The organism is Corynebacterium durum (genome assembly GCF_030408675.1).
Taxonomy (GTDB): domain Bacteria; phylum Actinomycetota; class Actinomycetes; order Mycobacteriales; family Mycobacteriaceae; genus Corynebacterium; species Corynebacterium durum.
The window spans coordinates 2,707,113-2,764,783 of the sequence record NZ_CP047200.1; the positions used below are offsets into that span (position 1 = coordinate 2,707,113).

The 57,671-nt window shown below is 55.6% G+C and carries 53 protein-coding genes (2 of these 53 cut by a window edge); 25 read left to right on the forward strand and 28 right to left on the reverse strand.

Annotated elements, in window-relative coordinates; genetic code table 11:
• From dnaB to CDUR_RS12580, 9 genes are all read right to left on the reverse strand, one after another.
• Positions 1-557, reverse strand: the start of a protein-coding gene (gene dnaB, locus CDUR_RS12540; protein WP_179418455.1) for a replicative DNA helicase. Its footprint begins 958 nt before the window's first position; only the first 557 of its 1,515 coding nucleotides appear in the window; its start codon is at positions 555-557; the stop codon falls past the left edge of the window.
• Positions 558-904: 347 nt separating this feature from the next.
• Positions 905-1,357 carry a 50S ribosomal protein L9 gene (rplI, locus tag CDUR_RS12545; protein ID WP_040358325.1) on the reverse strand — a complete coding sequence of 151 codons (453 nt, stop codon included), beginning with the start codon at positions 1,355-1,357 and terminating at the stop codon, positions 905-907.
• Between the two features lie 93 nt (positions 1,358-1,450).
• Positions 1,451-2,071, reverse strand: a complete 621-nt coding sequence (locus CDUR_RS12550; protein WP_006061720.1) for a single-stranded DNA-binding protein — start codon at positions 2,069-2,071, stop codon at positions 1,451-1,453.
• A 93-nt stretch (positions 2,072-2,164) separates the two neighbouring features.
• Positions 2,165-2,452, reverse strand: a complete 288-nt coding sequence (gene rpsF, locus CDUR_RS12555; RefSeq protein ID WP_040358492.1) for a 30S ribosomal protein S6 — start codon at positions 2,450-2,452, stop codon at positions 2,165-2,167.
• 108 nt (positions 2,453-2,560) lie between these two features.
• Complete coding sequence (locus tag CDUR_RS12560) at positions 2,561-2,755, reverse strand: hypothetical protein (RefSeq protein ID WP_006061718.1); 195 nt, start codon at positions 2,753-2,755, stop codon at positions 2,561-2,563.
• Positions 2,748-4,136 carry a glycosyltransferase 87 family protein gene (locus CDUR_RS12565; protein ID WP_179418456.1) on the reverse strand — a complete coding sequence of 463 codons (1,389 nt, stop codon included), beginning with the start codon at positions 4,134-4,136 and terminating at the stop codon, positions 2,748-2,750. The genes CDUR_RS12560 and CDUR_RS12565 overlap by 8 nt, the downstream gene beginning before the upstream one ends.
• A complete protein-coding gene (locus CDUR_RS12570) occupies positions 4,137-6,221 on the reverse strand; it encodes a transglycosylase domain-containing protein (protein WP_081598591.1) in 2,085 nt (694 codons plus the stop codon). It lies immediately after the preceding gene.
• A gap of 247 nt (positions 6,222-6,468) precedes the next feature.
• Entirely contained in the window at positions 6,469-6,615 is a 147-nt protein-coding gene (locus CDUR_RS12575; protein ID WP_155862081.1) for a hypothetical protein, read from the reverse strand.
• Positions 6,616-6,853: 238 nt separating this feature from the next.
• The gene (locus CDUR_RS12580; protein ID WP_006061714.1) at positions 6,854-7,222 is read right to left on the reverse strand and encodes a DUF5318 family protein; all 369 of its coding nucleotides are present in this window, start codon (positions 7,220-7,222) and stop codon (positions 6,854-6,856) included.
• A gap of 604 nt (positions 7,223-7,826) precedes the next feature.
• Between CDUR_RS12580 and CDUR_RS12585 the strand changes: the two genes are divergently transcribed.
• Positions 7,827-8,285 carry a MarR family winged helix-turn-helix transcriptional regulator gene (locus tag CDUR_RS12585; RefSeq protein ID WP_040358484.1) on the forward strand — a complete coding sequence of 153 codons (459 nt, stop codon included), beginning with the start codon at positions 7,827-7,829 and terminating at the stop codon, positions 8,283-8,285.
• A gap of 448 nt (positions 8,286-8,733) precedes the next feature.
• Entirely contained in the window at positions 8,734-9,165 is a 432-nt protein-coding gene (locus tag CDUR_RS12590; RefSeq protein ID WP_006061711.1) for a hypothetical protein, read from the forward strand.
• A gap of 60 nt (positions 9,166-9,225) precedes the next feature.
• Here CDUR_RS12590 and CDUR_RS12595 read toward each other — a convergent pair whose 3' ends face one another.
• Both CDUR_RS12595 and trhO read right to left on the reverse strand, forming a co-directional pair.
• The gene (locus tag CDUR_RS12595) at positions 9,226-9,537 is read right to left on the reverse strand and encodes an antibiotic biosynthesis monooxygenase family protein (RefSeq protein ID WP_179418457.1); all 312 of its coding nucleotides are present in this window, start codon (positions 9,535-9,537) and stop codon (positions 9,226-9,228) included.
• Positions 9,538-9,547: 10 nt separating this feature from the next.
• Entirely contained in the window at positions 9,548-10,462 is a 915-nt protein-coding gene (gene trhO, locus CDUR_RS12600) for an oxygen-dependent tRNA uridine(34) hydroxylase TrhO (protein ID WP_179418458.1), read from the reverse strand.
• Positions 10,463-10,557: 95 nt separating this feature from the next.
• Here trhO and CDUR_RS12605 point away from each other — a divergent pair, with 95 nt between their 5' ends.
• Positions 10,558-11,409 (forward strand): siderophore-interacting protein, encoded by an 852-nt coding sequence (locus tag CDUR_RS12605; RefSeq protein ID WP_179418459.1) that lies wholly within the window; start codon positions 10,558-10,560, stop codon positions 11,407-11,409.
• Between the two features lie 40 nt (positions 11,410-11,449).
• Here CDUR_RS12605 and CDUR_RS12610 read toward each other — a convergent pair whose 3' ends face one another.
• The 4 genes from CDUR_RS12610 to CDUR_RS12625 form a co-directional block, all read right to left on the reverse strand.
• Positions 11,450-14,785, reverse strand: coding sequence for an ATP-binding protein (locus CDUR_RS12610; protein ID WP_179418460.1), 3,336 nt, complete (start codon positions 14,783-14,785; stop codon positions 11,450-11,452).
• Positions 14,778-15,434 carry a DUF4194 domain-containing protein gene (locus tag CDUR_RS12615; protein WP_179418461.1) on the reverse strand — a complete coding sequence of 219 codons (657 nt, stop codon included), beginning with the start codon at positions 15,432-15,434 and terminating at the stop codon, positions 14,778-14,780. Before CDUR_RS12615 ends, CDUR_RS12610 begins: the two co-directional genes overlap by 8 nt.
• Complete coding sequence (locus CDUR_RS12620; protein ID WP_179418462.1) at positions 15,427-17,022, reverse strand: DUF3375 domain-containing protein; 1,596 nt, start codon at positions 17,020-17,022, stop codon at positions 15,427-15,429. Before CDUR_RS12620 ends, CDUR_RS12615 begins: the two co-directional genes overlap by 8 nt.
• 121 nt (positions 17,023-17,143) lie before the next feature.
• Positions 17,144-18,652, reverse strand: a complete 1,509-nt coding sequence (locus CDUR_RS12625; RefSeq protein ID WP_179418463.1) for a DUF1846 domain-containing protein — start codon at positions 18,650-18,652, stop codon at positions 17,144-17,146.
• Between the two features lie 432 nt (positions 18,653-19,084).
• Between CDUR_RS12625 and CDUR_RS12630 the strand changes: the two genes are divergently transcribed.
• Complete coding sequence (locus tag CDUR_RS12630) at positions 19,085-20,347, forward strand: alpha-hydroxy acid oxidase (RefSeq protein WP_179418464.1); 1,263 nt, start codon at positions 19,085-19,087, stop codon at positions 20,345-20,347.
• Between the two features lie 175 nt (positions 20,348-20,522).
• Here CDUR_RS12630 and CDUR_RS12635 read toward each other — a convergent pair whose 3' ends face one another.
• Together CDUR_RS12635 and CDUR_RS12640 are read right to left on the reverse strand one after the other, a co-directional pair.
• Complete coding sequence (locus tag CDUR_RS12635) at positions 20,523-21,872, reverse strand: RNA/DNA-binding domain-containing protein (protein ID WP_179418465.1); 1,350 nt, start codon at positions 21,870-21,872, stop codon at positions 20,523-20,525.
• 57 nt (positions 21,873-21,929) lie between these two features.
• Positions 21,930-22,889, reverse strand: coding sequence for a hypothetical protein (locus tag CDUR_RS12640; protein WP_290207925.1), 960 nt, complete (start codon positions 22,887-22,889; stop codon positions 21,930-21,932).
• Between the two features lie 47 nt (positions 22,890-22,936).
• Between CDUR_RS12640 and CDUR_RS12645 the strand changes: the two genes are divergently transcribed.
• From CDUR_RS12645 to CDUR_RS12660, 4 genes are all read left to right on the forward strand, one after another.
• On the forward strand, positions 22,937-23,752 hold the full coding sequence (locus CDUR_RS12645; RefSeq protein ID WP_179418467.1) for an Fpg/Nei family DNA glycosylase: 816 nt from the start codon (positions 22,937-22,939) through the stop codon (positions 23,750-23,752).
• A gap of 197 nt (positions 23,753-23,949) precedes the next feature.
• Positions 23,950-24,228 (forward strand): CD225/dispanin family protein, encoded by a 279-nt coding sequence (locus CDUR_RS12650; RefSeq protein WP_179418468.1) that lies wholly within the window; start codon positions 23,950-23,952, stop codon positions 24,226-24,228.
• Between the two features lie 26 nt (positions 24,229-24,254).
• Positions 24,255-24,683 (forward strand): DUF2752 domain-containing protein, encoded by a 429-nt coding sequence (locus CDUR_RS12655; RefSeq protein ID WP_290207930.1) that lies wholly within the window; start codon positions 24,255-24,257, stop codon positions 24,681-24,683.
• A gap of 39 nt (positions 24,684-24,722) precedes the next feature.
• On the forward strand, positions 24,723-25,082 hold the full coding sequence (locus CDUR_RS12660) for a helix-turn-helix domain-containing protein (protein WP_179418470.1): 360 nt from the start codon (positions 24,723-24,725) through the stop codon (positions 25,080-25,082).
• A gap of 65 nt (positions 25,083-25,147) precedes the next feature.
• Here CDUR_RS12660 and CDUR_RS12665 read toward each other — a convergent pair whose 3' ends face one another.
• On the reverse strand, positions 25,148-25,816 hold the full coding sequence (locus CDUR_RS12665) for a VanZ family protein (protein ID WP_179418471.1): 669 nt from the start codon (positions 25,814-25,816) through the stop codon (positions 25,148-25,150).
• A gap of 561 nt (positions 25,817-26,377) precedes the next feature.
• Here CDUR_RS12665 and CDUR_RS12670 point away from each other — a divergent pair.
• Together CDUR_RS12670 and CDUR_RS12675 are read left to right on the forward strand one after the other, a co-directional pair.
• Positions 26,378-27,256, forward strand: a complete 879-nt coding sequence (locus tag CDUR_RS12670; protein ID WP_179418472.1) for an ABC transporter ATP-binding protein — start codon at positions 26,378-26,380, stop codon at positions 27,254-27,256.
• Positions 27,257-27,429: 173 nt separating this feature from the next.
• A complete protein-coding gene (locus CDUR_RS12675; protein ID WP_179418473.1) occupies positions 27,430-28,851 on the forward strand; it encodes an efflux permease Rv1217c-related protein in 1,422 nt (473 codons plus the stop codon).
• An 88-nt stretch (positions 28,852-28,939) separates the two neighbouring features.
• Here CDUR_RS12675 and CDUR_RS12680 read toward each other — a convergent pair whose 3' ends face one another.
• Entirely contained in the window at positions 28,940-29,524 is a 585-nt protein-coding gene (locus CDUR_RS12680; protein ID WP_179418474.1) for a TetR/AcrR family transcriptional regulator, read from the reverse strand.
• Positions 29,525-29,613: 89 nt separating this feature from the next.
• Between CDUR_RS12680 and CDUR_RS12685 the strand changes: the two genes are divergently transcribed.
• Positions 29,614-30,768, forward strand: a complete 1,155-nt coding sequence (locus tag CDUR_RS12685; RefSeq protein ID WP_179418475.1) for an MFS transporter — start codon at positions 29,614-29,616, stop codon at positions 30,766-30,768.
• Here the strand turns inward: CDUR_RS12685 and CDUR_RS12690 are convergent.
• The gene (locus tag CDUR_RS12690) at positions 30,765-31,790 is read right to left on the reverse strand and encodes an HtaA protein (RefSeq protein ID WP_179418476.1); all 1,026 of its coding nucleotides are present in this window, start codon (positions 31,788-31,790) and stop codon (positions 30,765-30,767) included. The genes CDUR_RS12685 and CDUR_RS12690 overlap by 4 nt on opposite strands.
• Before the next feature lie 150 nt (positions 31,791-31,940).
• Here CDUR_RS12690 and CDUR_RS12695 point away from each other — a divergent pair, with 150 nt between their 5' ends.
• Both CDUR_RS12695 and CDUR_RS12700 read left to right on the forward strand, forming a co-directional pair.
• The gene (locus tag CDUR_RS12695; RefSeq protein ID WP_179418477.1) at positions 31,941-32,540 is read left to right on the forward strand and encodes a Panacea domain-containing protein; all 600 of its coding nucleotides are present in this window, start codon (positions 31,941-31,943) and stop codon (positions 32,538-32,540) included.
• A complete protein-coding gene (locus CDUR_RS12700; RefSeq protein WP_179418478.1) occupies positions 32,522-33,070 on the forward strand; it encodes a GNAT family N-acetyltransferase in 549 nt (182 codons plus the stop codon). Before CDUR_RS12695 ends, CDUR_RS12700 begins: the two co-directional genes overlap by 19 nt.
• A gap of 27 nt (positions 33,071-33,097) precedes the next feature.
• Here the strand turns inward: CDUR_RS12700 and leuS are convergent, their stop codons facing one another.
• From leuS to CDUR_RS12740, 8 genes are all read right to left on the reverse strand, one after another.
• Complete coding sequence (leuS, locus tag CDUR_RS12705) at positions 33,098-36,007, reverse strand: leucine--tRNA ligase (RefSeq protein WP_179418479.1); 2,910 nt, start codon at positions 36,005-36,007, stop codon at positions 33,098-33,100.
• A gap of 78 nt (positions 36,008-36,085) precedes the next feature.
• Positions 36,086-36,283, reverse strand: coding sequence for a DUF4177 domain-containing protein (locus CDUR_RS12710; protein ID WP_006061685.1), 198 nt, complete (start codon positions 36,281-36,283; stop codon positions 36,086-36,088).
• Between the two features lie 49 nt (positions 36,284-36,332).
• Complete coding sequence (locus CDUR_RS12715) at positions 36,333-37,640, reverse strand: SpaH/EbpB family LPXTG-anchored major pilin (RefSeq protein ID WP_179418480.1); 1,308 nt, start codon at positions 37,638-37,640, stop codon at positions 36,333-36,335.
• A 4-nt stretch (positions 37,641-37,644) separates the two neighbouring features.
• Positions 37,645-38,496 (reverse strand): class C sortase, encoded by an 852-nt coding sequence (locus CDUR_RS12720; RefSeq protein WP_179418481.1) that lies wholly within the window; start codon positions 38,494-38,496, stop codon positions 37,645-37,647.
• Positions 38,497-38,614: 118 nt separating this feature from the next.
• On the reverse strand, positions 38,615-40,132 hold the full coding sequence (locus CDUR_RS12725; protein ID WP_006061682.1) for a SpaH/EbpB family LPXTG-anchored major pilin: 1,518 nt from the start codon (positions 40,130-40,132) through the stop codon (positions 38,615-38,617).
• Between the two features lie 140 nt (positions 40,133-40,272).
• On the reverse strand, positions 40,273-43,428 hold the full coding sequence (locus CDUR_RS12730; RefSeq protein ID WP_179418482.1) for a vWA domain-containing protein: 3,156 nt from the start codon (positions 43,426-43,428) through the stop codon (positions 40,273-40,275).
• A gap of 209 nt (positions 43,429-43,637) precedes the next feature.
• Positions 43,638-43,838 carry a hypothetical protein gene (locus CDUR_RS12735; protein ID WP_179418483.1) on the reverse strand — a complete coding sequence of 67 codons (201 nt, stop codon included), beginning with the start codon at positions 43,836-43,838 and terminating at the stop codon, positions 43,638-43,640.
• 95 nt (positions 43,839-43,933) lie between these two features.
• Positions 43,934-45,160, reverse strand: a complete 1,227-nt coding sequence (locus tag CDUR_RS12740; protein ID WP_179418484.1) for a dicarboxylate/amino acid:cation symporter — start codon at positions 45,158-45,160, stop codon at positions 43,934-43,936.
• 336 nt (positions 45,161-45,496) lie between these two features.
• Between CDUR_RS12740 and CDUR_RS12745 the strand changes: the two genes are divergently transcribed.
• From CDUR_RS12745 to CDUR_RS12800, 12 genes are all read left to right on the forward strand, one after another.
• Positions 45,497-46,111, forward strand: coding sequence for an SdpI family protein (locus CDUR_RS12745; RefSeq protein WP_179418485.1), 615 nt, complete (start codon positions 45,497-45,499; stop codon positions 46,109-46,111).
• Positions 46,086-46,607, forward strand: coding sequence for an NUDIX hydrolase (locus CDUR_RS12750; protein WP_179418486.1), 522 nt, complete (start codon positions 46,086-46,088; stop codon positions 46,605-46,607). The genes CDUR_RS12745 and CDUR_RS12750 overlap by 26 nt, the downstream gene beginning before the upstream one ends.
• 60 nt (positions 46,608-46,667) lie before the next feature.
• Positions 46,668-48,584 carry a heavy metal translocating P-type ATPase gene (locus CDUR_RS12755; RefSeq protein ID WP_179418487.1) on the forward strand — a complete coding sequence of 639 codons (1,917 nt, stop codon included), beginning with the start codon at positions 46,668-46,670 and terminating at the stop codon, positions 48,582-48,584.
• A gap of 323 nt (positions 48,585-48,907) precedes the next feature.
• Positions 48,908-50,239 (forward strand): tryptophan synthase subunit beta, encoded by a 1,332-nt coding sequence (trpB, locus tag CDUR_RS12760; protein WP_179418488.1) that lies wholly within the window; start codon positions 48,908-48,910, stop codon positions 50,237-50,239.
• A 6-nt stretch (positions 50,240-50,245) separates the two neighbouring features.
• Complete coding sequence (locus tag CDUR_RS12765) at positions 50,246-51,817, forward strand: anthranilate synthase component 1 (RefSeq protein WP_179418489.1); 1,572 nt, start codon at positions 50,246-50,248, stop codon at positions 51,815-51,817.
• Positions 51,814-52,458: an anthranilate synthase component II gene (locus tag CDUR_RS12770; protein WP_060996264.1), complete on the forward strand. Its 645-nt coding sequence runs from the start codon at positions 51,814-51,816 to the stop codon at positions 52,456-52,458. The genes CDUR_RS12765 and CDUR_RS12770 overlap by 4 nt, the downstream gene beginning before the upstream one ends.
• A gap of 2 nt (positions 52,459-52,460) precedes the next feature.
• Entirely contained in the window at positions 52,461-53,483 is a 1,023-nt protein-coding gene (gene trpD / locus CDUR_RS12775; protein WP_179418490.1) for an anthranilate phosphoribosyltransferase, read from the forward strand.
• Positions 53,476-54,894 carry a bifunctional indole-3-glycerol-phosphate synthase TrpC/phosphoribosylanthranilate isomerase TrpF gene (trpCF, locus tag CDUR_RS12780; RefSeq protein ID WP_179418491.1) on the forward strand — a complete coding sequence of 473 codons (1,419 nt, stop codon included), beginning with the start codon at positions 53,476-53,478 and terminating at the stop codon, positions 54,892-54,894. The genes trpD and trpCF overlap by 8 nt, the downstream gene beginning before the upstream one ends.
• The gene (trpB, locus tag CDUR_RS12785) at positions 54,887-56,155 is read left to right on the forward strand and encodes a tryptophan synthase subunit beta (RefSeq protein WP_179418492.1); all 1,269 of its coding nucleotides are present in this window, start codon (positions 54,887-54,889) and stop codon (positions 56,153-56,155) included. The genes trpCF and trpB (CDUR_RS12785) overlap by 8 nt, the downstream gene beginning before the upstream one ends.
• Complete coding sequence (gene trpA, locus CDUR_RS12790; protein ID WP_179418493.1) at positions 56,152-56,994, forward strand: tryptophan synthase subunit alpha; 843 nt, start codon at positions 56,152-56,154, stop codon at positions 56,992-56,994. The genes trpB (CDUR_RS12785) and trpA overlap by 4 nt, the downstream gene beginning before the upstream one ends.
• 144 nt (positions 56,995-57,138) lie before the next feature.
• Positions 57,139-57,513 carry a Rieske (2Fe-2S) protein gene (locus CDUR_RS12795; RefSeq protein WP_179418494.1) on the forward strand — a complete coding sequence of 125 codons (375 nt, stop codon included), beginning with the start codon at positions 57,139-57,141 and terminating at the stop codon, positions 57,511-57,513.
• 66 nt (positions 57,514-57,579) lie between these two features.
• Positions 57,580-57,671 carry the 5' end (the start) of a bile acid:sodium symporter family protein gene (locus tag CDUR_RS12800; protein ID WP_179418495.1) on the forward strand. Its footprint extends 898 nt past the window's final position, so the window shows 92 of its 990 coding nt (coding positions 1-92); its start codon is at positions 57,580-57,582; the stop codon falls past the right edge of the window.

Genomic DNA, 57,671 nt, shown 5'->3' on the forward strand with positions numbered 1-57,671 from the left:
TGGACAACGCGCGTCCCGGCGTCGACAAGCCTCCTGAGCACTGCTTTCTCCGCAACAATTTCGGCGTAGTAGCGGGCGTTCGCGGCCGTCGGTACGGAGGAGATAAGGGTGTGCAGGTACGGTGCCCCACCGACGCGTTCCAAGTCGTGGTTACGGTCCAACCGGCCCGCCACAATCACCGGATCAACGTCCTTATTGTCGCTGAATAGATCTAGGATCGCCCGGTAAATCAGCTGGTGGGCGGGGCGATAAAAGTCATCAGGAATGAGCTCCTCAATAATGTCCGTGATGGTGTTCGGGCTGAGCAGCATCGCCCCCAGCACGCCCTGCTCCGCCTCATTATCATGCGGGGGCTGCCTGCCGAAGTCACGTCCAGGAGGATCCGCAGGTCCCCCCTGCTGGCCATACCTTCCCCGATCTCCGCGTGTCGACGGCCGCTCAAACGACGCCTGTTGCGAGGGTGCGCTGGGCACCACATCATCAAAACTAGTGGCAGCAACGTCGCTGGAATCGTCGAAATGTGACTCTGAAAAAGACTCCGAAAAACCTGAGTCCATGATGCCTTTCCTTCACAGTTTGCTATGCGTATGACCAGTGCTTTTACGCTCAAAACCTGGGGTTATCCCCATATTCCACAGGTGCTTGTGGATAACGTGTGGAAAAGGTGTGGACTGTCCCGCCGATACTGTGCAAGAGTTTCCTTATACGCAGGCCAGGAGCATTTTTCCCACAACTATCCCAACTGATGAGACTGTGGATAAACCTGTTAGGTTTCATGAACAGCTATCGCACACCTGTGGCGATGCAAAAGCCGCTCCCAGGTGTCTAGATACTAGGCAAGGGAGCGGCTTCTGGCTGCTGTTGTCGTTGGGCTTATCAAAGCCGCCGTTACATGCTTAAAACCTTAAGCAGCAACGACCTCAAAGTTCACTGTAGCTGCAATGTCGCCATGCAGTTTCACGTTAACCGCGTAAGAACCAGTGTTCTTGACGTGGCGCTTAGGAAGCTCAATAGCGGTCTTGTCCAAGCTGGGGCCGCCAGCCTTCTTAACAGCTGCTGCAATATCTTCTACGGTGACAGAACCGAACAGTTTGCCCTTGTCAGAAGTGCGGACAGCGATGGACACGCCAGTGAGGTTCTCCAGCTGCTCTTTAACTTCGCGTGCGTGATCAAGGTCGCGAATGGCGCGAGCCTCACGAGCACGCCTAATGCTCTCTGCTTCCTTTTCAGCGCCACGGTTGGCGATGATGGCATAACCCTGAGGAAGCAGGTAGTTACGTCCGTAGCCGTTCTTAACCTCCACAATGTCGCCGGGGACACCGAGGTTATCAACGGCAGCGGTGAGGATCAGCTTCATGATCCCTGCCTTTCGTTGTTCATCCCACTGCAACGCCCGACGCTGCTACATCCAGCGTGGCAGTAGGCATAAAGTATGTGAAAAATCTGAATATCAGAACGGGGGTTCGTCGTCTGCTGGTCCACCAAACCCACCAGAAGCTGGTGCACTGTTCCACGGATCATTATCCGGTGCTTGCTGCTGCGGATTCCCGCCGCCAAAACCACCGGTATTTCCTCCACCACCAAAGCCGCCGTGGTTGGGTTGCTGTTGTTGGCCTTGGTTCATGGTGCCCTGGTTCATCTGGCCTTGGCCACCCATGGACTGTCCTCCGCCCTGGTTTCCGTACCCACCTTGGCCGCCACCGCGGGATGCCCGGGTGACTTGTGCGGTGGCAAAACTCAGGGAAGGGCCAACCTCATCAACCTCAACTTCAAAGATGCTGCGGCGCTCACCCTCACGGGATTCGTAGGAGCGCTGCCGCAGTCGACCCTGCACAATGACGCGCATGCCCTTTGATAGGGACTCGGCAACGTTTTCCGCTGCTTGACGCCACACATTGCAGGTGAGGTACATCGCCTCGCCGTCTTCCCATTGGCTTGTCTGCCGGTTGAAACGACGTGGGGTTGAGGCAATACGGAAGTTCGCCACCGCCGCACCTGCGGGGGTGAAGCGAAGCTCTGGGTCAGCAACCAAGTTGCCAACAACCGTGATTGATGTTTCTCCCTGTGCCATAACCTGTGTACCTCTTTCTACGACGTGGTGTGAACAGTGTATGTTGTGGTGTCCACTTTCCGGGGCAGGTGTTCTACCTACCAGTGTCCCGTATTAGCGGTCGCCTCGCAGAACTTTGGTGCGCAGAACATCATCGCTCAGGTTCAGCAGACGATCAAGCTCCTGCACAGTCGCAGACTCACATGTCAGATCGATGACAGCGTAGATGCCCTCATCTTTCTTATTGATCGGGTAGGCCAACCGGCGCTTACCCCAGATATCAACTTTTTCCACCTTGCCGTTTTCGTTACGGACAACTTCAAGGAACTTGTCCAGGGACGGGGCAACAGTGCGTTCGTCCTGGCTAGGATCAAGAATGATCATGATTTCGTATTGACGCACGGACCTCATCACCTCCTATGGTCTAGTACATGTTTCGGCCGTGCCCCTCGTGGGCACGGCAGGAGGGTCGTTGCGTCAGCAACCTCACAAAGATACACCACATCCACGTCAGGAAACAAAGAGGGTTGCCCAGAATACGGCAATGATCACGGGGATGACTGTGATGAAAAAGACTGCCGTACAGAAGAGCGTCCACACTAGCCGGGGTGATTTTTTGTACACGAAACCGGCAAAAGAGCCACCAAAGCACAGGAATCCAATGAAAACGCTGCTCATCGTCACAATCATCGCACCATTAGACATGAGAAACAGTCGCCCTTTCTTCACCACGTACCCCACGTGTCTGTCCGTTCGGGTACGTAACCATCATCACACCGACAAGAAACCATCGGATCACGACCACCACATCAAGCATCTCATGTGGCACTCCCAGATTATCCTCACCCAGCATGTGCCACATGGCAATCAGCCACAACACCACCTCCACAATGCCGTAGACCCACACCAACCGCCATGGCGGACGCGGAATGGCAGCATAGGCCAGCACAAGGCAGGGGAGTAGCCATAGAGAATACTGCGGACTCCACACCTTATTCACCAGCAAAAAAGACCCCATGACCAGGAAATTCAGGGATTCAATCGACGGCATACTTTCTGCAGACACCACATGCTTGCCCAGCAGTAGACAACCACCGAGGAAAAGCGCAATGCTGACGATGTTGAGCACCAGCGGCGATGAGTAGCCGTCCCACCCCGACAGCCATTGCATGCGGCCAATGACTGCATAAATGCTGGTCCACTCCGCCGTTCGCGTGCTGATGAGCTCGTAGAATCGCAGCCAGTCCTGCGGCATCATCACAATGAATGGCAGATTCACCACCGTCCACGTCACGATCATGCTGGACGCGACCACCACAAAATCATGAAGGCGCTCGCGGCACCGCAACCCCAAAATCAGCAGCGGAAACAGCAAAATGATAGGCCACAGTTTCAGCGCGACCCCCACGCCGAGCAGCACTCCAGCGAGACGCAATCTTCGGTGCTGTAGCGCCCACATCATGCCTATCGACGCCGCAATGGCCGGGGTATCAACGTTGGTGAAGGCATGTACCGCGACGAGGGGAGAAGCGGCCATCATCACGCCTGCCACCCAGACCTGTTCACGGCGGCCGTCACCAACCATGCCTGCGACAATATCCATGACCAGTCGCACGCACGCCACCCACATGGTTGCAAGAAGCGCAGCCGTCAGGATGAAAAACAACCCCGACTCTGGCAACAGCGGTCCCGGCAGATGCGAGACGGCAGGGTAGAAGGAGTGCGTCAACGCGCTCAGCCCCCACAGAAGCAACGCGGATAATGCGGGCATGTTCAGGTAGTGAGAGAGTCCACCGTCGCCAGCATAGAGCGGCACAATGTCGGTGTAGCAGGCCGACACAAACTGTCGATGCCCAGACCAGTTGAGCTGAACAACGCCACCATTACCGGCAACCCCCTGAATGCACTGCGCCTTAGTGAGAAAGCCACAGGCCAAAAACACAAGGGTCGTTGTAAAAATCATCTGCGGCGGCGACCACCAGCTGCGCGCACGGATCACAGCAAACCGCCCACGCGGCCCACCAATACAAGCGGTGAGCTCGCGGACGGCGGCGGGGTAGCGCACGGCGTCGATACGCGGCGGCATTTACGGCTGCAGCTGCTGTTGGAGTTGCTGCTGTTGCTGCTGTAGCTGTTGTTGTTGCTGCTGCTGCGGCTGGAACTGCTGATTGTTGGGAACAACTGGTGCCGGCATGTCCGGCGGATTCAGCAGATCACCTGGGATAACAATGCCTGGGGCAAGCACGATATCCCCATTCTGATTTCCCTGGTTATTAGAGTCCGGGTAGGGGGACTGCTGAGTCGAGGGGGTTGGTGCCTGACTCGTCTGGGGAGTCTGCGGGTAGTTGGTGGACGGGGAGGTGTTGTACCCCAAACCACTCGCCTGTGGGAAGGTCTCATTGGGGGCATTCACCAACGCCTTATCCATGGTGGACTTCCAAATATCTGCAGGCAGACCAGAACCGTACATGCTGCCGCCGGAGGCGTTGTAAAGCGCAGAGTTGTCGTCATTACCAACCCACACGGCCGTGGCCAATTGCGGGGTAGCGCCGATCATCCAGGCGTCCTTGTTTGTTCCAGTATCCCCAAGCTGGGTCGTACCCGTCTTCGCCGCAGACACACGGCCACCCGCAAGGCCGTGGCCATTGGAATACGCAGCAATGGGCTGCATGGCTGCAATAACGTTGTTGGCAACAGCGGAATCGACGCGGCGTTCGCCTTCACCAGCATCATGTTCGTATAGCACCTGACCAGTGGAGGTTTCCACCTTGTTCACAAAGTGGGGCTTGTGCCACACGCCTTCGTTGGCGAGGGTGGCCAAGCCAACAGCCATGTCAAGGGGGCGGGATTGGTATTGACCAAGGATGATGCCGTCGAAAGGCGGCTGGCCATTTTCCGTCAGTGTCTGGGGAATACCTGGCAGGGATTCCGCAACACCCAGCGCATGCGCCATATCAGCAACATCCTGTGGTCCATGCTCCAAATCCCGTGACAAACGGATAAAGCTGGTGTTGAGCGACAATTTCAGCGCTTCTTGAATAGAACACACGCCACAGCCCTGACCGCCGACGTTACTCACAGTGACGTTGCCAGTGGTGACGGGGGAGGAGTCATACATGGCAGAAAGTGGAATGCCCTGCTGCAGCGCGGCTGCAAGGCCGAAGACCTTGAACGTCGAACCGGTTTGCAGTGCAGAGTTAGCGTAATCCCAGCCATTGGCGTCAGTGCCGCCATAGTAGGCTTTCACCTCGCCGTTGTTCGGATCAACACTCACCACTGCTGTTCGCAACTTCTCGCCCTCACCCTGCATAAGGTTCTCCACCGACTTAACCGCAGCATCCTGAGCGGTCGGGTCGATAGAGGTGGTGACCCGGAGACCGCGAGTCTGCACATCATCCTCAGAAATACCCAGAGTTTCCAGTTCTGCAATCACTTGGTTTTTGATCAACCCGTTCGGGCCGTTCGCCTCGGTGTATGCGGTGTTCAGGGCCGGATCCTGAACCTCTGGGTAGGTCATTGTTGCGCGTTCTTGTTGCGAAATGGAGCCGGTAGACACCATGCCGTCAAGAACGTAGTTCCAGCGTTGTTCCGCTTCCTCACGGTTGTTCCACGGGTCAAGCTGGCTGGGCCTCTGAATCGATGCGGCCAGCACGGCGGACTCGGCAGGGGTGAGTTCCTCAAGCGGCTTGTTGAAGTATGCCTTTGCAGCCGCAGCAACGCCATAAGAGTTACGGCCAAAGTAAATGGTGTTCAAGTAGGCACTCAACACCTCTTCCTTTGACCATTCATTAGCCATCTTTGCGGAGAACACCAGCTCCTTCAACTTACGTGTGTACGAACGCTCATCGCCGACCACGGCGTTCTTCACGTACTGCTGCGTAATGGTGGAGCCACCACCAGCCGTGGAATCGCCGGTCAGCTGGCCCAGCGCTGCACGCGCAAAACCAGACAGGGAGAAACCACGGTTGGTGTAAAACTCACGGTCCTCCGCCGCAACCACCGCAGACTGCAGCGACGGCGGGATTTGGTCAATATTGACCTGAACGCGGTTCCCCTCAGGGGGCACGATGCGTGCAATCTCTGTGCTGCCATCAGCAGCGTAGATATTAGAGACCTGTTTGCTCACCAGCTGATCCGGTTCTGGAACATCGACCAACACGTAGGCGGTCATGAAACCAAGAATTGGGGCAATCACAAAGAGGATGATCACCCCAATGACGGAGCGCTTAATCCACTTACGCGCTGATGACTTCGGGGGCTTCTTAGACTTAGCCTTGGGCTTAGTCCCCGGACGTGGCCGCGACTGCGACACTTTGCGCGCGCCACTGGCGGTGCGCGCTGGGCGTGCTCCGCGTGCGCCACCCGCACCAGTGCGTTTTCCTGGGCCTTTTCCTGATGTCACCTAATTTTCCACTCCATTAGCTAACGAGCTGCTCTACAGCAGCTACAGTCCTGCGCTTCTCGCAGTGGGAAATCTGCGGAAGGCCGCCGATGCTACCACTGGCGTCACGATTCAGCGACAGCCAGTTGGAGAACCAGTCAGACAGCCAATCACAGCCCACCATGACCCGCGCATTACTACTTAGGTCATTACTCAACAGTTTAGAGCCTTTACCCGACCAAAGCCCCTTCGACAGCGCTGCAGCCCCTGCAGCAGCACCCCGCATCTAGTCAATGATCATACCGTTAGCAGGGAAAATAAAGCGACCCTCATCGCCTCAACTGTGTCTCAAATTTATAAAAATGAACATCGAATGTTCCCCCGTATGAACATCGTGAAAGCGTTGCACACTATGCAGAACTCTAGGCAGACTCACCCACCGCCTCTCGCGCCATCAGAATATGGTTCCAGCGACATTTGGGGCACACCTCAACCGTATGCACAGTAAACGTGAGACCGCGTTGGACAAATGCCACAATTTCGTCTTCGTTCCGAGCAGTCCCTGACATGCGACCGAGTTCATCGCCAAACACCCACAGCACTTCTCGCAGCTTCGGGCTTTCGCAGATAGGGCAAAGGCGCCCCACCTGCTGTCCATGAAAATTAGCTGCGGTGACCAGCAGAAAATCAGCGTCGCAGACCGTGTCACGCGTAATGGCACCCTGTCGCCACTGCACAAGAAGCTGCCTGCGGGCTAGCCTATGGCTCACTTCGCCGCGATAAACAACCATTCCGCAAGTGTAGCCGTGTCCGGTGTCGCGTCACTGCCGTTGGACACGCACCGCTTATCGACGCCCAGCACGCCCTTCATCACAATCAGCCCAAGAAAGCATCAACTACAGCTTTTGACATAGATGGGCTGCATGTATGCACACACGCAGCTACACAACCATTAACGCGGATGTGCCGATACCTGCATATACGTGGAAGAGTTTATTGTCCACAACTAAATATCACGACAAACAGTTTTGTTAGCAATAAGAAAAAAGCTTAGAATAACTAAGGTTTTTATAAGAATGCTTTAGGCGTGCACACGGTTACAGTGACCGGATTTTCTACCCCCATTAGCTACCCCCGTTTTTCGATGCCGCAGCCATCGTTGCAAGGCAAATTGTGAGCTAACTCACACGTTCGCAATCGGTTCAGAAAACTAACACTCGCTGCGGAAATCGCGCCTGCCTGCGCCTTTCATGAAAGAATCTTCATCGAAGGGGGACTTTTTCCCAGAATTATTGAATTGTCTACAATTTTACATTGACATAAAGCTGTCAAGGCACCTAAATCATTTATGATCCTAGTTTCTACCATCAACCAAATATGACTACGATAATGGCCATGACCGCCGCTACACCTGAATCAGTTGCCGCGCAGATCCGTCCTGCTCTGACTCAACTTTATGTGATGTATTTCCGAATGGCAGAGCAGTCCGATCTGACCGGCCCGCAACTAACTATTATGACCCGGCTGAATAACCTGGGCGCTGCACGCATCAGTGAAATTGCACGACTGGAGGGCATCCGCATGCCCACCGCCTCTAACGCACTCCACCAACTGGAGCAGCGTGGCATGGTCGAACGCATTCGGGACACTGAAGACCGCCGAGGCGTTCGTGTGACTCTCACCCCACTGGGAAAGAAGGAACTAGAACGCGTCGGTGACGAGCGCACGAAGCACCTGGCAGATATGTTGAGCAGCTTGCCGCCAGAGCACCTGGAAATAGCAGCCGATATCGCCCCGATAATCGAGCAATTGGCCGAATCCTACACCGAACGGATGCTGGCTAAGCGCAGCTAACATTCCTTTGTCCAACACCCCAGGACTACAGCCTTTAAGGCCAAACCAATCTCGCCTTAAAGGAAATGTATGCCACTGGGGCTTTATTCTTTTTGCCACAATACTTGCTCGGCGACAGTCACACGCTTTCTGCTGGCAAAAATGCTATCAGGCAGAGTCGGACATGAGATTTCCTTTGCTGTGGCTTAACGTTTCCACATTAAAACCTAGGCACTACCAGTACTTTTGTTCCCCTTCAAAATGGCTTTGAACACATATTTTTGTTCCCTCAGACTGGATTGACCACCAGATTCGGACGATTCAGTTAGTACCAGTGGAGAAACTGGTACTAGTTAGGAAACATCAGATGTGCTTAGGAACGAGGTTCTTTTTCAGCATCAGCCACAGCACCCCTGGGGTCAGGCATCGCGTGTAGCACTGTAAGGCGACGGTGGGGGAAGATATACCCATGGCCGATAGTCACCCCGAGAACACTGACTCGCTATCACGCATGGATCCACATGCGGAGTTTGATCCGTTGTTTCGCCTTGAGCGCAACCGCACTTCCACCCACAATGCGATTTCCTATGCTGTGGCGGTCCCAGCCATAACTTTCTTGGTTGCCTTTGTCATTGCCATGATTTCCAGGACTATGGGAGGGCCGCTATGCAACGCGGGTGTGTCCACATGGATTTGTTCGCGGACGTTTGAGGTACTGTTTCCGGCCATCCCTGGAGCGGTGGCCCTGGGTGGCACACTTCTGGGTGCATGGATCACGTACCGTGTGTGGGCGCATTACGGACGATGGCGTCCCTGGCTAGCAATATTATGGGTGCTCGTACCCTTCACGCTGCTGTGGATGACGAGCTTTGGCACGATGCTCATTATTGGTCACCGCTAGGCACCGGCATAGTACTGACATAGTGCTGCTCGGTGCCTGACGCCGTGTGGTGAAAGTGGCCTAGCTCGTCGAGTCCAGTACGACTTCAAATTCCAGCAGCTCAGCCTTGATGGCCACTGGTGCCGGCTTCTCCGCTGGGTCACCTTGGTGGGCTTTACGGGCATCACCATCACGCCACGCCACGTAGGATTCTTCGTCCTCCCATTCTGTGAGAACGAAGTATCGTTGTTCGCCAGCAGTGGGGCGGAGAAGTTTGAAACCTTTGAAGCCGGGGGCGTCGTCAACCACATGCTTGCGGGCAGCAAAGCGTTTTTCCAGCTCAGGCCCCTGCCCTTCAGGAACGGTGAGGGCGTTTATTTTGATAATGCTCATGCGGCACAGCTTACTCTGCATGCAGGTTAGCGTGAATGATATTTAAACACTCGGGGTTGCCACAGTAGCGAGTTTCGGGGTTGTCATAGCAGTCGGGACACATGAGTCGGAGTTCCCGGCAGTCCTCATTGCCACAGTGCTCGAATTTGTTACTGGGGGCTCCACAGTGAATACAGTGCCCAAGTTCTTTCGCGTCGGTGCCAAATTCCATGTGCATGCGACGGTCGAAAACGTAGAGTGACCCTTCCCATAGGCCCTTGTTGCCGTATTTTTCGCCGTAACGGACGATACCGCCATCGATCTGATAGATCTCGTTGAAGCCTCGGTTTTTCATCAGGGCAGAGAGGATTTCGCAGCGGATACCTCCAGTGCAATAGGTGATTACCGGCTTATCTTTCAGGTCGTCGTATTTGCCTGATTCGATTTCCTGAATGAAGTCGTGCGTGGTGTTTACATCAGGGACAATGGCGCCTCGGAAGCGCCCAATCTCGGCTTCCATGGCATTGCGTCCGTCGAAAAACACAACATCATCGCCGCGTTCTTCGACGAGCTTGTTTACTTCCTCCGGTGTGAGGTGCACGCCACCGCCAACAACGCCGTGAGCATCAACTTCCAGTTCATCGGCGGCACCGAATGCGACGATCTCATCCCGAACCTTCACGCTCAGTCGTGGGAAGTCGTCCGCGCCCCCTTCGGACCATTTAAATTCCATACCTTTAAAGCCCGGATATTCTTTGGTCACACGAGCATAGCGTTTACAGGCTGCAATGTCACCGCCAACTGTGCCATTGATCCCATGCTTAGAGATGAGGATTCGGCCGGTGAGGCCCAGTGATTCACACAGCGCGCGTTGCCACAGCATCACGGCCGTTGGATCAGCGATGGGCGTGAACTTGTAGTAAAGAAGAATCTTGCTGATAGCCACAGATATCAAGCCTAGTACGCAGTGACCAACCGCGGGCAGCCGCGTTTGGTGAATTACCACTCCCCACATACATAAAATAGGATAGGCTTGCCTTTATGTCTGTACGAAACACGCTGTACCATGCCACAGTCAAGGGTATGCGTAAGCTTTCCAGCGCACGCATGGACTTGCCCGACGTCGATATGAAAACCGACCTGGTACGTGCGCGCGTCGTCAGCAATCAGGAGCTGGCCCCACAGCTGCGACGCCTCACCCTGACAGCACCGGAGTTTGCCTCTGTGACATTAACCGGAGCCGATGAGTATGTCGGATTGCTGATGCCGCGCCAAGGAAAGCTCACCATGCCCGATCCGACCATTGCCAACATTCGTGCGGCCGTGAAAGAGATACCCGAAGACAACCGACCGTATTTACGCTGGTACACGATCCGGGAGTTACATCGCGACACCGCCGAAGTTGACATAGACATTGTCACTCACGGTGACAGCGGACCTGGTTCCATCTGGGCAGCAGCGGCCGAACCCGGTAGCGACGTCGGCGTGCGGTTCATCGGTGCCTCCCACTATCCACACCAGGGACCCCAACTGTATGTGGCTGACCCCACAGCCATGCCAGCCCTGCGTGCAATCCTCGCCGACATGGATGCCGATACTCGTTCCAAAACCCACGTAATCTGCGTCAGCCATTCCGACGATCTGCTCGAACCAGGTGAACTTCCTGATGTCGCCTCATTCACGCGTATCGATGCCGCCCCAGCCACCGCGCCCAGCGCGCTCACTGACGTTTTCGCGTCACCACCGTGTGACGTTGATTCCCTGACCTATGCGTGGCTTTGTGGGGAATCCTCTATTGCCACGACGGCGCGTCGCCTGTTGGTCAAGCAGGGCATGGATAAGAAAAAGATCTTCTTCTCCGGATATTGGAAGTTAGGGGTTGAACGATCCTAATAGCCGTTCCACTACATAGCCCAAGAAAATGCGCTCCTAGTTAGGCGTCCTCAATCTCCAGAAGGGCTAGGGTCGAGTGCTTGCGATCAAAGCACTGTACCACCGCAGCCCCTCCAATGTAGTCTTGAATGGTTTGCAGCATTTTTTCCGGCGTGGCCAGCACCATATGGAAGCCAAATTCGTTGAACACATCCATACCGCGGCGTGTGAACTGTGAATCGGCGCGGTCGAATGCCTCATCAAGGATGACCGTGCCAAAGCGGGAGAACTGCTTGCCGTCGTGCTCAATCGTGCAGTTCTTCGCACGACTGGTACTCAGCCCAGCACCAGTGAGTTGATACCGCAGGGCAGCGGCAAGGCAGAAGAAGACCAGCTTCTGTGCCTGTCCGCCGGAGAGCCCTTGGGCGGAGTCATACACAGCACCACGCGTCCCGTCGGCATTGTGCTCCACTCCCAGGAACGTCACATGCTTGCGGGTGTCCAAGCGCAGACGGTAAATGCGTTCGGGGGTTTCGTCGGTGATCTTCAACATCTCGATCACCGCCCGCAGCTTGAGAAAACGCTCTTCACTGGCCAGAGTGGATTCGTCATTTAGCACACCATCCACCACTTCTTTGAGCTTGGCCATAAACTCACGCGCCTCGGCGGGCTGAGATTCCCGAACTTCAATCTGCAGGTGAGTATCCGGCTCGAACTCGGCGGCCATCAGCGAGGCATTGATGGGTTCGATACCGTCGCGAATGGCCTGGGTGGCGCGTTGAATCTGTAGCAGCAGACGGTTCAGGTTGTTTTGCGTTTGGGAACGCAACAGCTCCAAGAAGCGCGCCTCGAATGCCGGGAGGTCATCATTTTCCAAGCGATGCAGCAATGCGATGAAGTCCCCGCGATACTCCTGTTCAGGGAACAGGTCTCCTCGCCGTTCCGGCCATTGTTGCAGGAATTCAAGCATCACCTGTGCGGTTTTCCGCTCCTGTTCGTGGAGTTTCCTGGCCAATGCCTGCTGTGCGGAATTCAACGCATCCAGCATCTTCTTCTGCACGTCCACAACGTTATCGGCACGAATTTTACGAGTGAAGGTTCCAACAAGCTCATTGAGGCGCTGTACGACCTCCTCAGGAACACTTCTGTTGATTTTTTGGCGTTCCTCCAGTTGGGCAATCAACTCCTCGGCTTGACGGAGTTCCCTGCGCAAACCACCCAACACGTCACGCGCCTCATCTTCTTGCTGTTTGAGTTTCTCCTGCTCAAACACCACACGATCCCGCTGGTCTTGGAGGGTCTTCAATTCTGGGTTGCTGTCGGTGAGTTCATCCACCACGGTTTGCCGCTGGCTGACGGCCTGTGCGGCTGCGGTTGTGTCAATCGCCGCGAAGTTTTCCACAGCAAGAAGGGTGTTACAGGCGTGGTGGCGGGTTGCCTCTTCTTTGACGGAGTCCTCGAATCCCTCGGAATCCGCGAAGCGTTTAGCCAGTTCGGCTTTTGCCATCCGAATCTGCTCACGTAGGGAATCGATTTTGTCATCGTAACTTGTGCTGAGCACCCAGCTGGAGCGGTCGTCGATCTGCGTGCGGTCGTCTTTTTCGTGGCGGAAATCGTTTCTGAACTGGCCGTTTCGCGTCACCGCCCTGCGTGTTTTGCGCAACTCGGCCACCGTGTCCACACACTCGTAGTCGAAGCGAGAGGATAGTTCGGATTGCAGCCAGGTAAAAAACCGTCCTGGTGTGACGTCAATTTTAGAACCTAAGCTACCCGCGGCAAAGGAAGACGGGATGCGCCGCGCCAGATCAGAAGTAAACCGGATGTAGACCAGCCGTGCCCCCAGATTCATCGCATCAATGGCATCGCTGACGCGGGCATAGTATTCCTCCGGCACAATAAGGGTGCGGGCAAAGCCACCAAGCACGCGTTCCGCCGCAGGCTGCCAATTGGTTTCGCTGTCGCGCATGGTCAGCAAATCAGCCACAAAAGGCAGCTCGTTTTCCTCGATCTCCACAAATTCCGCTACTCGACGCCGCGCCTCCAGCAAACGCTGGTCCATAGGGGACCGGTAGGTACGCACGAAATCCAGCTCTTGTTGCAGGCGCGTGACCGTTTCCTGCGTGGTGTTTAATGCCCCATACAGCGCCTGCCTGCGTTCGCTGTATTTTGATGCCTTGAGGACCAGTTCCGTGGTGAGTTCCTGCAACTGCAGGCGCAGATTCGTGAAGTCTTCACTGGTATTGGGAACAACAGCACCAACCACCCTGGTTGATTTTTCGAATAGTTCCCGAGCAGATTGGATGCTTTCTAGCTGTTGCTTGGCTTGAGTGAGGTCATGCTGGGCTTGAAGCAACCCAATATTTTCATGCCCATGAATCTGCACTTGGAGCTGATCATAGGTGGTTTTCAGATCCGCAGCCTGGGTGGAAATATCCTCCAAGGTGGCTTGCTGCACGGCAATGTCACCAGTGATTCTTTCCCATTTTGTTCGTTCCAAGGCGAGCCGATGGTGGGTGACGTATGCATCAAGATGGGTTTGTTCTTCTTCACGGAGCGTTGTTTCTGCGGTGAGGCGCGCAATATCCTCGTCAGCGCTGCGAATGGGCTCCAGTGCCTCAATTTGCATCCGCGCCGTGTGTACCCCCTGGTAGGCGGCGTTGAGTTCTGTGAACTTTTCCACGGCATCAGCTGCCGTTTTGAGGGTCGGTGGTTCGGGAAGCATGAAGTCTCGCATGAGTGCATTCAGATCCCCCAAAGACTTCGCTGATTGTGTGCGGTGGAGCAGGGTGAGCGCTGCTTGGTCGGCGATCCCGAGTTCCCTGCGGAAGACGTTCATAAAGGGGGAGTGGCTGCGTTGAACAGCCAACGCATCCTTGTGCTGCTGTTTGGCCTTACGCAAGTCAAGACCTTCTTTTGCGAGGTCATTAAATTCCCACAACTCAGCAACGCGGGGTACAAGCACAAACAGATTCACAATATCGGTGGGTTGATGGCAATGCGCACTGAGGAACATCAACCGTAGGGCGGTCACTGTTGCCCCTTCACCGTCCTCGTAAGTCAACGCCACCCCAGACCAGGTCGCGCCGGTACGCAGGTAGGACTGGGTGAGCTCGTCAATGTCCTCCGAATGCTCTCGACGCCATGCACCGCGGCAATAGGTAATCAAGTTACGGCCCGATTTAGTGCCGGGATCCTGAGCCGCTGCGTTGAAACGCATGGTGCTGGGCGGAACGAGGACGGCAGACACGGCGTCGATAAGCGTGGACTTGCCGGATCCGGACGCACCAGTGACCAGGTAGCCTTCCCGTGCCACCGGAACTGTATGCACGCCGCTGAATGTGCCCCAGTTGTACACCTGAATTGATGAAAGGCGGAATTGACCTGGGATTTTATTCATGAGTTACGGTCTCCCCACTGTCATCATCGTCATCATCCAGCAACGATGCGAAACTATCCGACACCGCCGCAACTTCCTCTGCTGTGAAAATGAGCCGCAACACGGGTGAAATTTCAAACCGGTCTTCCGTGGTGGTGGTGCGCACAATGGACCGATCTTTCATCTTGTTCCATGCAGCCTGAAACTTCTTCCTCTGCGCGGCCTTGTCATTGCCCGCCGCAGATTGGTAGGGCAGTGTTGCTTCAAATACCTCTTCCTCCCCGACCACGGCGCGCTCATTTGGGCTGGTCATCACCAACATGTGCCGCAGATGCAGAAGCACAACAGTCTCCATGAACGTCAGGGGGTGTTTGCGCATGAGTATGCGCGAGCCCTCGATATCTGTATCCCAATTTTTTGCGTAGGCCACGCCAGCGGAATCGTCGACAATTAGCGTTAAAAATAGGTTGTCCAGCTGCTGCGCCAGCACCTCGCGGTTCGCCGACACAGTGCGGAAAATTTCCGGTTGCTTATCTACCGAAATAAACGGGCCACGCAACAGGGCCGCAAAAGCCTGCCGCTGAGCTGCGGTGAGGGTGCCCGTGTCAGTTTCGTGAAGCTGCGATATCTCCGGCCCCGATGAGGTTTTCTCCACTCCATGCTTAGCCATCAGTATGCATCCCTTTGGTCGCAGTTTCGCTCACAGGCACTAGTCTTACGTGACGTTGATCCTGGCCTAGTTCCGCAAGGCTCTTCGGGGTAAAGCGATACCGCAAAACCTTTGCACGTTTAGTCCGCGTGGTATCGGCACCCCCGTCATACTGGGAGTCTTGGGAGGTGTCCCACGTTACATATTCAGTGCCACCAATACGTTCACCATGTTGCATAGCTAATTTCAGCACTCCCACTACACTAGCCAGTCCCTGGGTTGCCGGATGGGTTTTCAGTACATCCCCAACAGTGGCTATCTGGTGTTGCGTCAGCACCGAAACAATGTTGGCCTGCAGTTCCGCCCAGTCGATCTCCGAATCTCGCACTCTGGCCTGCAGTTCCGCTAAATTGGCTACGTCAGCCGGAGCCACTTCCATGTCACCTTCAATGTGGAAATCAGCAGGATCGTGCAGCACCCACGTGGACATGGAACTGGGATGTCGTGAGGTCAGCTCCAGATCCACACCAATTTTTGTGGAGGGGTTTACCTGGTGTCCGAGCCGCAGCGCCAATGCTTGTGCGTGGTTAATGGCGCTGGCCAGCGCCTGCTGGGACTCCACCTCGCGGGACTGCACGAAACGACGTAACGACCGTGCAAGACTGGTCATCGAGTTATGGACCTCATCTGAAGGTTCCTCAAGGTTGCGCAGCAACCAGCGCAGTTCAGCCCGCTGATCGGTAGAAAGATCCTCCACAAACGGACGGGAGAGAATACTTTCCAAAGTGGATTCCAAACGCGTCGATTGCTCACGATCAAACAACAACTCGTAAAAGCCGTTGAAGGATTTTCCCTCGTCCGAATCCTGGATTACATCAACGCCACGGAATACATTGTCTAGGACCTCGGCCGCCGACAGCTCGTCGACCAGGATCTGCTCACGTAAATTCTGATCCAGCTCCTCCGTGGCCTGCCGCACGCGTGCGAAATCACTGGGAATATCCGCAACAAGTGACAAAATATTCTCCACTTGCTCCCGTGCCTCATCTTCCGAAATCACATCCACACCGCGTTCCTGCACCAACGCAATGCGGCGTTCAATCTGCTTTTTTTCTTCTTCAAGGCGGGCCAGTACATGCGATTCGTCAGGGTCGGTGTCGATGGCTAGGCTGGTCAGGCGTTCCGCGACCGTGCTCAAACGCGACCGTGTTGCCGACTTCCGGGGTTTCAGCAGCACAGAGATGTAATCCAATGCCGTGATCGCATCTGTAGAGAGTTCGTAAAATTCCTCCTGCATCCCCTGCGGGCTTCGACGAATAAGAAAGCCAGCTTTCACCCAGTCGCTGATATACCCCACGGCATTTCGTGGTAGATCAAACCCCTCCTCCCGCAGTTCCACGAGAAGCGGATTCAGTTCTTCCACAAATTCCGTGCCCGTCACACTGCGCCGCTGACCATCAAAAACAGATCTAAATACGGCGGCAATAGCTGGCGCGTTGGACGAACGCAACAGCGACCACGCCGAACTTTCCGACGCCACCCGTTGACACTGCAACGCATCCGCGACAGCATTTACCGAGGACACAATCAACTCCCCATTCCAGGCCATCCACGTCCACAACTCTGTTCAAAACTAACACGACACCCCCGGCTCGTGGTCGTTTCTTACACCTACATTGCTTATCGACGCCCCCGGCCACCCCCGCCCCCGACCCAGCACAGGAATGTCCTCACCGTTTTCGGTAGAGAGACTTCACTTGGTATTCCGGTTCCGAGGTGACCAGAACGCCCAGATTACGGAAAATCCCCTCGTCCACCGGCCCCAGGATAGTGGTGGTGTGGACATCACACCCTCGAAGATTTTGCAGCTGATCCAGGGCCCTGCGGGATTCCTCGCTCGTCCCCGCAGACACCGACAGCGCAATCAAGACCTCATCAGTGTGCAAACGTGGGTTCTTGCTTCCAAGGTGAGTGGTCTTGAGTGTTTGGATGGGTTCGATGGAGGCGGGTGACAGCAGGTCCGTCTCGGCGTCGATACCCGCCAGGTGCTTCAGCGCATTGAGCAACATTGCGGCAGAACATCCGAGAAGTGGCGATGTTTTTCCTGTAATGATTGTCCCATCGGCGAGTTGGATAGCAGACCCTGGATCACCAGTCGCAGCCGCAATATTCAGAGCTGGCTGCACCACGGCGCGATCACCTGCGGCAATGCCGGCCTTGCTCATAATCATGGCGACGCGGGAGGACAGGACGTCGTCAAGCTCCCCGCGGCGTTCCTCCACCAGAGCCTTGTAGTAGCGGCGAATGATCTCCTGCTTGGCGGCCTCCCGGCAGACCTCATCATCGGAGATGCAGTAGCCAGCCATGTTTACCCCCATATCGGTGGGGGACGCGTAGGGGGAATCACCGGAGAGTTCTTCCATCAGAAGCTTTAGCAGCGGAAAAACCTCAACGTCACGGTTATAGCTGGTCACCTGCTCTCCATAGGTGGCGAGGTGGAATGGATCAATGAGGTTAATGTCGTCCAAATCGACGGTGGCTGCCTCGTAGGCGAGATTCACCGGATGTTCCAATGGCAGATTCCAAACAGGGAAGGTCTCAAACTTGGCGTATCCGACGGGAATGCCACGCTGATGCTCGTGGTAGAGCTGCGACAAACAAGTGGCCAGCTTCCCAGAACCAGGTCCCGGCGCGGTGACGACAATCAAGTCTCGTGTGGTCTCAACATAGTCGTTGACACCAAATCCATCTTCACTGACAATACGGCGAGTATTTGCCGGATAGCCAGGGATAATGCGGTGACGTGACACCTTCAATCCGAGACGTTCTAGGCGTTCCTTGAAGGCGATGGCAACGCGGTTATCGTCCTCCAGCTGCGTCAACACCACATTGTCCACCAAGAAGCCGCGCTCGCGGAACACATCGACAAGGCGGAGCACATCCTCCTCGTAGGGGATGCCCAGGTCAGCGCGCACTTTTTGACGCTCCAGGTCTTTGGCGTTGATGCACACAATGATTTCCAGCTGGTCTTTCAGCTGCTCCAGCATGGCGATTTTGTTGTCTGGCGTAAACCCTGGCAGCACCCGTGAGGCGTGCATGTCGTCGAAAAGCTTGCCACCCATTTCCAAGTAGAGTTTGCCGCCAAAGTCTTCCCTGCGCGCTTTAATGTGTTGCGACTGCAAGGCGATGTATTTTTCACGGTCAAAACCGATGGGTGTGTGTGGTGTGCCGTCCGACATTGTGCAGCGCCCTTCGTGCGTAAAAGGTCCAGTAACACTAGGATTCTAGCGCCTGACAGAAATCAAGGCCACTTGCAACAGGGCTCGATGCACCACTTGTGGCGATGATCGCGGGGAGCTGGCACGAAAGAACGTGCCGCGGAGAAACGTCGCGGGGGCACCCTTGAGGGGCACTCTCACAATGTCAACAAAGCGGCATGAGGAGATTCCTGGGGGTACGTGGATATATAGCCCCCACCCCCACCCCCAAGCCTGGGCAAACCATAGAGATTGCCACATATTTCACAAAGACCCTTAACAGGCCAGTTAAGTTAGGATAGCCTTTAATAAGTCAGCTAGATACTCTAGGCGCGTAAAGGATCGCGTACGGGTCCTTGATGTGGCACCGCACATAACTCCGTACGCGCTCGCACATCAAGGAGGAAAACGCACATGGCCAAGGTCAGACGTCAGGTACCGCACCCAGACGAGATTTTTGAACTGCTGAAGTTCAAAAAGCCAGACCTCAATCTCAAGCACGCCCGCTTGGAAAAAGCACAAACCATTGAGGACTTGCGGAAAATTGCAAAGCGCCGCACCCCATCAGCCGCGTTCGACTACACCGATGGTGCAGCCGACGACGAAATTTCGATGAACCGTGCCCGCCAAGCCTTCAAAGACGTGGAATTCCACCCGTCCATCCTCAACGATGTCACCAACGTAGACACGTCCTGCGAGATATTCGGTGGCCCCTCCGCGCTTCCTTTCGGCATCGCACCAACGGGCTTCACTCGTCTGATGCAAACCGAAGGCGAACTGGCCGGTGCTTCAGCGGCAGGCAAGGCTGGGATTCCCTTCTGCCTTTCCACCCTGGGCACCACCTCTATTGAGGACGTCAAGGCTGCCAACCCCCATGGGCGGAACATGTTCCAGCTTTACGTCATGCGGCAGCGAGAAATCTCCTACGGGCTGGTGGAACGCGCCGCAAAAGCCGGTTTTGACACCCTATTCTTCACCGTGGACACCCCCGTCGCGGGTGCTCGTCTACGCGATAAGCGCAACGGCTTCTCCATTCCGCCGCAGATTTCCCTGGGTACGGTGCTCAATGCCATCCCACGTCCATGGTGGTGGTGGGACTTCATCACCACACCAACCCTGTCCTTTGCATCCCTGAGCAGCACTGGCGGCACCGTCGGCGAACTCCTGAACTCCGCTATGGACCCCTCCATCCAGTTCTCCGACCTGGAGGAAATTCGCTCAATCTGGCCAGGCAAGCTCGTGGTCAAGGGTGTTCAGAACGTTGAAGACTCCAAGAAGCTCGCAGACCTTGGTGTTGACGGCATCATCTTGTCTAACCACGGCGGTCGACAGCTCGATCGCGCTCCCGTGCCCTTCCACCTCGTTCCCGAGGTTGTCCGCGAGGTGGGCAAGGACCTCGACGTCGCTATGGACACGGGCATCATGCACGGTGCCGATATCGTCGCAGCTCTCGCGGTGGGTGCCAAGTTCACCTTCATCGGTCGCGCATACCTCTACGGCCTCATGGCCGGCGGCGAAGCTGGCGTAGCCAAGACCATTGAGATCCTTTCGGAGCAGGTCCGCCGCACCATGCAACTGCTGCAGGTTGAGACGATTGACGAACTCGGACCCCAGCATGTTACACAGCTCACTCGCCTTGCGCCCCGCAAACTAGCCAAGGATACACACGTTCTCTAACCCTGTATTCTCGCGTATCGACGCCCGTCCGAACCCGCGATCCATCGTAGGTTCGGGCTTATCTTACGATGGGGCGGCAATCTATCGGCACATAACTGTTAAGTGCCGGTAGATTGTGCGAGAATGGGCACATAACTGTTAAATGCCGCTACGCCTCCAGCATCACCACGATAAATCACACCTGCCTATACCGCTGTTTCGGACTCCGACCGGCCTCTGTCGGCTCAAGCACCCCAGTTGACACCAGCTGCGCGAGCGCCTTCTGTACGGCACTTCGACTGAGTCCCGTGACCGCAGTAGCTTCAGCCGCGCTGATAGTGCCGCGGGCGTCGAAAAGCTGTAACACCTGGTCACGCGCAGTTAGTGCTTTCGGGTTTGGTGCTGCACCGACTTGATGCCTGGGCAAAACCAGGGTGAGTGATGTCGCTGTGGTGCGCACCTCCGGAGCGGGAAACGTGGCGTCGGCAAGCAAGCGCTGCATCGCGGCAAAACCTAGGCCACTACCTTTAGCCACTGTGGGTCCAACGAGTTCGACGAGTCGCCTGTTGCGCGTCGGGTTCAGTCCTTCTTCCCCCAGTTCACGCGTGGTAATGGCGCCATATAGCGCACCCGGATTTGTCACTTCCAAGCGATCAGTAAACACCCGCATCTGCACCGGATAGGCGCGCGCCAAGGGAGAGTAGTCGCGATGCAACAGGGCGTTGGTCACAGCTTCCCTAATTGCCCCCTGCGGATACTCAGGCGCATGGTGTTTCACCAGGTCAATGCCCTGGTCGATCAGAGCAGCGATACTGCCGCTCAGCACCACGCCGTCCGTGTAATCACGCTCTGACGGGCCAGCATAGATCCCGACCGTCGCCGTGAGCTGGGGATAATGGTTCTGAGGATTCGTACCCATCGTTAACATCGCAGCCAATGTTGGAGTGCCGTTGTTCACAACACCAAGACTCTCCAAGGCCTGCGCGGTACCAGCAGCAAAAAGGTCCGGGCGAAGGCGCTCTTGACGATTCACAAAGGGCCGCAGCATCGCCTCGTCAAGACTCGCACCAGGAATGGGTTCCTCATCCCATGTGGGCTGGGATTGTTCCGCAACATAATGATCAATATCGTGAGCAAGCAACGGAACATTGTTGTCTGCCGCGCGCTGAAAACTCCCGTCGTAGAGTCCTCGTTTCTGCACGTAACACGGCTTATCGCGCGGAAACATTTCTGGAACCTCAGCCACCAGAACCGATGTCCCATTGGTCAGAGTATGAACCTCAGCCTGCGCCCGAACTGTGGGCATAAGCTGCTCGCACCGGCTCAGCAGTTTATCGCGCGCCCGTTCCGCAGCGAAGCCTGGCACTGGCTCAAAGCCGTCTCGCACCGACAACCCAACAATGAGCGTTCCACCACGGCTATTTGACATCGCACTCAGTGTTTCCACCACCTGCTTGCCGACGCCCACCCGAACTTCAACGTCCAACCCTGCCGTACCCGTGACCCTAAGCCGACGGATCAGCTGCTCCAGTTCCTGCGTATTCATGCTGCTTATAAGCTTAGCATAATACTTAGTAATAATGACTATGTATGTACTAAGTAGCTAGCTTTGCTGATGAAGCACCGACGACATCCCACACGATGGACACAGATGGACATATAGGGTGCCGTCCATCCAGTCGACCAATATGCCCCACTGAAGCTGCGCGAAAAACATCATGTCTCTTCCACAGTCAGGGCAAGTTGGGTACTGCGGGCATTGAATCCACCCTGGAAAACCACCAACAGTACTGCCCGACCACGGGCAGCTAGCCGAAAAAGGCGGCACTGGTTGCTCGCTGAGTTGAAGTTCCACACGGCTTAACTCGTCGCAGAATTTCTTATGATGCGCCTTGTCCCCTTCAGTACTGACCATCTGCGCGGTATCGGCATACATTGTTCCGTACGGTTGAATCAACTCAGCATCACCACAAGCGGTAAAGCGTGTGTACAGTGCCTCCACGTAAAAAAGGCAATTCATGCAGGCCATGACGGTAATAGTGTGATTTATTTTCACATGCTGGAGGCGCAGGTCAGTGCCATCAAACAGGAAAAGGATTGTTAGCTCACTGCCGCACGTGCCGCATCGTTCGCTACAGGGAATCCCAACTTTCACACCCACACCTGGTGAAACCGCATAGGCAGTATCAAACACTAACTCGTGGGGTTGCCCATCGCTGCCAACAACCCAACCTGCTTCATACGTGAAGTTGTTCGGCCCAAACGTCGTGGCAACAACCTCGTCGCCCTGCATAACCAAACACTCCAAGATCAGCGCTTGCATTCTGGGGTCGTTGGCGGCGTCATATCGAGACAGCAGCTCGTCACGAACATCCGCCGCAGCATGGTAATAGATCATCGCTGGATCGTATTTCTCGGCCGCCAGTGCTGCTCGTGGAATCTCATCCGGTATCGACCAAAAACTTTGAAGGTACGTATCTGCCGGGGAATCCCACCCATCTAATTCCTCTAGGTTATCCAAAATATACTGCACTTTCTCCGCATGATTCGACATGGTAATCATGCTACCTTTCTGATTACCTGACCCGCTTGGGGCATTACAATGTGCACATGCCCGAAGGTCATGTCATTCACCGCCTTGCCCGCGAGCTCAACCGTGATTTCAGTGAAGCACCACTTCACGTCAGCTCGCCGCAAGGACGTTTTCGCACCGAGGCAGAGCTTCTCGACGCCCACCCACTGGCGGCAGCAGAGGCATGGGGCAAGCACCTATTCATCGACTTTGACACCGACCGACCCGAGCACATCGTGCACATCCATCTGGGACTCATCGGGAAACTGCAGATCAACCCGTTAGCCGAACCGGTGGGAGAGGTTCGCTTTCGCATGGCCACCGATGAGCTTGCCGCTGATCTGCGCGGACCACAATGGTGCCGATTGATTACAGACGGCGAGCGGGACGCGGCCATCGATAAGCTAGGCGGTGACCCACTGCGGGAGGATTCCGACCCGGACGCCACATGGATGCGGCTGCGCAGGGCGTCGCGAAGCATTGGGGCGCTGTTGATGGACCAAAAGTTGTTTGCCGGAGTGGGCAATATTTACCGTGCTGAGACGCTGTTCCGACAGGGAATATCGCCGTTTACCAGCGCAAAAATGCTAGACCGTGGGGAGTTTGACGCGATATGGAGCGATCTTAGTGAATTGATGCGTGACGGGGTTGATGTTGGACGGATTGACACCGTACGGCCCGAACACACCCCCGAAACAATGGGGAGGGAACCGCGCAAGGATGATCACGGCGGCGAGGTATATGTATATCGGCGGGCAGGCCAACCATGCTATGTCTGCGGCACACCCATCAGCGAAACCGTGATGGAGGGTCGCAACCTTTTCTGGTGCGAAGGCTGCCAACCATCGCCATAGACACAGCAGGTAGAATGTTTACTATCTCACCTTCTTCGAAAAGAAAAGCTAACTGAGCTGCCACGATCCAGAGGACAGGGCCACGCAGGCCACTACAGCGGAAACACTTTGCGCGACAGCACAGCACGAGTGCTACTATCAGATTTGCTAAAACAGCTTCTGTGTGAAGTTTCCAACTCTTCTTAAGGAATCCTCTTATGACAGTTCAACCCAATGCGCCACTTGGGGGCAAGCCTGACAACAACCTCATCATGGCCATCATCACCACCGTGCTGTGTTGCGTTCCCGTTGGCGGATATGCAATTTACCTGGCAATCCAATCTGATCAAGCCTGGAAGAATGGAGACGCCGCCGCGGCGGCTGAGTTTGGCGCCAAAGCCAGGCAGTTTTCTATTTACGCAGTGATTGCTGGCCTTGTCGTTGACGTCCTGTGGGGCATCTTCAGCTTTGTTCTTGGTGGAGCAGGTTCCTCCTAACCCACCACCACTGTATGCTTACCCCTGTGAATACCCACAGCATCACGCAAGCACTGGAACGCACACCTGCCGGTCCAGTGCTTGCGGTATGTGGTGCAGTGTGCGGGTGTTTTGTGTTGAACTGGGCCGACCCAACAACGCCCGGAGGACCAACTCCACTATGCCCAACCAAAGCCCTTTTTGGCATAGACTGCCCTGGATGCGGCACTGCCCGTGCTTTGTATTCCCTCACACACCTTGATGTATCCGCCGCCGTGCGCTACAACATTCTGGCTGTAGTCGCAGTGATTCTTGTTGGCTGGAGTTGGTGCGTGTGGCTCGGCAGAACCCTGGGCAAACGCGTCCCCGACTGGTCACAATGGCGGTATGCATCCTGGACAACCGCCGTTGTTGTGTTTGTATGGTTTATCATCCGACTGTTGCCGTGGGAACCGTTCGCAAGTCTGCGGGTGTAACCAGGGACATTATGAGGCGGTTGCGCTAGAATTCAACCTGTGAGTCCACGTAACTTATCTCGTTTTACCTGGCCTGATGACGACCTTGCTATCAACAACTCTACGTCTACCTACGAGCTGATCACACAGCTCGTTATCATTCGGGAAAACCGTGGAATGACCATTGATCAGGTCGCACAGCGTATGGGAGTAAACAAGTCCACCATCAGCCGTTTCGAGCGCGGAAACACCAATCCAACAATGAAGACCATTCGTCGCTATGCCGAAGCAGTGGGGGCGTATCTCGCAACCGTCGCTGTGCCTGTGGAGGATAACGGCCCGTGGCAAGATTTACTGTTCAATACAACCGACGCCCTGGAAAACAGCGACTCAATTGCCCCTAAGGAACTGCTTGATTAGCTAACTCCATGGCGAATAACGCGCTCAGGCAAGGAAGACCTGGCGGAGAAAGTGACGATTAACGCCTATCCGCCGAAAGTATCCATAACCCACTGCCCAACACCAAGCAGTAACAGTATTCCAATTATCGCAAGAATAAGGCACGCCGTAACAAGTGTCCTGTGCCATGGAACTCCGGCTTTAACAGCAAGCCAGGCTCCCAGCATAGCGCCCAGCGTATTGAATAATAGATCGCTAATATCGGAGTATCCGACGCCGAGAATAAACTGCGTAATTTCAATACCAAGACTGAAGAAAAAACCTATGACAGCGGAACGCCGCACGGCTCCGCGTACTGGTCGTACGGGTTCGCCTGCTGTACTGGACCACCGCCCATGCATTACCCACCACACACCAAGAAGAATTCCCAGTGGAACAAAAAGGGTAAGGTTTCCCATGGTGTTAAAAAGCGGATTGAAGAAGCCTCGCACCCGGAAAAAATCATGGAAAGGGATGAGTTCAATGGATCGCGTGCGGTGCACACCGGTTCGCCACAACCCACCAATAGTGAGCATTGTTTTCAATTGGGTAAACCCGAGCGTCGCCACAAGGTAGGTTCCTATCGTCAACTTGAGGAACCTAAGGCTTGGTGGGGCACTTATCTGCATAACGATCGATCGTACCTCAGGTTTCATGGGGAGCTTCAGGTCGTAGCTGTTGTGTTGACCGTAAACGTGACCAGGTGTGATCTTCACTAAGTGAAGTTATGGCGTAGCCCATAGCAACGTTGACACCTCAACAACTATGCACGGTATTTCCTTGATTGCCTGCCATCTTCACAGCAGTTCAGACAGGACCATATTGTTACATGATTGGCCTTCTTCCAATCTTTCACACAAAGTATATGAATGGGATACGTAAACAATCATCGCAATACACAACGTGACTTGTATAAATTAGATATTCGACTAAATCAAAATTGGGGTTAGCTCAGATTCATGCTATTATCTCCAATGATAGCATCGATATGGAATCAGAACTGCTTGCAATGCAAACAGCAATGGAGGAGTAGGTTCTTAATCTGCAAGAATAGCAAAATCGCCTGAAGTGGATGCAAATTTTGCATCAAATATCGCGCAGTTAACCTCAACACTTCCTTTGCTTGTATGCTTCCGTAGTCCATGTGGAAACCCATGTAGGCACGCGTTTTATGACAAGGGGTCTACCCCCAGCATTACGCACGTCGCCAGTTATGCAAGCAGCTATGTCCCATAAGCACATTGACCCAATTTTTGTATGCAAGGAAGGGCTAGATCATGTCTGTTATCCAGGTATCTGGTCTGGTAAAAAATTTTGGGAATTTTCAGGCTTTAGCGGGACTAAATATGTCAGTGGAGGAAGGCACTGTTCATGGTTTTTTGGGCCCTAATGGCGCAGGAAAATCCACGACAATTCGCACATTATTGGGGCTATTACATCCAACCGCCGGTAAAGTCCGAGTGCTAGGAAAAAATCCGCTTCAACACCCAGAGATTTTACGTCGTGTCGGCTATGTTCCTGGCGAGGTTGCTCTCTGGCCTGCGCTTACAGGGTTAGAAACGTTGAACGCACTGGAATCGCTGCGTGGGTGGACTGTTAATCTTCGTCGGCGCGTGGAATTAATCGATGCATTTGACCTAGATCCGTCGAAGAAGGCACGTGATTATTCGACAGGCAATCGCCGTAAGGTGTTGCTTGTGTCTGCGTTATCCGCCGATGCGGATGTTCTTATTCTGGATGAACCAACGGCCGGGCTTGACCCTTTGATGGAACAGGTGTTCATGGAACAGGTACAGATCGAGCAACAGCGCGGAGCAACAGTGCTGCTCAGTAGCCATATTATGAGTGAGGTGGAACGATTATGTTCACACGTCACTGTGATTAAGCGTGGCGTAGCGGTGGAGAGTGGGCGTATAGATAGCTTGAAACATCTTTCGGCCTACACTGTGACCGCGACTTTTCCTTATGGTATTCCACCTGAGTTAGCGGTTCTCCCGAACGCAACGGTGGCACCTCCTGTTCTCACGGTGACAACAACTCACGACAATGTGTCTGCGTTGCTTCTGCATATCATCACTCGTAGCGGGCAAAATATTAGCAGTACGCCAGCCACGTTAGAGGAGTTGTTCCTAAGCCATTATGAGGCTGATACTTAATGCTGCATAATATCGCGTACGTTAGTACATTGTATTTCCGTTTGCGTCGGAACTATTTAATAACCTGGATTGTGTCTCTTCTGGTACTGACAGCCACATTTCCCATATCTTTTGAGTCGTATTACCCAGACTTGGATACGCGCACAGTTGTCGTTCACACAATGCAGAGCACTATGAGCACCCGAGCAATGTACGGGGTACTAGAGGACCCCGGCACAATTGGGCAGATGGTGGCGTGGAATGGTGGGGCATGGATCACTGTTTTGTGTTCCGTGATGGCCATTTTGTTGTTTAATTCTCTCTACCGCATTCCCGAGGAAAGCGGGCATAGTGAATTGATTCGGTCGGTTGGAGTGTCCCATACGGTGATGTCAGCGGCCACTGTGGTCGTTTCTTTGGTGACTTCTGTTGTTATCGGAGCAGGCACTTTTGTTGTCCTGTGGATGGAAATGCTCATGGTAGATGAACTCACTTTCCGGGGAGCTTTATCCTTTGGAATTGTGGCATCATTGACGTTCATTGGTAGCATGTTAATTGCTGCGATTATTTCGGCACTGCTTCCATCGGCGTTATTTGTCAATCGCATTGGCCTGTTGTCCATTGCGGTCGCTTTTATCATGCGAGCCATCGCAGATATTGAAGATATTTCCACTCTCAATTGGTTATCCTTGTTGGGTTGGCGGAGTGTGATAAAGCCATACACGAATGACAGCTTAAGTAACGCGGCGCTCTGCCTACTCCTATGCATCAGCCTTGCCGTACTATGGGGCTTTTTGGAACTTCATCGTGAATATGGAACGGGTCGTATTCCTGCACGCTCTCGGGATGCTATTCCTCCACGTAATGTGGGTGGAATGCTGCGTTTGCGGTGGGTATTGGAGCGTGGGCAGTTAGCAACATGGGGAGTCGCGGTTATGATAATGAGCGGTTTCCTTACATCTCTTACGGGTTCGCTGAAGGATTTGTTCGACAACGAGCAGTTTGGTGCCATGATGAAGGAAAGCATGAGAACCACCGACCTGCAATCGGGCTTCCTTTCTCAGACTGTTCAGATTGTGGGAATCCTTGTCGCTATTGCCGGTGTTCAGATGGTTCTTCGACTACGTATAGAGGAGAAGGAGCGCCTTGTTGATCTCATGTGTTCTACGGGTATTCGACGCTGGACCCCTTTAGGTTCTGTGACCGTTACTTCTTTAGTAGCTACGTTATTACTTATGGTGGCGGGGGCTATTGCCTCGTTGTTTGGCGCACGTTTTTCCGACGATCCGGGTTTAGCCATGCGGTCACTTCTGTACGGCTTTTTCGGCGAAGTAGGGCCTGTCATTGCAATGCTCGGAGTTGCGGTGGTATTTGTTGGGGCATTGCCTCGTTATGCCACGTTGGCTTGGACACCGTTGGTGTATTGCGTGGTGGTGGTATTTCTGGGTGATACGTTGAAACTTCCCGAATGGGCGATGGATTTGTCTGTGTTTAATCATCCGTTGTTTGCCGATGAACTCACCACACGCGGCTGGATTCCCGTTGCCATGGCGTTCGCTGGTATTGCTGCAAGTGGTGTTGGTATTGTCGCAGCATCGTGGCGGGAAGTTCGCTAGCCCCTGCACCATGTCAACCATACCAACGCGTATCGACGTCCCATTCACCCGCATTTTTGAAATCGAACTGGACCTGCAACGTCAGGTTTCAGGCACGCGCAAAGCGACGTGCGGCCTCAATCACGGAGGCGCGTCGTCTAGCATGTTCTTCCTCGGTAGGCTCGCCCGTTAACATACGTGCGACTTGGGGAGCGGCGAACCACCATCCCGCGAGGGCAAGCACCAAAAAGGCAATATGGTCTGCGTCGATGGAGTTGGTGAGCACTCCTTGGCGTTGCCCGTCTGTCGCTGCCGCCGTTTTTTCTTCATACCGGGCACGCCGTGCCTCCTCATTAGGCACGTCCTTACCAAAAGCGAGACCTTCCCAGTGCAGAAGGCGTGTGAGTTCGGGTCGTTCACGGTGGTAGTCGTACACGTGTCCGGCGTAGTCGCCAATGTCGTAGGTGGCAAAGGAGTCAACGGGGATTGCCTGCGCGACTTTGGCTAGTTCTTCTTGCAGCACTCTCGCCAGCAGTTCCCGCTTGCCGCCGAAGTAGTTGTAGATGCGTTCTTTGTTCACACCTGCTTCCTTGGCAATGCGCTCTATCGTCGTGCCATCTGGGCCGACGGCGGCGAATTGTTTTGTCGCAGCGTCGAGAATCTTTCGTTGTGTTCCTGCTGTGTCCCACGCCATCCTCTTGTCCTTTCCAACGGTAGCGTTGCATATTTTACCGGACGTTACTAGACTCCTTTTCCAACGCAACCGTTGGAAAGTAGGTCATCATGCACACGTCCGACCATCCAGCACGGCGTAGCACGGCAGCCGCGTTGGTCATCACCGCTCTTTTCGTTCTTACACAGCTCTACTCCGCCATCCCCCTCATTGGTCCTGTGAGTACCGACCTTGGCGGAAACGCCACGTTTACTCTGTCCACTTCGTTCAGCCTGTGCTATGCACTAGGTTTCCTCATCTGGGGTCCCATCGCCGACCATTACGGCCGCCGCGCCTGCCTCCTCACTGGTATCGCCTTGCTCACCGTTGCGACCCTGAGCTGCGCCGTCACCACGTCTCTCGGCTCGCTTGCCGTTGCACGGTGCATTCAAGGCATTACCGCAGCAAGCTTTGCACCCATTGCTCTGGCCTATCTCAGCGATTCCACACCACCCGCCTGGAGAGGAACCGCAATCGGTGCGATGTCCACAGCATTTCTTGTCGCTGGAATATTCGGGCAAGTCACAGCCCAAGCGATCACAGAGCGCTGGGGGTGGCATTGGGTGTTTGGCGCGAGCGCACTGATCCTGTTCATTTGCGCGGGAGCCATTGCGGTCCTCATGCGGGACCGCACCACTCGCACTCCATACAGTTCGCTTATAGATCAATTCACCAGGGTAGGTGCCCTCTTGACCACCCCGACCATTCTGCTACTCTGCAGTGCACACGTCACCCTGTTATTGGTCTTTGTCGCCATGTACACGGCACTAGGGCCGCATCTTGTCACCCTCGGATATTCTCCCTCGGATATCCTCATCCTGCGGCTTGTTGGCTTGCCGGGTATGTTTGCGGCACTTGCGGTAGGGAAGCTATCACAGCGATTCAGCACAATTACCCTCGCTCGCGCGGGGTTTATCCTGGGTGCTGTGGGGCTCATCCTAGAAGCATGTATGCACACATCCATCACCGGAATAGGTGCTGCCAGCCTTGTCTGTGTCACTGGCGTTGCTGTCGCCGTAGCCACCATGATCACATTGTTTGGGCAGGTCGCCGCACCGAATCGCGCCACCGGCATGGCCATTAACGGGCTGGTCCTTTTCCTTGGGGCCAGTATCGGGCCACTTCTAGGCGCGGCAGGACTCAGCTTTTCCGCCCTCCTATTGGTACTGGCCGCGCTGTATTGCTGCGCGGCCCTAAGTCTCACCGTCGTGGCAAAGTTGCTTTAGCGAGCAACCTCCACGGTACCTAGCTGAACGGTACCCGCTTTCAGCGCAATTGGCCCTTGAGCATCCTTTGGTATGCGTCCAATTTCCCTACGCTGCATACTGTCTTTGCCCACGTTGTGGGCAGTGGACACGAGCGCGGTCACCGCCCAGGTGCCGTCGTCACGAGGTTCGAGCCACGGATCCGCAACGGCCACTTCGACCATGTTGAAGCGTGCGGATACAGTCACAGTTCCCCGATAGTGACGCACCCCATCAGCAGTTTCCGAAGCCTTGTCCCGTGAAAAACTCAGGCGATCAGCACCCTGTTTAGCTGCACCATTCGTGGGGTTGACGCCGCCGCGCGTGTTTTTGGCAAACTGCTGAACTGCTGCGGCGTCGATAAGCAGGTCAGGCGTCGCAGCGGCGGGTGTATTGGGGCCAGCATCCGGCGAGTAGGATATCGGTACGAAAAACTCCTGGCGAGCGTCCACCGAACCAGCACCCGGGTAGACATACATGCCCCATTTATCACCCGTCGTATTCGCCGGTGGATCCACCACAACCCGCGCCGTGAAGGTACCGTCAGCGTTCATCGCCTGTGCTTGCCGCGCGATGGAACGCCGCATATCGACGGACCCCGCAGGTATAGAATCCAGCGTCCCTGCGGGCATTACCCACGCCATACGATCATGGGGGTGTGTGCGCACGGAACCCGGGACACCTTCGCTGGGCTTCCAGTGCTCAGGAAACGCACCATAGAGTACAAACAATCCGTTTGGGACCCCAGGCGGAACAGGCAGCACGAAGCCGCCACGGTTAGCATTCGGATCGAAGCCCGAACCATGAACAAGAAGGACATCACCACGATGCATCGTCTTGCCCTCAATGGAACGGCCTTGTTCATCCGTCACACGAATCTGCGGTGACTCGTTGACCTGCGGAAAGATAGGTAAATTATCAGGAACCACAGGCATTGCGACTGCGGCAGGAGCGGCGGCCACGACAACGGCCAACGCTAGGGGAAGGGCAGTGAATGATCGCATAAACTTAACCTACCCTTACACGCTAGAGTCCGGAAGGTGATTTCTGCTAGTCTCGAACAAAATTTCGACGATATAACTATTGGTGTTACTGGTTGGCAGTATTCTTGCCAGCTAACACCTGATACTCTAAGCAGGTGAGAGGAGGAAAACATGGATAACATCACAATATCGGCAGACCTTGACCCGATGCTGGTAGCTGCGTATTTCATTGCCATTGATGAACTACGTGAGGACGCAGACGTTACACAACTGAAGCTTCATAAGCTTCTATATTTTGCGCAGGCGAATTACTTAGCTAGCACAGGCTATCGCCTATTCGCATCAGACATTGAAGCATTTGAGCATGGCCCTGTTGTAGAAGAAATTCGACCACATTTCAAGCAATATGGTCGGCAAATAATCGTCTCAGCCGATGATGCAGTTGCACATAACGCAACCCAGGATGCCAAGGAACTTCCTCTTGATGTTATTGAGTTCCTTGATGCCGTATGGCAGCGTTTTGGCCAGCTCTCTGCATCGGAACTTCGTCAGATCTCACATGATGATGCTCCCTGGGAAGAACACTACGATCCTGGTCAGCTGCACAGTGTGATTCCCGATAAAGAGATTCAGCAGTGGTATCGCAATGATACAACAGCCGATCGTCAGGTATATCACCCGCGTATATTCCGCGTGACTGATACTGATTTAGACAATCTTGACGCACCTCTCTCAGAAGAGGATCTCGCTCAGTGGATCACATCAGCATGATGCCACCGTGGTCAACTGTAGAACTTATTTCCGCAGATCATCAGTGTGATTCGTTCACAAGCGGTGTTGAATCCGGCATTGATGACTGGTTTAAGAAAGCAGCACTTAATGAACAGCTCAATCACCGCACATCAACGTGGGTGTGTCGTGACGACAGTGGCAAGATCATTGCGTTTTTCTCCCTTTGTACTGTTGTATGTGACTTAAGCAATGCCAGCAAGCGTCACCAAAAATCATTATGCGGGCAGGGCACAACCGTGGCGCCCGCCACATTGCTTGCAAAGATGGGTGTGCACCGTGAGTTTCAGGGCAAGGGTTTAGGCAGAGCGCTCGTTCTTGAAGCTTTTAGACAAGCCACGACGGCGGCTGATCAGGTCGCATGTAGATTGCTCGTAGTTGACGCGTTGACCGATGATCTCGTCCCATTTTATGAGCGTATGTTTTTTACCAGGATCGGCCAACAACGACGGCTGATGATGAAAATGTCAAAAGCACGCGAGATTATAACGGCGGTGGATGGAAGCAATTAGCCCCCATCCACCGCTCCCACCAAGCCTTTACTTCACCACCAGGTTCACCATGCGACCGGGCACCACGATCTCCTTGACCACGGTCTTTCCTTCCACATGGTTGGCAATGCCAGGATCGGCCAGTGCTGCGGCGATGATGTCGGCCTGGGCGGCGTCAACAGCCACGGTCACGCGACCACGAACTTTACCGTTGACCTGAACGGGAAGCTCGATGGTGTCATCCACCAACCATTGTTCGTCGAAGGTGGGGAAGGGTTCGTACGCCACGGTGCCATCGGCCGTCTTGTTGCCAAGACGAGTCCATAGTTCCTCGGCAATGTGGGGTGCCACCGGCGCAACCATCAAAACCACGGGTTCAACCGCCGAGCGAGGTGCGCCAGCCGGGTATGCCTTGGTCAGGTAGTTCACGTACTCGATGAGTTTGGCCACTACCGTGTTCAGGCGTAGTTCGGCGTAATCCTCACGCACACCAGCAACAGTCCGGTGCAGGGCCTTGTTGTCATCGTCGGTCAACACAGCGTCGTCAACAACAACCAGGTTGCCGGTGTTTTCATCAATCACCAAGCGCCAGAGGCGCTGCAGGAAACGCTGGGCGCCCACGACGTCTTTGGTGGCCCAGGGGCGGGATGTGTCCAGGGGACCCATGGCCATTTCGTACACGCGAAGCGTATCGGCACCGTAGTCGTCGCAGATTTCCTCGGGGGATACGGAGTTTTTCAGAGATTTACCCATTTTTCCGTATTCCTGAGTGACTTCTTCCCCGTTGTAGAAGAATCGACCGTCGCGTTCTTCCACCTCGGCGGCGGGCACGTACATGCCACGGGAGTCGACGTAGGCGAAGGCTTGGATGTAACCCTGGTTGTAGAGGCGTCGATACGGCTCACGTGAGGTAACATACCCCAGGTCGTAAAGCACTTTGTGCCAGAACCGGGCGTACAGCAGGTGCAACACGGCGTGCTCGACACCGCCGACGTACAGGTCAACACCACCGCTGTCAGACGTGGAGCGGGGACCGGTCCAGTAGCGCTCATTGTCAATGTTGCAGAACTCGTCAGCGTTGGTGGGGTCAATGTAACGCAGCTGGTACCAGGACGAACCAGCCCATTGAGGCATGACGTTCGTGTCACGGGTATACCGTTGCACCCCATCGCCGAGGTCTAGTTCCACCTCAACCCAGTCTTTAGCCTTGGCCAGTGGTGGTTGTGGTTCGGAATCAGCGTCATTGGGGTCGAAGGACACGGGGTTGTAGTCCTCCACATCGGGCAGCTCGATGGGAAGCATGGATTCCGGCAGGCCGTGAGCGATTCCATCGGCGTCGTACACGATGGGGAAGGGTTCGCCCCAGTAGCGCTGGCGAGCAAACAGCCAGTCCCGCAGCTTGTATTGGATTTTCTCGCGTCCCAGGCTCCGAGCTTCCAACCAGGAAATGACGGCGGCGATGGCGTCTTCTTTGCCCAGGCCGTTGATGTCTAGACCGGACTCGTTTGCCGAGTTCACGGCCACACCTGCTTCGGTGTATGCCTCGACGGAAATGTCACCACCTGCAACAACTTCAACCAAAGGCAGACCAAATTCACCGGCAAATTCGTAGTCGCGGGAATCGTGGGCGGGCACGGCCATGATGGCACCGGTACCGTAGCCGGTGAGTACATAGTCCGCAATGAACACGGGAATGCGCGCACCGTTGACCGGGTTGGTGGCGTACACGCCCAGGAAAACGCCGGTTTTTTCTTTGTTTTCCTGGCGTTCCAGGTCGGATTTTGCCGCAATGGAGGCACGGTATGCTGCCACCGCCTTAGAAGGTGTGGAATGCCCGAAAGTCCACCGCGCGTCAACCGCATCTGCTGCGTAAGCGTTGGCAGGGGCGGCGTCTACTAGGGCGTCGACAAGCGGATGCTCGGGGGCAAGCACCATGTAGGTGGCACCAAACAGCGTGTCGGGGCGGGTAGTGAACACAGTGATCGTCGCCTCACCCGCAACAGCCTCACCTGCAGCAGCCTCCACTGCAAAATCCACCTCAGCACCGCGTGAACGTCCAATCCAGTTCTGCTGCATGCTTTTGACTTTGTCCGGCCAGTCCAACAGTGCGAGATCGTCGAGCAGGCGGTCGGCGTAGGCGGTGATGCGCATCATCCATTGCGAGAGGTTCTTACGGAACACCGGGAAGTTCCCGCGTTCGGAACGCCCGTCGGCTGTGACTTCCTCGTTCGCCAGTACCGTTCCCAACCCGGGGCACCAGTTCACCAGGGAGTTCGTGCGGTAAACCAGACGGAAAGAGTCAACAACCTCGGCTTTCTGCTGAGGTGTCAGTTCTGCATAAGCACTAGTACCAAATTTCACCGCCAGTTCCTCGGGCACAGTAACCTCGCCGGATTCCAGCAGGGGGTGCAGCTCGGCAATGGGGCGAGCTTTCTGCTGCGCCGGATCGAACCAGGCGTTGAAAATCTGCAGGAAAATCCACTGTGTCCAGCGGTAAAACTCAACATCGGTAGTGGCCACGGCGCGTCGTTTATCGTGCGCCAAGCCCAGACGACCGAGTTGACGTTCCATATTGCTAATGGATTCCTGGGTTTTCACCCGCGGGTGTGTTCCCGTCTGAATGGCGTACTGCTCGGCAGGCAGGCCAAACGCGTCATAGCCCAGGGTATGCAGCACGTTTTTGCCCAGCATTCGGTTGTATCGTCCGAACACGTCGGTGGCAATGTATCCCAGCGGGTGCCCCACATGCAGGCCCGCCCCAGAGGGGAAGGGGAACATGTCCTGCACAAACAGCTTTTCCTCCGGCAGTGTTTCGCCGCCCGTGGGGGCAAGGTCGCCTACCGGGTTTGGGGCGTTAAAAGTGCCGTTGTCTATCCAGAATTTCTGCCACGTTTTCTCTATCGTGGCAGCCAGTTCTGGGGAATAACGATGTGCAGGGGTCTCGCTCGGATTAGTCATGAGAAACAGTCTAGACCCTGCCCTAAACCTGCTGCTTATCGACGCCGCGTTACCCCATCACCGCGCTATCGCCCAGGTTTACTGCCGAGGTCGCTCAAAAACAATGAGAATGCCGTCAACCCCACCGGGCCCTATGCGTCCTTTGACGTCTGCGGCGGTCATAGACTTGTACAACCAGCCGTCTTTCGCTTCATCGTTAAGAATCTTCTCCAGTTTTTTGCCGGACATTTTGCCGCCCAGCAGCCCTTCACGAACTTCCACTACTTTGTACTCCATACGTTCAATATAGCGATGAAATCCGCAGGGCTGCCGTTAACGCAATCTGCTACTGGAGCCTGCGACGCAGCAACACCCCACCGCTGACGGTAAGTACGGCACCTAGCAGCACCAGCCCTAACACTGAGGAACCCGTCATGGCCAGCTTTTCGACGCCTCGTTGACGCTCAGGCTGCGCCACAACCTGTGCTGGTACGTTGCTTCCATACTCTGGTGTGCGCGGATCGCCTGAAGCGGGAGGCACCCCTGGCTTCTTGGTGCGCGGTTCCGGTGTTTGGTTGCAGGGAACTGCGGTTTTCACCTCGTTACTGTTCACCCCGGGCTTCGTCACGGCGTCGAAAACCGGATAACCCTCGGTGAGTAGGTAACCAGTGTCGCGGACGTACCCTGATTCAGGCTTGTCTTTCACTGTTGCGGCAAACGACACAGACACCACAGTATCTGGGTTATTTTTGCGGCTAGCTGCAAGTTTGGTTAGGCCCACAGGTGTGAGTTCCATGGTGGCCACTCGCTGTGCGTCCACGGTGAAGGTGTAATCTTTACGTTTATCAAGCTCCACAGTTTTACCGCCAGTGGCACGGTTACTGATGGTCACAGTGTGGGAACTATCCTTCACTGCAACACCGTCCGGTACGGGATTAGCAATCGTGTAGCGGTGAATCTTCCCGTCGCTTTGTGGGGCAGGGGAGTTGCCTGTGACTGTGTAGGTGACTGTGCCACCAACGTCAGTGCAGCGCTTATCCACATCCGCTGTTGTTGTCAGCTTTTGGTCCTTTGCGTGCACCTCCACCTCATACATCCAGCGACCACGTGTCTGCAGATCAGTAGTAGGCACCGTCACAAGGAATGGAGACACCACCGAAAGGTGCTTGTCTTGGGCGGGACTCGGAGCCTCCGTGACGTAGTACAACCCAAGCGGCAGATTTGCTAGACGTGCGCTACCGTCTGGACCTGTTTCCCCACGCACAACCGTGGTACTCAAATCACTTTCCCTACCACCACCAGCATAGAAGTCAGCCGCCTTGACGTTTTCTGCGGCCAACCACCCCTCATTAGTGGTCAGATCAATGCCCATGACTTTCCGAGCCTCAAAACGAATACCCGGGATAGGGGAGCGGTCCAGGCTGGCCGTGGGATTCTGCGGATCACCAAACTGCGTCAAAGGATCACCCGATGATTTGTGAATGACCAACGTACCTTGGCGGTTACTATCGATCAACCCAGCGTGACGCTGCGAAACCGACTCGTGTGTAGCCTGCGCAACCACTGTTTTCTCGGCTGCACTAGCAAGAGCGAGTGGATGTGCACTCAGGGCGACGACAACCGCTGCGACACATGCGATGCTGCGTTTCTTCATGGGATTACACCTTTGCCTCTACAGTGGGCGTGTTTATTTCGGTACGAGCTTTTTTGCGCTGCCGCAGCACCCAGGCAAAAGCTGCGATGACCAGGAGCACAATGACTGCGGCCGACCCAAGGACAGCGGTCATCCAGCCCTGCCACGGGTGGTGAACAGTATCAAACACCTGATTCGCCTCGCCGGGTTCCATTTCTGCACGAACCGCCTGCACAAGAAGACGATGCGAGTTCACCCCATACGGCGTACAGGTAATCAAAGTAATCATGTCGCGCCCCGGAACGGGCGCCAATTTATCCGTCTCAGTCGGGAGCACAACAAACGTGTCCTCCACAACATACTTAAGTTTCTGTCCAGCAACGTCCACGTAGATGGCGTCGCCCTTTTTCACATCAACAAGGTTGTCCCACAAGGTGGCCTGCGACAGGCCCGTATGTCCCGTCAACACCGCATGAGTACTCTCACCCCCCACAGGGAAGGCACTTCCATACAGGTGACCGATGCCTTTAGCCAACACCGACTCATCCGAACCGTGATAGATCGGCAAATCAGACGAAATGGCGGGAATCACCACACGACCCATCACCTCACCGACATCAAGCACATCCAGATAGCGCTGGTACTCAAGGTTGTCGGCCTCAACCCGCGCCAACCATGGGTCGAGGATAGGTCCACCCTGAAACTGGGCATTCCAGTCCTGAGCTTCGCGGAGTTCATCAACATAGCGCTGCTGGGTCGCCGGGTCTTGCACCTGACTTGCATAGGCTTCGACCTGGCTACTCTGCTGAGCGTTATTCCACACTGTGGCCACGACAGGATACAAAAGAACCCCAACACCAATGAGAACTAACAGCAAAGGAAGGAGTAACCTCGCTGCTGATGATCGGCTAGATGACCAAGGCTTTTTCACTGACCTGTGGCGCAAGCCCATGATGTTTAACACCCCACGAAAATCGGACTGGACGGAAAATAACTTAGGAACCCTGGCGACGGAACATGTAGACGGCGCTACCGCCACCCACCAGAACGATCAGGCCACCGGCCAGGATCAACGTGGTGATACCAGCGCCACCTGTCAGCGGCAGGTTGTGCCCACCGTTGTGCTTAGCATCCGTCACCGTCGGGGTGGACAAAGCGATCGTCTCGTTGCTGCCCTTGTTCACCTGGAAGAAGAACGGGGTAGCCAACAGCGAATAGCCCGGGTGTGCTTTGGTCTCCACCAAGCAGTAGCCCTTAGCCTTCTCCGCCTGATTCTCGACGGCCGCGCCATCGGCGAAGTCATTCACATGCAGGCCCTGCACCGTAGCGCCCGGAACGACATCCGTGCGGATCTTGTTACCCAGGTGGTTAATATCGTCACAGGCGTAGATATCAAAACGAGCTTCATTCAGCGGCTGCTTGTCGCTGTTCTGCTTCACAACCTTGACGTTGCCGAAATAGGTCTTCGGCTTATCCTTCGGGGTTGACGGAGGCTTGGGGTTGGTCGGATCTTCGTGCTCAGAGTACGACGTCAACTCAGCGTCGTTAACCACCGGAGCCAACGGATCGACAGAATTAACGTGCTGCACCATGAAGTCAGCCACCGTCACCAGCTTGCGCTTTTGGGCCGGAAGATTCGAAATCTTTGCCAAACCAGCGGCAGTGAAATCAATGACCAGCTTTGCTTTGCCGGCAGCATTTTCTTGACGCACGGCGTAGTCAACGCCTTCGTTGAAGGTCACCGAGTTGTCAGCCAGTTTCACGGACTTGATGTGACCATCGGTGAGACGCGCCGGGTCATACACGTCGGCGACCTTGTAGGATGCGAGTTTCTGGGACTCGGGAATCTTGGAAGTGATGGTGTACCCGATGCGGTCACCAACATTTTTACCTTGGTCCTGAACCGTCTTGGTAATCACGTCTTCGACGGGCTTATTCTTCGGGTAGACGTGAACGTTGTATTCCCACGTGTTCTTGGTGTTTGGGTTGGTCAGAGGCAGCGTGACGTAGAATTCACGTTCCACGGATTCATAGCCCAGCGGGGCGGAAATTTCTGTGACCTTGTACAGACCAACAGCCAAGCCATCGAATACGGCTTCGCCATTAGCTCCGGTCGGTTTGGTCACGGCGGGGCCGAGGTCGTTGCTCCCGGTTTTAACAACTTTTTCTGCAGCCAACCAGCCTTCGTTGGTGGTGAGGTCGATATTGTTAACCTTCTGAACCTGGAACACGGCGTTACGGAGGGGCTCGCCCAGACCGTTGACGTTATCGCGACGCAAACCATTGTCACGCTCGGTGCCCACGTTGTTCTTGGAGAACTTGTGAATGGTCAGTGAGGTGGGGGCGGTCTTGTTGATGGTTCCTACCGGAGCGTTGGGTATGCTGCTGGACGCACCTGGGACGCTCTTTGTTGCACCGGGGGTTGCCACGGCAACACCCATGCCGATGCCAGTACTGGTGAGAATAACGCCGGTGGCAACGGCAGCGACGAGGCTCTTTTTGAAGATGTTCATGGAAAGCTCTTCCTGGATAGGTCGACGATGGTGTTATAAGTGCTCACTGTTTGTAGGTGCCAGGTGTTTCATTCACTGTTGCACCGAGGGCGCGGATCGTTCATGATGCGTACCTTTCGTTTGTTGCGTTTTATTACTACTTATTCAGTTGTGCGTTGTCGTCTGAAGACAATTCCCGCGAGACCCGCAGCGAGGAGCACCGTGAACATTCCGGCACCGATGTACCCGCCGTGCCCGAATCCACCGGACCGCGGCATTTCGCCAACCATGGCGGGAAACTTAAACACCCACGCACTGGCACTTCCAGTCAACGGTTGTGCCTGCTCAGGCGCGGTAGCTTGATAGGCGGGTACGGTGTAGTACGCCTGCGCGTTGATCTGCGTGTGCGTGTACGCACCTGTAGCTGGAATAGCCTTCGGATCAGTGACGGTGGTGTGGCACACAATCTCACCGTGATGGTTCTTGTCCACCGCGAGGCGCGGGGCGTCGTTACGCGTACCAGAACCAGGAATTACTGTGGCTCCGGTGCACTGCAGGGTGCCAAGGGTTAAGTGCTGGTCGGTATGCGCACCAGTGTTGACATCCATGACAACATCGCTGATGTCAATGGTGTCTAGCGGGTACGAACCAGTGCCGAAGCGGTAGGTGAACTGCACTTCCTTGGCGGTCGGGGCGAGGGGGTACGCCTGTTCCTTGGTGTATGCCTTCTGGGTGTACACCTCTTTATCTACGGTCAGTTCCGGCATTGCCACACTGACGCAGGCTGATGCGGTTTTCTCCTCGGTCGCGACTTTAGCGCCCTTGACATCTTTGCGTGCATCGCCTGAAGCAAATTTCACCTGGTTAACCAACCCTTTATCCATGCTTCCATCAACGCATTGATGGTGGTCACGAACGTCACGGGTAGCTTTCGGATCGGCGACGCGGTAGCGAACCTCTACACGCATCGTTGCTGTCTGCTGTGGCTGGATCTTCTTCATGTCAGCCTTCGCAAGACGCCAGGAACCTGTCTTCTCTTTACGTAGCCCAGCGGGGTTGGTCACCAGATCTCCAGAAACAACCATGCCGATCACGTTCATACCGGAAAGGGTGGTGGGTTCTTCGACGATGTCCTGCGGCGTCGCAGTAAATGCGGAATCGTTTTTTACAGCAACTTCGTAGGTAGCGGTTAACTCCTGATTGGCCACACCAGTGACTACCACGGGGCTGTACACGGCTTTCTTACTGAGGGTAAACGCCGCATTGTGGGGAGCCTTCAGGTCAACGCAGGCGTTTTTCCACTTGTCACGATGGTCTTTGTCGCTGCGCAGCGCCACTGTGTTGACCAAACCAACACCCTCGTGGTTAGAACTGGAGCGACACGTCAGTGCCTTTTCATTACGGACGGTCGCGTCAGGGTCGGTAGCCACATACGTCACCGCTACCGTCATGGACCGTTCGGTGTGAGCACCGATAGGCTGCATCTTGTCGTGCGGGATCAGCCACGAGTTGCCTTCTTGAGCAAGTCTCATGTTCTGCTCCGTGACCAGTTCACCAGAAACATGCACTTCAGCTATGTTCATGCCAGGGAAAGCTTGCGGCGCTTCGAGAATGTCGCCAGGTTGCGCCTGGTGACTGGCATTATTACGAACTTTCACACGGTATTCTGCGGTGATGCGTTGATCCTTCTCACCGGTGAGTGCAATCGGTTCACTTATTTTTTCTTTGTTCACCACAAAGTCAGCGGCGGGCACAACGTTTTTGAACGTACACTCCACGGTGTCCAGATGGTTAGCGTTGCGAACAGTCAGCCCGTTGGCACTGGGGTTTTGCTCAACATAGATGGTGTTGCTGTCCATGCGCGCCGGTGGCACTCCATCAACCACGGTTTTCGACGTCCCGTGCACGTCTTTCGCCGTACACACTGCGGCTTTACGCTGCTTACCGTTGAGGAAAAGGCTCCACCCGGGTTTATTCTGCAGATTTTCTGATACCTCAATTGTCCCCGGCTCAAACCCCTCTCGCCCACGTAGGGTTGGCATGGTCAGCGTTGCGATGCCGTCATCATCGGTTGTTGCCTGCGGCCCCAGTACTTTTTCGACACCGCCTCGGCGTGTCTTGTACAACTGGGAAGTAAATTCGAAGCCCGCCCCAGAAAGACCAGGGGTAGTAATGTCTTTGCTGTTGTGCAAGACCTTACCGTTTGCATCAACAAGTTCCTTTTTGATCACCAACTTGGCACCACAGCCTGCGAAGGATTTCCTCAACTCCTCGCGAAGATGCTCAAACCCGTTGGGCAGGATAATGCGATCTTGGCTGATGGTTTCCAGCAGTTTCAGCTGGCTAGCCACGTAAAGAACGTAGTCGTTATAATATTCGCGCTCAACACCTGGGAAGTCGACGGTTGCCGCATAGCTCTCACGGTGACGGTATTTGTACGTGGTTTCCCATGCTGCGCCTTCAATGCTCTGGCCGTATTCGGGATTGGGGTGTATTTCCACACGATCGCTGCTGTCAGCGCGGAATCCTACACCCACGCCCACCACATAGGTTCCTTTGCTGCGCAGTTGTTCTGCATAGTATTGGGCCCAAATCACGTCATAGTCATTGGTGACCACACCCCATCCAAATGGCGCAGTTGGCCTACCATCGGTGATGAAGTACACGACGTCGTACTTTTCACCATTATCGGCTGCCTCTGATAGCCGTTTGAGCGCATCACTCCAGTTGGTTCCGCCTCGCCTGTAATCACGGTCCCCGGGTAGAGTGAGCCTGTCTAAGGTTTGTTTCGCGTTGTTGACGTCCTGGTTGGAGTCCATTTTCGCGTTGATCACCTCGGCGTTGACATCACCAGGTGCCTCAGTGGCAAAGTTCATGATGCTGAGCGTTGTGGAGGTTCCAGAGAGGATGTCCACCACGGTTTTACCCGCCTCTTTGCTGGCTGCGAGTCCTTGCTGCCCAATGGATTGGGATACGTCAAAGACCAGTGCGGTACGCAAACCACATCGCGGAATGGCACGGATGGTCTTAGCAATGGAGTTATCTGCTTCCTTAGCGTGAGGATCGGCTTGTTTCGAGGTGTTTGCCCCATCAAAGTCCGTGGCAGTCTCGGCAACGAGTGACGCTACTTTGGCTGCTTCCGGGTTACTGGCGGGCGAAATCGGTTCCTTCTTGCTGTCGGGGGAAGTGGGAACTTGCGGTGCTGACGCATCGTATGGCGCTTTCTCTGCAGGACTTGCGTCAGCAACAACTGGATGCGTAGTAGTCCCCACAACAAGCGTTGCAGCTGCAATAAGCGCGGATACCGAAGAGAGCACACGGCGGCATGTTTGCCTGGTGTTACGCAGGCATCCCTTGCCCTGATTGTGGTGATTGTGGTCACGCACCGTGATGCGCCTTTCTTTACAATTCCGTTTACCCCTATGCGGTATCGCAACTGGCTGCGGAAGCAGCCACCCCGTTGACATCCACTATGTCAGCGACCCGGCATCACATAGGAATTTTCTTAATTTCGTCTCTTACAGTCTTATACTTTTCTTTCTTTTTGCAAAGCTGACATATAAACATCTTGCTGGGCTTTACCCCCACAGCCAGAAACGCGCAGGTCATAATTATCACTTTCGATACCTGCGCTACCCCCATCATTGGCATACAAAATGCGCAGTTCAGAGCTATAATTTGAAAAATTACTGAATCGTCGGTATGCCGTGCCGTCAGCATCCACCATGGTCAAGAGCATACAAAAACCTCATCCTGAAAACATAGATTCAAGATGAGGTTTTCCTGAGAGTTTTATGGTGCCACTAATAAATTGCCAGCGTCCTACTCCTCAATGATGTCGTCGCGGCTACTTTGCACATCGACCAGCTCAGCACGAGAGATCTGGCCCTTCGCAAGTTTATTAACCACAAGGGCAATAGCGCCGTCGCCGGTCACGTTACATGCCGTGCCGAAAGAGTCGATGGCGATGTACGCGGCAATCATGAGCCCCACTTGGTCGTTCGTAAATCCCAGCATGGAGGACAGCAAGCCCACAGCTGCCATAATCGCACCACCAGGTACGCCCGGCGCGGCGACCATGGTGATGCCCAGCATGAAGATGAACCCGATGGCCTTGCCTGGTGTCAGCTCAATGTCCGCCATGTACGTGATCGCAAAAGCAAAGAGACCAATCTTGAGCATGGAGCCGGCCAGGTGCGTGGTGGCGCAGAGGGGAACAGTGAAGCCTGCGACGGACGGCGCGACGTTGTTGCGCTTAGCACAGTCGTAGGTGACGGGAATGGTAGCGGCGGAGGAGGAGGTACCCAGCGCGGTGACATAGGCGGGCAGCATGTTCTTCAGCGCCACGAAGGGGTTTTTACCTGCGATACTGCCTGCAATAACGAACTGTATGAGCAGCAGCACGATGGTGAGCACCACCGCCAGCACGAGCACTCGGGCAAAAGCACTTAGGATCTGCAGAAGGTTTCCGTTCATCCCCATGGACAGGAACATGCCGAAGATGAAGATCGGCAAAAGCGGGATAATAAACTTGGTGATGACGTGCATGACCACGCGTTCCAGGTCACGCACCCCTGCAAAGAGCGTATCGCTGCGCACAGCAGTCATGGCCACGCCAATAGTAAAGGCAAGGAGAAGAGCCGTCATCACGCCCATGGGTGGTTCCATGTCAATTTTGAAGTAGGGGCTCAGGGCGCCTTTTTCCACATCCGCCGCAGCGACCATACCTTGCCCTGCCAGTAATCGTGGGTAGAGAGCGGATGCGGAAAGATAGGCCATGAGTCCAGCGAAAATAGTGGAAGCATAGGCGATGGCCGTGGTGATGGCCAGCCATTTTCCTGCGCCTTTACCAATCCCGGCGATGGCCGGGGTGATCAGGGCGAAAATCAAGACGGGGATGAAAAATCCAAGGAAATTTCCGAACAGACCGTTGAAGGTGGCGAAAACGCGCCCCAGCCAGTCGGGGAAAAATAAGCTGCATACGATGCCGGAGATAATTGCTACGACAATGCGAAAAAGCAGCGAGGAGGAGAGTCGTCGAAGATCCATACGTTCTTCCCTAGGTTCGGACCCCGGATGGGACCGGGGTCACTACGGTGCATAAACTGTTTATAAGGTAACAGCTTTCAGCATTGGTCACGAACGCCTATACCTAACAACAACGGGTGTTCCGACTGCCGGATCGTCTAAAACTACTGCGTTGGGGGCGAAAAACAGTCGCGGCATGTTTTTCGGTAAGAATGTCCACCAGACAGGGGTGGGACCGATAATAGCAGTGGCTGTGGTTGAGGGATTGACCACCGAGACGTCGTCAAGCGCAAGCATATCCTGGCATTTTTCGACCATAAATTCGCAACATCACCCCACCCGACTACACTTGCGCTTATGATTGCCGTGACCACGCTACTGTTGATTCTCGCCGCACTCTTCATCATTGTTGGCGGCCTGGGGTGGGCTGGAAAATTGCCAGGAAACGGCGTGATAGGCATTCGTGTACCGGAAGTCCGTAAAACCAAGGAACTGTGGGACACCGCACACCGCATCGCCGGACCGCTCTGGACAGTCAGCGGCGTCGTCCTCGCCCTTGGCGGCATACTTTCGTTCGGTGCTAGCGGGTGGATGTGGCTGGTCGTCGCACTCGCTGTTGTCGGCTCCCTCGCGCTTTTGGGCATGGGTGCCGGCATGGGCGCACATGCCGTCGCGCTTATCGACGCCCGCGCCACTGCCGAAGCAGCCTCCGATTCCGGCTGCGATTGCTGCTCTTCAGGGGCTTCCGACGCATCGGCGTCCTCCACAGCTGCCTCCGATGCCCATGACCCCAGCGTGGATTGCGGCGTGAGCGGCGGCTGTGGTTCCTGTTCACTCAACGGGGCGTGTGAAGGCGGCTCCGATGCCTTCGCAGCAGGTGAGTCCTTTGGCAGCGTAGACTTAGATGCCGTACGTAAGGCCGCTGCGAAAGGCGATGATCGTCAGCATGGGAACACCACAGTTCATCCTTAACCTGAGAAAGAAAATCGGACACGACGAGCTATGGCTGCCCGGGGTGACAGGGGTAATACTCCGCAGCGGTGACGGTGGGGGAGGGGAGGGGACTGCGCAGGAAGTCCTGCTGGTGCAGCGCAGTGATAACCACCACTGGACACCTGTAACCGGCATCTGCGAGCCTAGCGAGCAGCCTGACACAGCTATCATGCGGGAAGCTTTGGAAGAAACGGGGCTGCAGATTCAGGTGGACCGCCTGCTGTGGGTGCAAGCCATCGACGCGTTGACCTATATCAATGGAGACGTTGCCAGTTACATGGACACCGCATTTGCCTGTTCGGTAGTCCCCGGCACATCGTCTATTCCTCATGTTGCCGACGATGAGAGCGTCGCAGTCGGTTGGTTTCATGTTGACGAGCTGCCGGCCATGAAGCCGCGTTTTGAGCATTTAATTACAATCGCAAGCACAGGAACTTCCCGTAGTCCGGCGGGCTGGGGACCAGCGTCAACCTAGGAGAAAGAGTTGCGCTATAATGCAACTCGCTGGCATTGCAGAGAAAGCTGATGATGTTTCATGTCCGACGCATGCGGTTGCACCACTTCCACACCAGCCGAGAACACTCACGGTGCTAGGTACCAATTCTGGGATAACGCCCTCATCCTTCCCATCCTGTCCGGGCTGTTATTAGTGTTGGGCGTGATCACCGAGGGCCGGGTGCCTGGGACAGTTCACCAACTCTTCTTCTGGGCCTCTCTCGTTGCTGGTGGCATCACTTTTGTACCGGATGCACTCAAGCGATTGGTCCTGCCTGGACGTCGCCTCCGCCAACGCTTGAGCATCGGCCTACTTATGACCATCAGCGCAATTGGCGCGGTGTTACTCGGATACACCGCCGAAGCAGCAGCGCTAGCATTCCTGTTTTCCATTGCGGAAACCTTGGAAGACCGGGCATTCGCCCAGGCACGGAGTAGTTTGCGTTCACTCTACGAACTAATCCCCTCCACGGCGACAGTTCGGCGAGGCGCGGAGACAGTGGAGATCACATCAGCAGACATCGTTCCTGGGGATGTGATTGTGCTTCGGGCAGGTGATGCCGCCCCCACTGATGGCAATGTTTCACGTGGAACATCGTCACTTGATACCGCTGCCATCACTGGAGAATCCCTCCCGCGCGACGTTGCAGAAGGTGATGAGGTGCACGCTGGGAGCATTAACCTTGCCGCGCCCATCGAGATCACAGCAACCAGCCCAGGGACCGATAATTCCATCACCACCATCGTTCGCCTCGTCGAAGACGCACAGAACAAGCAGGGCGAACGCGCACGACTGGCTGACCGTATCGCCCGCCCCCTCATTCCAGGCGTGCTGGTCCTGTCACTTCTTGTTGGTGTCATTGGTTCGTTTCTAGGCGATCCTGCCACATGGATCACTCGCGCGCTGATCGTTCTTGTCGCGGCATCTCCCTGCGCTATCGCCATTGCCGTCCCTGTAACCGTAATTTCTGCCATCGGAGCGGCTACACGCTGGGGCGTGATCATCACCTCGGGCTCCGCTTTTGAACGTTTAGGAGCTATTGATCGGCTGGCTTTTGATAAAACCGGTACATTGACCGCGAATCGCCCCACGGTCACCACCGTTATTGGCGACCCCGACACAGTGGCCTTAGCCGCATCAGTGGAACAACACAGCCTACATCCCTTGGCGCAGGCCATCGTTGCCGCGCACGAAGGCCCGCTATTAGAAACCCATAACATCGTCGAAACCCCAGGTCAAGGCATTAAAGCCGAGGTTATTGACTCAGCTGGGCAATCCAGAACAATAACAATCCAAAGTCCCCGTTCCTGCACATTTCTTCAAGAAAAATGGGCGCACACAACACACGACCTTGAACAAACTGGTGCCACGGTCGTCGTCGTGGCCGAAGATGACACCGTAAAAGGGCTTGTGGGCATCGGCGATCCCGCGCGGGAATCTTCAGCTCGGGCGATTGAAGAACTACACACGATGGGTATCCGCACCGCGATGCTCACTGGCGACAACAAGCACGCGGGGAAAGCGCTTGCCACCACCGTCGGAATCGACGAGGTTCACGCTGAACTTCTGCCAGAGGATAAGGCACAGTTCGTTGATGGACGCTGGGCCATGGTAGGGGACGGGATTAACGACGCCCCGGCACTCGCCGCCGCAACGGTCGGCATTGCCATGGGCGCCACAGGTACCGACGCCGCGATGGCTTCAGCTGATGTCGCGCTCACCGGAACCGATCTGCGGCTCCTTCCACGGGCTATGGCCCACGCGAGAGCTGCGCGGCGCATCATGAATGTGAATATCGGGTTAGCGCTGGCGATTATTGTTGCTTTGCCCCCGCTTGCCCTCTGCGGGGTACTTGGTCTTGCGGAGGTGGTGTTCATCCATGAAGTCGCGGAAGTAGCTATCATAGCTAACGGTCTGCGCGCAGGATTGAGGCGACGCTCGCAAATGTTGCTTTAAAAAGCAACTCAGCATTACGTGAATGCGCTACGTCGTTACATTATCAATTACGTCACTTGTGACGATAAAACAGAGCGCATAAAATTATGTGACACAGGCAGGAGAGTGCTACTCTTAAAGACATGTCGAATGCTTGTCTGTTCCTTGGCACCTCATGGTGGTGGCGCGCTGAGTAAGCGAGCCACAATAGCAGCACTCACAACCCCTCAGCCCATGGCTCGCACGCTTCTCTTCTAGGCGTCCGGGCCATTGTTTTATCTACAGACAATCAAGGCCCGCCTCAGAGGAAAGCGTGTAACCACCCTCCTACGAAAGGCCCTTAGATGTCTCATCCGCACCGCGACACTCTCCTCAACGCCTACTTTGGCGAATTCGGTGGACAGTACGTCCCAGACATGTTGTATCCGGTCCTGGATGAACTAGAGCAAGCGTATGTCGATGCCATAAATGACCCGACATTCGCGGAAGAACTCGTCAATCTTTACGTGGACTATCTGGGAAGGCCCACGCCCATCACCGAATGTGCCAACCTGCCCCTAGAAGGCCACGGTAAGGGAAAAGCACGCATCTTCCTCAAGCGCGAAGACCTAGTGCACGGCGGTGCACACAAAGGCAACCAGGTTATCGCCCAAGCACTTCTTGCCAAACGTCTGGGGAAAACCAGGCTGATTGCAGAAACCGGCGCTGGACAGCATGGGACAGCCACAGCCATGGTGGCTGCCTTGTTTGGCATGAAATGCACCATCTACATGGGCGCTCGGGACGTCGCTAGGCAGCAACCCAATGTATATCGCATGCGGCTCATGGGGGCCGAGGTTGTCCCGGTGGAAGAAGCAAACGGTAACGGCCTTGAAAACGCCATTGACGTAGCGCTCATGGACTGGGTAAACAGCTACAAAGACACGCACTACCTCCTAGGCACGGCTGCCGGACCGCACCCATTCCCGACGCTGGTGAAAGAATTCCAGGCCGTCATCTCGCGGGAATCACGCGAGCAGATGATGGAACGAACCGGTGCGCTTCCCGACGTCGTGGTGGCGTGCGTGGGCGGCGGTTCCAACGCCATCGGCGCATTCGCCGACTACTTGACCGATAAGCCCGGAAACTCCGAGGTGAAGCTTGTTGGCGTAGAACCAGCAGGTGAGGGGCTTGATTCAGGCAAACATGGTGCCCCACTTAATCGGGGTCGGGCGGGTATCCTGCATGGTTCGCGCTCCTATGTCATGCTGGGGGAGGGGGATGAGGTGTTGCATTCCCATTCGGTATCAGCCGGACTTGATTATCCGGGTGTGGGTCCAGAGCATGCCTATCTTCTTGAATCGGGACGGGCTCAATATGTCGGCATCACTGACACTGAAGCGCTGCAAGCGTTCCGCCTGCTGAGCCGCCACGAAGGCATCATTCCCGCCCTAGAATCAAGCCATGCGCTGGCCTACGCACTCAAACTTGCAGACATTGCGGAGGAAACGGGCGAGGAGACCACCATCCTGGTGAACTTGTCCGGTCGTGGCGATAAGGATGTCAACTATGTTCGTGCCTTGCTCGGCGATCTTGCAGCCACCGACCCTATGGAGCATCCGGTACAAGATCTTCACGTTGCCGATGTGATCGCCGAGCTTTCACGAACCGATTCCGACGACACAGTTGAGGGTTAGAGGCCTATGACTTTTTCACCACATGTTCGTACGCGTGCTGTGCGCTATCACGAAAACGCAGCACGCTTGTTTGCTCACTTAGGCGGCACAGTCGCAGACGACGCAGTGCTTCTTGAAAGCGCCGATATTGCCTCAAAAGAGGGCCTGCATTCGGTCATGGTGTTGCGCGGTTCGGTTCGCGTCACGTGCAACCATAACGATGTCACCGCCGAACCACTAACACCATCGGGCGTGGCGATTGTACAGCGCCTCGCGGAACAGCTTTCTTCTGATGTTTCACGTGAAACATCAGAAGAAACCGTCTTTCATTTTCCAGTGTCCACCGCAGTAGACGAGCGCGAACGACTCACAGCGCTGAGTTCCGTCGAACCGCTGCGTCGACTCCAGACCGATGCTGGTTACCTCACTGAGGATGCCTCACTTCCTTTTTTGGCGGGCGGTATCGCGTTTGACCATTTGGCTAGCTTCGAGGATCTTCCTAGCGTTGAGGACTCGGGCAATACGTATCCCGACTATCAGTTCTTGCTCGCGGAAGTTGTGCTCAGCATTGATCACCAAGCACAGAGTGCGCTACTCGCAGGAGTTGTTGCAGATGGGACCGGTGTCGACAAGCTTGATGCCGAGCTGGATCGTCTGGCTGCGTTGTGCAACGATTATGAGACTCAGCCGGAAAAATCGATGGTTTCACGTGAAACCATCGTCGCCACAGCGAGCATTCCCGACGCCGATTACCGAGCGATGGTCACAAACCTCCAGGCGCATATCCACAACGGAGACATCTATCAGGTTGTGCCCGCGCGCAGCTTCACCATGCCATGTCCCGATGCTTTTGCCGCGTACCAGCAGCTCAAGGAGCATAACCCGAGCCCCTATATGTTCTACGTTCGCGGACAGTCGGCGGGGGAGACCTACGAACTTTTTGGGGCGTCGCCAGAGTCAAACCTGAAGTTCACCGCCGACACCCGGATTGTGGAGCTGTATCCCATCGCCGGAACGCGGCCACGCGGCTTAGACCCCGACGGCAGCGTGAACCATGAACTGGATATTCGCGCAGAACTGGAACTTCGCACGGACGCCAAGGAAATTTCGGAACACACCATGTTGGTGGACCTCGCGCGCAACGATCTGGCGAGAGTGGCCGTTCCCGCCACGCGGCGCGTGGAGGAGCTTCTGCAGGTGGACCGGTACTCACGTGTCATGCACCTGGTCAGTCGCGTGAGCGCCGAACTAGCGCCCGATCTGGACGCTTTGGACGCGTACCGCGCCTGCATGAACATGGGAACCCTGACGGGTGCGCCTAAAATCCGCGCGACGGAGCTGCTGCGAGAGTCAGAGGGCACGCGTCGCGGTTCCTATGGGGGAGCGGTCGGCTATCTACGCGGAAACGGAGACATGGACACGTGCATTGTTATCCGCTCGGCCTTTGTGTCCAAGGGAGTAGCCATAGTTCAAGCTGGCGCGGGCGTAGTGCGTGATTCGCAACCGCAGTCCGAAGCCGATGAATCCCTGCACAAGGCATATGCCGTCCTGCATGCCATCGCCACGGCTGCGGGTGCACGATTGGAGGTCCAGCGATGAGTACACACGTCGTTTTGATTGATAACCACGATTCCTTTGTCTACAACCTCGTCGATGCATTCGCTGTCGCCGGTGTTCGTTGCACCGTGTTCCGCAACACGGTGCCCCCTGAGCACGTTATGGCGGCGAACCCAGATGTCATCTGTCTTTCCCCCGGACCTGGGCACCCACGCGATGCTGGGCACATGATGCAGCTTATCGACACCGCGATAGGCACTGTGCCCATCCTTGGCATCTGCCTCGGTTTCCAGGCGCTCTTAGAGCATTTCGGTGGCGTTGTGGCTCCTTGTGGACCAATGCACGGTGTCACCGACATCATGACACTCACTGACGAGGGCGCGGCCAGCCCCCTTTTTGCTGGACTAACTGTTGATGTTCCCGATGGCGATACCCAAAACTCCGGTCGCAGGGTACCCGTCGCACGCTATCACTCGCTGGGGTGCGTTGATGTGCCCAAGGAATTCGTCAGCCTTGGCAACTGCCAATCTGACGCGGGCGAGGTGACTATGGCGGCCCTGACCCGCGATAATCTGGCGCTTGGGCTGCAGTTTCATCCGGAATCAGTACTCAGCCCCTCGGGACCACATATTCTGAATCGCAGTCTTGAACTGCTGCTATCCGCATCTGCGAAGGAGAAGTAACCATGTCGGACGAACAAACTTTGGACAGGCTTCGCGCCTATTTGGATAATCCTCATCCCACCGTGGAGGAGGCCCACGATGTGTTTATGCCGCTTACTGTGGGCGATTACGATGATGTCCACATCGCCGCGCTTTTGGCGACTATTCGCACCCGCGGAGAAACAGCAGCCGACATTACGGGCGCTGCGCAGGCATTTCTCAAAGCCGCCCGTCCTTTTCCCATCACTGGACACGGTGTGCTGGATACAGCGGGGACCGGCGGCGATGGAGCGAATACCATCAACATTTCCACCGGGGCGTCGTTAATCACAGCAGCGGGAGGCTGCATGGTGGTCAAACACGGCAACCGTTCGGTGAGCTCCAAATCTGGGTCCGCCGACGTGTTAGAAGCCCTCAACATTCCACTTGATCTTGATGTGGATCGTGCGGAGAGGCAAGTCCGGGTATCGAATTTTACGTTCCTGTTTGCGCCCGCCTACCATCCAGCGATTGCCCATGTCATGCCTGTGCGTAAGGCACTAAAGGTTCCGACGTTGTTTAATATTCTCGGTCCGCTGCTCAGCCCAGCCCGTCCGGCGTTGCAAGTCATGGGTGTGAACCGTCCTAGCCTGGGAGAGCCGCTGATCCAGGTGATGAAAGAACTAGGCCGGGAACGCGCTCTTGTCGTTCATGGATCGGGGACTGACGAGTTTGCCGTGCACGGTCCCACTCAGGTGTGGGAGCTACGCGACGGTGCGATCACAAGCTACCAGGTTACGCCCGCTGATCTTGGTGTGTCGGAGCATCCATTATCGGCGCTCCGGGGCGGTGATGGGGCCGACAACGCTGCCTTGCTGCGTGCCGCGTTCGCCGGTTCCGGTTCGGAGGCGCACCGCGATGCCCTTGCCGTCAATGCCGCAGCGATGTTCTATCTGCATGGTCGCGTGGACGATTTTGCTGAAGGAACAGCCCTAGCCCAAGCCCTCATGAATGACGGCACTGTGACGAAATGGCTTGCAACCCACGAGGAGGCCAACTATGGGTGACATGCCGACCGTTTTGGAGTCCATCGTGACGGCGCGGCGGGGGCACCTCGCTGACATCCAGCGACGGATAGCCCACGTGGATCCGGCGACTCTCGCGGCGTCGACACGCAGTCTGTACGACTCTTTGGGCAGTAGGGGAGAGGGGCGTTTCATTATGGAGTGCAAATCCGCCTCGCCATCGCTGGGCCTCATTCGCGCCGACTACCATCCGGGCGACATCGCCCGCATATACTCGCGATACGCTGCGGGCATTTCAGTGCTGTGCGAGCCAGACCGCTTCGGCGGGGACTACGACCATCTAGCGACCGTCGCCGCAAGCACGCATCTTCCGGTGCTGTGCAAGGACTTTATTATCGACACCGTGCAGATCCACGCCGCACGCTACTTCGGCGCTGATGCGGTGCTGCTGATGCTGTCCGTCCTGGACGATGAGGAGTATTCCGCGTTGTCTGCAGAAGCCGCTCGCCTGGGCATGGACGTCTTGACCGAGGCCATCGATGCCGAGGAGGTGCACCGAGCGCTGCGTCTGGGGGCGCGCATTATCGGGATTAACCACCGAAACCTGCACGATCTGTCCATTGATCTGAGCCGTACTGCCGAGTTAGCACCGCTGGTTCCTGAAGATGTTGCCCTGATTGCCGAATCAGGAATCCGCGATCACGCCACCGTACGCATGCTGGGCGGAATGGTGAACGGTTTCCTAGTTGGATCACAGCTAACCTCGCGACCAGACGTTGACTTGGCGTGCCGCGAGCTCGTCTACGGGCACAACAAAGTATGCGGGCTGCGGAGTCCAGCGGCCGCTCAAACCGCACGCGCTGCCGGTGCCGTGTACGGGGGCCTCATCTTTGAGGACGCGTCTCCGCGCGATGTTTCACGTGAAACATCGAAAGAAATCATGGCGGGGGAACCGGGACTGAAGTATGTGGCGGTAAGTCGACGGACATCTGGATACGCAGAACTATGCCTCCCAGGAATTACGGTCGTGCAAATCCATGCCCCACTTCAAGACACCATCGACCAAGAAAAGGCGCTCATAGCTTCTGTGCGTGCCGAAATTCCCGAAGGGGTGGGTGTATGGCGTGCGGTGTCCATGAGCTCGCCACAGAGCGTTTCAGTGGCCCTAGAGCTGTTTCCGCTGGTGGATCGCCTGGTTCTTGATGCCGGTGACGGTGGGACGGGAAAACCATTCGACTGGAGCCTCATTCCCGACGAGGTGACAAGCACGAGCCTTCTTGCCGGCGGCATCGGCCCCACCAATGCGTGCGCAGCGCTGGCCGTCGGCTGTGCAGGTCTGGATCTCAACTCCGGTGTCGAGTATCCAGCCGACGCAGACAACCCCTACGCCTACCGCAAAAATCCCGCAGCCATCATGGATGTGTTTCAACAAATCGGAGAGCATCATGCCTGAACAGTCCCACGCCATTGATCACAACGGCGGACACACACTCCTGCCAGCCTACTTCGGGGAATTCGGTGGGCAGTACGTCCCCGAACTCCTTATCCCGGCACTCGACCAGCTGGAACGCGCCTTTGTCGAGGCCATGGACGACCCAAGCTTCCGCGAAGAACTCGCTGGATACCTCCGTGACTACCTGGGGCGACCTACCCCGCTCACCGAATGCTCCAACCTTCCGCTGCCCGGCAAAGGCAAGGGATACGCTCGTATCTTCTTAAAGCGTGAAGACCTCGTTCACGGAGGAGCGCACAAAACAAACCAGGTACTCGGGCAGGCACTGCTAGCAAAACGCATGGGCAAGACGCGCATCATTGCGGAAACCGGTGCCGGTCAGCACGGAACCGCAACCGCCCTCGCCTGCGCACTGTTGGGCTTGGACTGCGTGATCTACATGGGCACCGAGGACGTCGCTAGGCAACAACCCAACGTGTACCGCATGGAGCTGATGGGGGCACGGGTGATTCCCGTAAACTCCGGGTCAGGAACCCTCAAAGACGCCGTTAATGAAGCGCTGCGTGACTGGACCGCCACTTTTCACGAATCCCATTACCTCCTGGGAACCGCAGCTGGTCCACACCCATTTCCCACCATCGTGCGCGAATTTCATCGCGTCATTTCCGAAGAAGCCAAAGCGCAAATGCTAGAACGCACCGGCGGACTGCCCGATGTGGTTACCGCCTGCGTTGGTGGTGGGTCCAATGCCATCGGTATGTTCGCCGAGTTCATCGACGAACCTTCCGTTGAGCTTGTTGGTGTCGAGCCAGCAGGGGAGGGGCTTGACTCCGGCAAGCACGGCGCTCCCATTTACGAGGGGCACATCGGCATCCTTCACGGTGCCAGGTCCTACCTGATGCGCACCTCCGACGGCCAAGTCGAGGAATCCTATTCCATTTCCGCTGGTCTGGACTATCCGGGCGTCGGTCCTCAGCACGCCCACCTGCACGCAACCGGGCGCGCGCAGTACGTGGGCATCACCGATGCGGAGGCACTTGAAGCTTTCCAGCTGCTCAGCAGGCACGAAGGAATTATCCCCGCGCTAGAGTCCAGCCACGCACTGGCATACGCGCTGAAACGGGCTGCGCTCGCTGAGGAAGCGGGGGAGCACATCACCATCCTGGTGTCTCTGTCCGGTAGAGGCGACAAAGACGTTGACCACATTCGCCGCACCTTGGCGGAGCACCCCGAGTACGTTGTAAAGGACACCCACCGATGAGCAGCCGTTACGATCACCTGTTTTCCCGCCTAACCGAGGCTAACGAGGGCGCGTTCGTGCCTTTCGTCATGTTGGGAGACCCCGACCTGGACACATCCTTTGAGATCATCACCAGCCTCGTTGAAGGCGGTGCCGACGCCCTGGAACTCGGCATTCCCTTCTCCGATCCGGTTGCCGACGGCCCCACGATTCAGGCAGCCCACATCCGTGCACTGGACGCGGGGGTTACCGTTGATCAGGCACTCTCTCTGGTTGCACGGATTCGTTCCACGTGGCCTGAGCTACCCATCGGACTCCTCATCTACGGCAATGTTGCCTTTGCGCGCGGCATGGAGCGTTTCTACGCCGATGTCGCCCAAGCCGGTGCCGATTCCGTCCTATTGCCTGACGTTCCTGTCCGTGAGGGGGCTCCCTTCGCTGCAGCCGCCGAGGCCGCGGGTGTGGACCAGATTTTCATTGCCCCGCCACACGCCTCTGAGGAAACACTTGCGGGCGTCGCCCGGCATTCGCGGGGATATATCTACGCGGTGTCTCGCGTGGGCGTCACCGGTGCGGAGTGGGAATCTTCTACGGATGGACTCGCTGACGTCGTAGCCAATCTCAAGAGGTTTGGCGGTGTTCCACCCCTCCTTGGCTTTGGCATCTCCACACCTACGCATGTTGCGGATGCCGTTGCGGCGGGTGCCGCCGGGGCTATTTCAGGCTCTGCAGTCACAGCCCTGATTGCACGACACTGTTCCGATTCGCCGGGGGAGAGGCGCACGGTCGATGACATTGACGCGCTGAAAACTGAGCTACGTGAGTTTGTAGCGAACATGAAAGCGGCCACGCGACGATAGCCTCGTTTGTGGCGATGTTTCACGTGAAACATCGCCATTTTTTATGCCTATGAACCGGATGCCAGCACACAGTCACTGTGACAATTGCGCCATAGAGAGCAACTGTCAATATGACAGTAACTCTCAGTATGATATACTGACACTATGGAGCCTCATACATGCAACCGTCGACTTTTTCTTATTGGAACTGCAACAACATTCGCAGGCGCACTCCTTGCCGCCTGCGCCCCTCCGAAACAGACAATTGACGCAAAGGACGTTCCTGTCGGCAGCGCCGTTATTGTCGGAAACTTCATTATCACCCAGCCGACTTCGGGCGTCTATCACGCCTACTCCGCGACATGCCCACACCAAGGCGCAAAGATCAGCCAAGTCAATGGCGACACGGTGACATGCACCAACCATAATTCCGTCTTTAGCATCACCGATGGCGCTCCCGTTTCGGGACCATCGCGGGCGGGGCTGAAGGAAGCAAAGCTCAAAACCGACGGCAACAATAAGCTCACCCCAGAGCCGTAACCCGAAACAAGCGATGTTTCACGTGAAACATCGCGGCGGTATGGCGCAGCGTCTTAGACTGGAGACATGCCTCTACCACGCCCTAAACTGCCAAACAAGCGGCCCGATCCGCTGATCACGCTTATCCTTCTCGCAGTCATCCTCGCAACGTTTTTCCC

Bases quoted from the DNA above. Each gene is read 5' to 3' on its own strand.
- CDUR_RS12770 (WP_060996264.1), top strand. From the start codon at position 51,814: ATGAGTACACACGTCGTTTTGATTGATAACCACGATTCCTTTGTCTAC.
- CDUR_RS12725 (WP_006061682.1), bottom strand. From the start codon at position 40,132: ATGAACATCTTCAAAAAGAGCCTCGTCGCTGCCGTTGCCACCGGCGTT.
- CDUR_RS12640 (WP_290207925.1), bottom strand. From the start codon at position 22,889: ATGATTACCATGTCGAATCATGCGGAGAAAGTGCAGTATATTTTGGAT.
- trpB (WP_179418488.1), top strand. From the start codon at position 48,908: ATGTCTCATCCGCACCGCGACACTCTCCTCAACGCCTACTTTGGCGAA.
- trpD (WP_179418490.1), top strand. From the start codon at position 52,461: ATGTCGGACGAACAAACTTTGGACAGGCTTCGCGCCTATTTGGATAAT.
- CDUR_RS12715 (WP_179418480.1), bottom strand. From the start codon at position 37,640: ATGAAGAAACGCAGCATCGCATGTGTCGCAGCGGTTGTCGTCGCCCTG.
- CDUR_RS12695 (WP_179418477.1), top strand. From the start codon at position 31,941: ATGGATAACATCACAATATCGGCAGACCTTGACCCGATGCTGGTAGCT.
- CDUR_RS12565 (WP_179418456.1), bottom strand. From the start codon at position 4,136: ATGCCGCCGCGTATCGACGCCGTGCGCTACCCCGCCGCCGTCCGCGAG.
- CDUR_RS12735 (WP_179418483.1), bottom strand. From the start codon at position 43,838: ATGGTGGATGCTGACGGCACGGCATACCGACGATTCAGTAATTTTTCA.
- CDUR_RS12680 (WP_179418474.1), bottom strand. From the start codon at position 29,524: ATGGCGTGGGACACAGCAGGAACACAACGAAAGATTCTCGACGCTGCG.
- CDUR_RS12795 (WP_179418494.1), top strand. From the start codon at position 57,139: ATGGAGCCTCATACATGCAACCGTCGACTTTTTCTTATTGGAACTGCA.
- CDUR_RS12620 (WP_179418462.1), bottom strand. From the start codon at position 17,022: ATGGCCTGGAATGGGGAGTTGATTGTGTCCTCGGTAAATGCTGTCGCG.
- CDUR_RS12690 (WP_179418476.1), bottom strand. From the start codon at position 31,790: ATGCGATCATTCACTGCCCTTCCCCTAGCGTTGGCCGTTGTCGTGGCC.
- CDUR_RS12650 (WP_179418468.1), top strand. From the start codon at position 23,950: ATGACAGTTCAACCCAATGCGCCACTTGGGGGCAAGCCTGACAACAAC.
- CDUR_RS12575 (WP_155862081.1), bottom strand. From the start codon at position 6,615: ATGGTGGGCTGTGATTGGCTGTCTGACTGGTTCTCCAACTGGCTGTCG.
- CDUR_RS12590 (WP_006061711.1), top strand. From the start codon at position 8,734: ATGGCCGATAGTCACCCCGAGAACACTGACTCGCTATCACGCATGGAT.
- CDUR_RS12630 (WP_179418464.1), top strand. From the start codon at position 19,085: ATGGCCAAGGTCAGACGTCAGGTACCGCACCCAGACGAGATTTTTGAA.
- CDUR_RS12670 (WP_179418472.1), top strand. From the start codon at position 26,378: ATGTCTGTTATCCAGGTATCTGGTCTGGTAAAAAATTTTGGGAATTTT.
- CDUR_RS12710 (WP_006061685.1), bottom strand. From the start codon at position 36,283: ATGGAGTACAAAGTAGTGGAAGTTCGTGAAGGGCTGCTGGGCGGCAAA.
- trpA (WP_179418493.1), top strand. From the start codon at position 56,152: ATGAGCAGCCGTTACGATCACCTGTTTTCCCGCCTAACCGAGGCTAAC.
- CDUR_RS12765 (WP_179418489.1), top strand. From the start codon at position 50,246: ATGACTTTTTCACCACATGTTCGTACGCGTGCTGTGCGCTATCACGAA.
- CDUR_RS12745 (WP_179418485.1), top strand. From the start codon at position 45,497: ATGATTGCCGTGACCACGCTACTGTTGATTCTCGCCGCACTCTTCATC.
- rplI (WP_040358325.1), bottom strand. From the start codon at position 1,357: ATGAAGCTGATCCTCACCGCTGCCGTTGATAACCTCGGTGTCCCCGGC.
- CDUR_RS12585 (WP_040358484.1), top strand. From the start codon at position 7,827: ATGACCGCCGCTACACCTGAATCAGTTGCCGCGCAGATCCGTCCTGCT.
- CDUR_RS12580 (WP_006061714.1), bottom strand. From the start codon at position 7,222: ATGGTTGTTTATCGCGGCGAAGTGAGCCATAGGCTAGCCCGCAGGCAG.
- CDUR_RS12750 (WP_179418486.1), top strand. From the start codon at position 46,086: ATGGGAACACCACAGTTCATCCTTAACCTGAGAAAGAAAATCGGACAC.
- CDUR_RS12685 (WP_179418475.1), top strand. From the start codon at position 29,614: ATGCACACGTCCGACCATCCAGCACGGCGTAGCACGGCAGCCGCGTTG.
- CDUR_RS12675 (WP_179418473.1), top strand. From the start codon at position 27,430: ATGAGCACCCGAGCAATGTACGGGGTACTAGAGGACCCCGGCACAATT.
- CDUR_RS12595 (WP_179418457.1), bottom strand. From the start codon at position 9,537: ATGAGCATTATCAAAATAAACGCCCTCACCGTTCCTGAAGGGCAGGGG.
- trpB (WP_179418492.1), top strand. From the start codon at position 54,887: ATGCCTGAACAGTCCCACGCCATTGATCACAACGGCGGACACACACTC.
- CDUR_RS12560 (WP_006061718.1), bottom strand. From the start codon at position 2,755: ATGTCTAATGGTGCGATGATTGTGACGATGAGCAGCGTTTTCATTGGA.
- CDUR_RS12605 (WP_179418459.1), top strand. From the start codon at position 10,558: ATGTCTGTACGAAACACGCTGTACCATGCCACAGTCAAGGGTATGCGT.
- CDUR_RS12645 (WP_179418467.1), top strand. From the start codon at position 22,937: ATGCCCGAAGGTCATGTCATTCACCGCCTTGCCCGCGAGCTCAACCGT.
- CDUR_RS12550 (WP_006061720.1), bottom strand. From the start codon at position 2,071: ATGGCACAGGGAGAAACATCAATCACGGTTGTTGGCAACTTGGTTGCT.
- leuS (WP_179418479.1), bottom strand. From the start codon at position 36,007: ATGACTAATCCGAGCGAGACCCCTGCACATCGTTATTCCCCAGAACTG.
- trpCF (WP_179418491.1), top strand. From the start codon at position 53,476: ATGGGTGACATGCCGACCGTTTTGGAGTCCATCGTGACGGCGCGGCGG.
- CDUR_RS12755 (WP_179418487.1), top strand. From the start codon at position 46,668: ATGTCCGACGCATGCGGTTGCACCACTTCCACACCAGCCGAGAACACT.
- CDUR_RS12625 (WP_179418463.1), bottom strand. From the start codon at position 18,652: ATGTCGGACGGCACACCACACACACCCATCGGTTTTGACCGTGAAAAA.
- CDUR_RS12740 (WP_179418484.1), bottom strand. From the start codon at position 45,160: ATGGATCTTCGACGACTCTCCTCCTCGCTGCTTTTTCGCATTGTCGTA.
- CDUR_RS12615 (WP_179418461.1), bottom strand. From the start codon at position 15,434: ATGGCTAAGCATGGAGTGGAGAAAACCTCATCGGGGCCGGAGATATCG.
- CDUR_RS12610 (WP_179418460.1), bottom strand. From the start codon at position 14,785: ATGAATAAAATCCCAGGTCAATTCCGCCTTTCATCAATTCAGGTGTAC.
- CDUR_RS12635 (WP_179418465.1), bottom strand. From the start codon at position 21,872: ATGAATACGCAGGAACTGGAGCAGCTGATCCGTCGGCTTAGGGTCACG.
- CDUR_RS12570 (WP_081598591.1), bottom strand. From the start codon at position 6,221: ATGACCGCCTACGTGTTGGTCGATGTTCCAGAACCGGATCAGCTGGTG.